The following is a 41086-nucleotide window of genomic DNA, read 5'->3' on the forward strand; positions in this document are numbered from 1 at the left end:
CCCAGCGCGGAGTTCGATCTCGCTCCGCAAACGACAAGTCGATCCACGCGATACCTTCGCTGAGGCGGTCGAATTCTGGCATAGACACTCAGAAATCGTCCGCCTCATCCTCTAACTTAACGCGACCAACCAATGGTCCAGGAAGTTGAAGACCTCTCCCAGCGGCTGGAAGGGGTCTGAACAGGTAGACCCCGAGCGTACCGCGAGATGGATCGGGACCACCGAACAGTCGTTCACAAAGACAGGTGCGTATTGCCTGTCCGAGTCCACATCAATCAGTAGAATGTTTGTTTTCGCTTGTTCAATCGTGGCTGCGGAAGTTCCGAGGCCTGTCCAAGCAAGGGTTGGAACAGGCCGCTCATACATTCGGGACCATTAGATCGCTTAATCTCACAGGCGCATCTGTCGATATTACCATCGACTGCCTTGTTATGTGGGCTTTCCGTAGTTCTACAGGCGGAGCAGGTCGAGTGCCTCGGGACTTGATCCCGAGGCGGTTCACATAATGGCGATTGGTAGAGTGGCACGCTCACAGTGCCTATCGCTGAGGGCACACGATCAGTGTTCTGTCCCACGAATTCGCACACCTCAACACGAGGGAGGTGTCACCGGTCAAGCCGGCGCGTGAACGCGTAGACGAACAGCGCAATAAAGAACGCGCCAACGAAGCCTTCGAGACTGCTGATCACGGCAACCGCCTGCGTCGTGCCTTGTGGTGGCGAGCCGACGATGAAGGTAATGAAACTCTGAAAGCTGAAGAGTATCGACTCTGCGAGGGATGTTTCGGTCGCCCCAATGATGTCGTACAGGGCTGCGAACCCGATGACAGCACCCATCGAGGTGCCAATCACTCGCAGAGGGTATTCGCCATACCCGGTTACGAGGTTCAGTGTCAGATTCCGCATCCACGCCAAGCCGGTTCGGATACCGTCTCCTTGCCCCGATCTGACAAGATTACCTAGGTGTTTCCGGCGGTATGTCATTTCCCTGTAGTAGAAGTGGCCGGCCGACGCTGTATTCCCAACCTGTTTCGCACCGTTTTTCGCCTTGAGATAGGTTTCACGGAGGGCAGCCGGCGACGGAGTCTCCTCCTTGTCGCCAGGGAGTAGTGACGGATCAAAGACAGTGTGGATGCGCCACCCTGCGGCTTGCGGATCCATATCATCGCTCTCGAATTCGAACCCGTCAAAATTCGTCGACACCATCCGGATATGCTCGATGACGGGCTCGTCACGGGGCGTCGTCACGGCGACATCGCCTAACGTCGCCTTGTGGGCGTCGTACAGAATCGCTCCTTGGTCGGGTTGGCCGAGCTCACCGGCTTCAATCAGTGATCCAGAGAGGTCAACGTACTGGGTATCTGATTCAATCTTGTCTGGTGTCATCTCAAGCGTCTCTAGGGTTGCTCCAGAGAGGTCCATCGGGCCTGAGGTTGTGACGCCGGAAAAGTCAGTCGTGCGCTCAAACTCGGCATCGATGAAACTGTGCGGGCCATCAAACTGTGCGTTGATGAAGTCGGCGTCGTCGCCGAACTCTCCAAGCTTAAAGAACGCCTCGTCGTGGAACTGTGCCTGCGAGAACCGCACGTAGTTATTGAAGTCGACCCCCCGAAAGTACGCGTAGCCCTGAAAGTCAACGTCGCGGAAGTTCGCGTGCCGCCCAAACACGGTGTACCAAAAGTAGACGTCGTCGTGGAACGTCCCGTGTTTGATATTAACTGGCCGTTCAAACGTTGCGCCTCTAAATCGGGCCGGGCCGCGAAACTCAGCGTCACGCATCCCGACGAACCCGCTGAACTGCGCGTTCCGGAACCGTGAGGCGCCCTCAAACGTCGCATGGGAGAATCGAATCTGTTGGTGTACCCGTGTGTCAGTTAGGTCAACACCGGCGAGGGTTGCGTGAGCCAGGTTAATCCCATAGTTCGTCCCCGGATCAAGTGTTTCGCCAGCGATGTCGAACGACTCGAACGTCGCATCGATGAACTGGAGTTTCCGGCGTTTGGCGGTCCGTGAATCGATCTCTTGAGACGCTTCGATCCGGTGGAGGAACTCAGCTGTGACGTCAAGCTCTGGGGGCCGGTCTGCGACCGGGAGATGAAACGGGCACTTGTCGTGTCCGGGCACGACCTCATGGGGGCACGACCATGTGCCGTCTTCGACCCCAGGTACACCCTCATCGAGTAGCCAGCGGTTTCGATCGTCGCCGTCGTCACCACTTCGCGTATACTCACGAAAGTCAGGATACGCTGGCGAAATCGTGTGTGAGCATTGCGCACCCATTATCGGCTGTGTTCCGGTGTCGACATGAGTTCGTTCACACAGGTGAATCGGTGTTGGTTGCGTTGAGTACTGCGTTGCTGGAGTGGTTCGTTGACACCATTATTGAGTGTTGTGTCGGCGGGCATAACCAATCGGTCAGACTCGTCGAGTCGCCGACTCCGGGCTTACGCCGTGCCACAGGACCTGTGGATCGTCCCAATATCGGTGCTCATCGGTGCGGACGCCCGGGGGGTAGTCCTCTGTGAGACGGCTTAGTCGCTGATGTTGTCAATTAGTTCGTATTCCAGCCAGTCACAGCCTCAACGTAACGTACTTGCGCCAGCGCGTGGGTTTGTTGCCAGCCTTTGAGTGGCGATGCCGAACACCCCAGGCCAGAAACGACTCCCGGCGCCTGCGGGCGCTTGCCTTCCAGCACCGATGCCCGACTGTGACATCCTTTGACCATTGAACAGACAGGGGAACGACCTGCTTTGCCACGGTAGCGTTTGGATAAGGAATGAGGCGGCCAAAAGATCGAGTGGCTAATACTCAGTTTCGACCACCTCAGCGAGAATAGCGATTGTATCGAATTAGATTTCTGGAACGAGAGTCGGTACTCGAGTCAGCGATGAAGGTCGGTATCCGACTCCAATTGGCTAGACTATCAGTTTTTAATACCGTTTCTATTCTTAAGAGGCCGGGTGTCGATCGCCATCGGGCTACCGTCCATCGGTGGGTACAGAAGGCCAATCCACAGCCGACTGATGGTGCCAATCCCAATGACGTTGCGGTCGATGAGACCGTGATTCAGCTCAATTCTGAGTAGTATTGGCTACACGCTGCTGTCGATCTCAATACGAACCGTCTGCTCTCCGTGCGGCCATATCCGACGAGAACTAGCGCAGTCTCTTCGATGTTTCTTCAGAACTGCGTGAGAAACATTATATCGACGACGCAGTCTTTCTGGTTGACGGCGCGCTGTGGTTACACGCGGCCTGTCATCGTCACAGGCTTCGACTCCAGCACGTTACACATGGGAATCGCAATGCCGTTGAACGTATGTTTAGTGAGGTAAAATAGGGTGACGGGAGATTTGCTACAACATTTATTTCATGAATTCAGATCTGAATCACCCGAAGAAATGTGCCTGCGCATTGAACACCGAGAGTTCTACTAATTCAGGGAGACATTCGGATCGTCGTGCGAGATACAGCGCGCGAGTCGGTCAGCGCCATCAGCACCGTTTCACGACCACGCTATGCTCGTCTCAGCGGCGGGTACGCAAACCCAGCAATATTTGAACGTCGCCGGAGACAGCATGCTTGATGCCCTCCATTATCGATGAGACCGTGTTTGGCGAGCCCTCTAGAGGGCTTGGACTGGTTTTTCTCTGTGGCGCACTTCTGATAACCGGGCAGCAAGCGTACTACGTCATTCTAAAAGGGGCGACGCTCTACTATGCCACACTATTTATTGGTGCTGGGATGGCCCTCTCCGGCATTGCCGAGTCCTTGCCAAAATCTCGACGACGGGCTTCTGGTGCCCTGCGACTCACAGCGATCGCTGTACTGGCGGGTATTCTCGTGATCGGCTTCGTCAGGCCCGAGCTCCTCTTAGTGTGATTGAGCCGGTTGGGTTGAGTTCACCGCTCTTGTAAGGAGTTCATTCGCACGGAGGACTCATTGGGAGTGACCGAAAAGACAAGGGGTGAACTTGCTACACGCAACCTCTGTATCTCGCAAGACGTTCTTGACAGCATTAGGAGGGGTATAGTCCGAATCTGGTCTGTAAGTACCCTTTACTGAGCGATTCTGAAGGATTCTACACAAACTAGGACCCAGCAATATACTACCTTCTGAAAGTTCAAATAAAGCCACGGTCGGCTAAGGCTCCAGCATCAATACACCTGTCACCGATTATGGCTGCCGTCTGAGTCTTGCGGCATCGACTCTCTGTTCCGATAAAAACGAACGACTACGGTAGTGCCTGTGGTACCAGTAGACTGGAACTCAAGTTCAGCGCCCAGTTGGCTTACGGCCCAATTGACGAACCAGAGTCCGACACCCAGTCCGTGCTCAAGTTGTGTTTCGCTCGATTCGGTCAACAAGTCTCGCTCTCGGTCCGGGATCCCAGGACCATTGTCTGCGATGCGGAGCTGTGGGATATCATCAGCTGTCGTTTCGACCTCGATATCGACTCGTGCGGGGTCGTCTGAGTGAACAATAGCGTTCTCGACGAGTTCTGTCATAAGCCGTCGCACAACAGTTCGATAGGAGGTCAATTGTAGCCGCTCCGGAGCAGTGACTGAGATGCTGCTATCCGGGTAATCATCACGGGCCGTTGCGGCGACTTCGTGGGCGACCGCAGCAATATCGACCGTTGACGGGGCGCTAACGCTATCGGTCATAACTGCTTCAGCCTCTCGTGCTTTCCGGCTGACCGAGGCAAGCTCGCTGGCACTATTTTGAATCGCTGTCCGGTGCGTGTCGTCTTCTACGTGATCCGCATGCGCTAAGATCACGTCGAGTTTGTTCCGGGCGTTGTGTCGAAGCACGCGATTGAGTACTGAGAGCCGCTGTTCACGGGTTCGCTGATCGGTCACGTCCCGGAAGACAATTGTCCGCGCCACGGGCTCCCCGTCGCTGTCACTCGTGTCGCGTTCGACGTCGGAGACCGTGTACTGAAACTGACGTCGGCCCTTTGTCGTTTGGAGCGAGACAACCTCAGTTGTACCAGCTGATAGATTTGTCACATCGAATCCGTCTACGGCCGCGCTGACTGGTGTCCCGATCACGTCTCGTGTCGCCCACCCGAACAAGCCTTCAGCTGTCACGTTGGCATCGAGGATATTTGCTTCCCAGTCGACAACGACAACCGCCTCCTGGAGCGATTCGACGACGCGTGACCGCGCGACATAATCTGCTTTCGGGAACCCCGTCAATACCGGATAGCGTTGAATCGCAACGGTAAGTAACACTCCCGAAACTAACAACCCGCCAGTGACTCCGTCGATGATCAAACTCCCGTCAAGCCAGCCCCCGATAATGTATGGTGCTGAGATTGCTCCTAGCTGGATCCCAACCTGTGTTCTTGAAACACGGCCGTGGTTCCAGCCGTACCTGAGGAAGAGAAACGCCGCGTAGGCGTAAATTATGAACAATAATAACAGTTCAGTACCGACGAGTGACGCGAGTGAGCGACGGATCTCCTCCCGCGTTGGGTCACCCTCGAACGTGGCTGCTGCCCCAATCAGCGGGAGCGCAAGGAGAACAAACAAGCCCCCTCGGAGGGAAGTAAAGCCTGTCTCTCGGCCGATATACCCAAGGACATAGACCAGCCATATCGCGGGGAGAAACACGACCGGGACAACCTGCGCGATAGCAGCCAAATTCGATCCGACCCCCCATGCGTTCGGAAATTCAGAGATCAGCGAGAGCAGTGCCCATAGTAACAGACTGCCGCTCATGAGCGCAAAGGGGACCGCATTTGGGGGGGACCGATCCTTCGCAGTTTGCCACGTTACCCACGCCAGGAGGCCTACGGCAACGAGATCAACGGCAAGTGAGGGTCCTAATGAGAGCAGCATTGGTGGAGGGGATTCGCTTTCGGATTTTTAGATGGAACAGCGTTGAACCGCTGGGCAGTTACTGATGTCATTGCGCTCACTCACGCTGGTTGTTCAAGCGATTCATCCATAATTTCATCATACCCGTTACTGGCCCGGAAACACAGATATGTCGAGTGGTATAGCCGGCTGTGAACTACCCTACCCAACTCGCTCACGGCGCTGCCGTTCGCTTCGTTGAGCGTAGGGCTTTCGCGTGGACTCCCGTTCTGGCCATCGCTGGCAGGCTCGTAATCCCCGTTCACGTTCAATCTCCCGCGATTCAAGCGCACGTTTACGGGTGCGCCTCCGCCCGACGACGTTTGCCCCGAGCGGAGATGCTTCAGGCCGATGTTCTTTGCCGCGTTGTAGTCGGCGTGGGGTGAGTATCCGCACTTGAGACACTCAAACACGTCCGGTTCGTTCGAGGCGGGGCGGTTATCCTCGTGAGTGAACCCGCACTTGGAACACCGCTGGCTCGTGTACGCGGGACTCACCTGTTCGACCGAGATACCGACCATTTCGGCTTTGTACTCCACATACGCGCACAGCCGGCGGGAGGCCCATACGTGGAATGTCTTGGCATTCGACATTCGGTCACGAATCCCAGTCAGGTTCTCGAACGCGATCACGTCACAGTCGTGTTCGACGGCTTCCGCGACGAGTTCTTTCGAGACGGTGTGTAAGAAGTGGTCATAGCGCCCCGTCTCGGTACGTCCAACCGACTGGATGGGTTCGTGGGCGGCCCGGGTTCCACATCGTTGGAACGACCCGCGCCGCTTTTCAAACTCGCGGTGCCAGTGGTTCAGCTCTGCCCCGTTCCAGAACGTGCCCGTGGAGGTGACGGCGACGTTTTCGATGCCGAGGTCAACGCCGAGGACTGTGTTGTGCCCGTCGTTACCGTCATCGGCAGTCTCGAACTCCGCGTCCGCCTTTGTGCGGGCGTGAAGGTGGAACTCATCGTCGCGGTAGTGTAGTTCTGCGCCCGTCACGTCGTAGTCGTCGTTGAACAGAAACTCTGAATGAGGCGTCTCGCGATCCCCGTCGGGGAGAACATATCTGGCGGTGATACGTCCCGCAACGGTCGAGAGCGTCGCGTGGTCGTCGTTGAACGTCGCACATCGCTTGTCGTAGACGAGCGTCGGGGCGGAGAAGTGCGGCTTTCCCGCGTAGTCACCCTGTTTCCAGCGTGCGACAACGCTCTGGACGGCGTCGGCGGCCTTGTTGCGAGCGTCCTGGACGAGATTCGCTTGGAGCCTCGTTTTGGCCCGCACGTCGTCGTAGGTTTCACGCTGGAGTTGGGCTTTGCTCGTCGTCTTGTACTCACCTTGCCAGGCGTGGTCAACGACGTAGTTGGCGGCCCACAGAAACTCGGAGATGGTTTCGTGGAGGAGGGCGGCGTCGCTGTCGGCCACGTCGAGTTTGACGGGGACCGTACGACGTACCTCCATCCGTAATTCAGACGTTACGCTAAGTCTTTATGACAATACTGTTTTTGGAGGATAGTTAGCCACGTGTAGAACGTGATAATGACGGAATCATGTCGGTTCCCTTCCCGACCTACTCACTCTCTCCGGTCGCTCCTTGAGGTCGGGGGCTCCACCTTGAATTACGCTGACTGCTGTTGCTGCTGTTGAAACACTCCGTTCAGGCTTATTGGTTCCAATAAAAACAATCAGGTGAAATGCAGTTTACTCTCCGTGGGGTGGCTGTCACGGTTACGCCGCTGATCCTTCTCGCGCTCATTCTCGGACTCGGCATCGCTGGGTATGGAGGATATGACTACGTCCAGCAGTCGGACGCTGTTGACGATGCTGTCGCTGTCGAAACAACTGTTGTTGGCACCGATATCAGCAGATCTGATGGGCGTCGCTTCTACTACCGCATCTCAGTTGAGCACACCTACGAATATCAGGGGCGTGAATATACGAGCAAACAGGTGTTCCCAGGCTCAACGCGGCCGATATACACCGTCCGGAGTGACGCTCAACGTAGTATTGAGCCATATGAGCCGAATGAGACAGCGACAGCCTACGTTACCCCCGACAACCCTAGTGGAGCGTTTCTCAAGCGACAAACGGTATTTGCTCCATTCAGATTCATTGGTTTTGGGAGTCTTCTGGCGCTCTTGACAGCACTTCATGCGATTGGGGCGCGTAATCCTGGCCAAAATGTAGGGATCAGTCAAACAACTGGGCGCGAGCCAACTCGATATGACACGGTGTTCGGGTTTAATCGAGACACACTGTCTCGAGTTAGTAAGCGTCTCATGTTGTTTACACCAGCTGTGTTTTTCGTTTCTCTCGTGACTATAGTGGTACTTCTGTTGAACTCAGAGGGGTCATCAATACAGGTCAGTGTGGCTGATCCAGTCGGATTCGCGTTCCTTGCGGCGCTTCTATCTGGTTTAGGATTTGTCTTTGGGCTTACACTATATGGCATTTGGTCATTTACCGAATACAGACGACTGCGTGAACGTATTCCAGACCCACGGCCACCGAGTCCGTTCCGACATCCGTCTCGCCTCGTTACAATCATGTACTCCCGAGACGAACTCAACGCCTATGGCCGTCGAGTGAAACTGACCGGCTTCGTGTTCACACTCATCGTGTTCCTCATCGGTGTCGTCGGGTTCGTGCTCGTGACGGCGTCGTAATAAAAAAAAGAATTAGCTCGATCGGTACAACGAGAGGAGAGAGGATATAAATAGGAATGTACCGACGGCGATTAATGCGGCCCCTATTCGTGTTGACTCTGTAATTTTTGTCGCTCCGACTACCGTCATCGCGATCCCGACCACACTCAGCAGAACCTTCCATACCGCGTTTGGGACCAACTCCAGCAATAGTTCAAAAATGAACTCTAAGATATCATCTATCATGTCTATTAATCACCACGACGGTGCCTAGTCCGTCAGTTGGCAATAGTGCTAGGTGGTAGATCCAGTTGCTTGTTTTTAACTCTGTGTTCACCATTTCAACCTCTCGGCTCTGTTGAAATTCTTAGCAGTTGGTACAAACGGGCTGTTAAATACAGGGCGCGAGTCTGTCACCCATCTACAGACTGGGTGGTATGACGGTTGTACAACCACCATGGAATATGGAGTACCATTGCTAAGAGAACTGCCACGCCAAGCTCCAAGAGAACTCCATCAGTAACTTGGGACGCAAGAAAGACTGCAGTGCCAGCTATGACGGCAGTTATGATCCGACTCGGATTCCAATTAAGGAGGGCAGACTGAAGCGCGGACATTACTTCCTCAGTCGAAAGCTACGAACATATGTGTTCTGGAAGTTTGGGTTCGGTATGATAACTATTCCAATGGTCGTAATTCAGAGTGTGAAACGGTGACTTGGATTTTTATTAATATGGAAGAATTCATTGACTGATGCGATCAGCGTTGAGTTCATCAGTTTCGATACAAGGAACCAGTAGTACCAATATTGAATTGTTCGTTACACTAGGACTCATTATTTTGATTTTTGCCGGATTGTGGAAAGTATTTGAGAAAGCTGGGAAACCGGGCTGGGCTGCGATTATTCCGATATACAACCTCTACGTCTTAGTCAAGGTGAGCGGAAACGCATGGTATTGGTTTGCTCTGTTCTTCGTCCCGGTGATCAATTTCTTCGCCACGCTGAAAGTTAGTATCGATGTCGCTGGCAAATTCAATAAGGGGATTCTGTTCGGCCTCGGACTCACGTTTATTTCATTCGTCTTCTATCCGCTTCTCGGATTCGGTGGCTACCAGTATAACGATGCCACTAGCTCAACGGAGAGCATGGCCTAACACTCAAAAATCTCATTTAGGCCCAACTGCGCCGTGTTTCTCCCGATGAAACGCTGCTACGGGCTTGATACTATTCCCAGTATTAGATACAGGTAGCCGCCGGCCGGAGGCGGTCTTGAACAAATATCCGGTCGCTGGGCCTCTCCCATCGCTCACCTCCCCCCAACGGATGGGAGGCTCACCTACTCCCCCCGCGACGCTTCATTGATCACCCTCCGCTGGAAGGACGGCCCTCCACCCCGTCCACCAGTACTATCATTCGTCAAGTAGATGTATCTAGTACCGACACACCACCAATAGAGGTTAGTGTCCCAAATTGGTGGAACCGCAGCCTAACACTGGAGGGCCAACAGCATTAGTTATTGCTGATCTGGTAGATTATAAGTCCGACGAGCGGAATCACAGTGAACAGAAATACGAAGACACCCGCTGCTGCGCCGCCCTCAAACTGAGCAGCTATCACCAACGCAATCAGTGAGACGACTCCGAACAGAGTCATCGACACAAGCGACATACGGGGTGCTGTACTGTCTAACCGCAGCAGTTCGATACTAACTTCCACCATAGTGTCTGGCCCGTTTGTATTCGCATTCCAATTGGCACCAGCGTCATTGTCAGCGGTACTCACGTCGACAAGAGAGTCCGTGATTGGGGTGGTATCTTCGAGTCGTGGTAGCTTGGTCGGTCTGTCACCGCGGTCAACAAGTACCGTCGAGGTGTCTAACCACCTGTCGACGGCGTCACGTTCGATTCGGACCTCATGATCAGCTAGCGATTCGTACCGCCAAAGAGGGGTTTGAAACAGGGTATCAGTCGCAACAATGGTGTCCGAATCTAGCCGGTATTCAACACCAGCGTACCGGATCCAGTAGTCGAGATGGATGAGACCAAGCGGGACGCCGGTCCCAAGAAGCATGATGCCACCCGCTATTTGGGTAGCACCATCAAATACAGCAAGTGATGCGGCGAGAAAGGCGAGTGGTGTCAGCAACCATAGTCCAGGGTGTGTCCGGAAATGTGAGGCCGTAGGCAGTAGCCGTCCCGACAGCGACGGCCGCAAAACTGTGGGATTTCCTGATAGCGTTGTCTCAATTGTCTCACGCTCCGGGGGACTGTATGCGTCTCCACGACCGACAAGTGACCACAATCCCGCACCGAGACGGCCATCGTAGTAGTATTCTGCGAGATCGGTGAGGAGCCTAATTGAGACTACCACTGCGACGAGTGGTCCCGTCGCAACCCGTTCAACCGCACGAGAGGTCTCTCCACCCCCGCCGTTAGAGACAACCAGAGCTGCGGTGAGCAGCGCGATGATGCTCGCGAGGAGTACTGTTGCGCCTTCCGTGACGACACTCTGAAGAGCGGTTGCGACGTTGTGATCTTGGTAATCACCATCTCGAAAGTACGTAGTGGCTGTTCGCCATCCTGCTGCGATGAAAATTCCAAACGCACCAGCGATAAGCCACGACGAGATGTTGGCATCCGGATTCACATTTGCTACGGGGCCGACAACTAATGCCCCGACGAATAGCCACAGTCCGATGAGGATCGGTACCACGAACAAAAGTGTCGGAATCGTCAGTAGTCGGACGTTAGCACCGATCAGCGGGACTGAAATAGAGGTCTTTTTTGTGGCAATCGCCCCCAACAGGATTGGATCCCCATTCCGTTCCATTGGCCGCCCGGCAAACGTCGCTCGAACAACCGCCCAAAAACAGACAACACCGAACTCAAGCCAATATAAGGTCAGCAGTTCTAAAACCGATAGGTTGAACACAACAATCCCGACAACCGGAACCAGATTCGCCACAAGGAGGGCCGATAGTTCGGGATCCGGGAGGCGACTATCCCCCGTATTGTGAGTTGTGGCTGCTGAGCTCATCTACGGATGTGGTGACAAAGCGACCCGCTGCGCGTACCCTGGGCGTGGAACACAGACCCCTCAGGATCAATCACAGTTCTGTCTCGTGACTTTTGAACAGATGCTGTGGAGGGCATTCATGTACCTAACCGGTAGCGGATATAATAGTAGTAAGCCATTGTTGCTCGAGTCAGTGTTGATCACTGAGTACGGATTTATATCGACTGAGAGTACTCCCAATTGAAGTGAGGATGACAAAGGCCCCAACCACGACGAGCAGCCCTCCGAGGATCGGCTCAGATGAATAATAAAGCAGCCAGCCTATCGCAATGTTGGTACTGGCCAGTCCGATCGGATAGAGTGTCTGTTGTAAGTACATGGCTCTCAACGCTATTGTTACTGAGTTGCCACAGGTAGCACTGAAATATCTGTACCGAGGGGGCGACAAGCAGCGTGATTTCCGGAACTAGCTCCTAAATGACCTCTCAATCGTCGAATTGAGTGTTCTGTTCCCGACAACAGCCTGTCGAGGGCTCTTTCGCGCCAGTGCTCACAGATGCTGAGTTCGGGTTGCTCGTAGAACCCGTGCCTCACTGGGATTGAATACTGAAATACGCGCACCATCGTCTTCTGTAGTATCTGTGCGCTGGTTCTCCCTGTAACCAAGAGCTGATAATACAGACCCGACGAGAAGTACCGGTCTAAGCATACAGAGTGACGTGTTCCCTCTGCTGATATCATGGGATCCCCCTGATCACTATGTTACTCCCGTTGATTCGGGTGGTTGAGGATCTAAGCTTTGTGGACTGTCGATCTCTGGCTCTGCCACGAAGCCGTTACTCGTGCCCAAAGGGGATATTAGAATACGAATACATTTTTCAAAATAGAACGACAAAATTCTTGGCCATAATTAGTTTTACCAATGTCGCGTTAAAGACAGGTCGAAATTGGCCGGGGGGCTTCGCTGTCTCCTATATCTCACACCGAGCTTAATCCGACCGGCTAGTGACCGCCTAGCGCGACGGTCCGTGGCGCAATACCTCTACTTTCCGGGTACAAACTCTCCTTTGTGCCCGGAAAGTCCGCCTCTGTGAACGCAAGATTCTCGGCGCTGCTTTACCGGTTGCTACGCTAGGCGGGTGTGTGGACATGACGTCACAACTACGCGAAATTGTACGCACGGAACTGTTACGAAGTATCGTCTGGTTCGGAGCCGGACTCGTCGGCTGGCCGCTAGTGACGATGGAAGTCAGTTGGCTCAACCCGACACCCCTGACGGTCTTCGGACTTCCCGTGATCACCTGGGCCGTGTTGACGGCAAGTGCTATCGGAGTCCGGAGCGTGACCGAATCGGATCTTTGTGTCCAGACGACAGGCGGAATATCCGTGAGCCTCGCCCTCGGGATCATGCTCGGGGGTGTCGCCGCGGTGTATCTCGTCACAAGAGGTGGTTACTCCGCTCAGTGGATCACGCTCAGTTACGTCGCGGTCGCGGCCGTGACTTCCCTCTGGTACTGGTACGTTCACCCGACGGACAGGGGCTCGACAGCGACTACCTGACGCTTCGGGCCAGTCTCAGGGTCTCCGAAGCAGTTTCAATTGCTGAAACAGCACCGCACCGCCCTGTGGCCCCAACAGAGCAAAACATACAATTTGACTCGATAAGATGTTGTGCGTGACTGACTGATAACACATGGCCCTCCCACCTTGGATAACAGAAAAGCTGCCTCAGGACAAGCGGGTAAACACCAAACTCACCCGCCGCCACGTCGTCGAAACGATGTATCGAGCAGATCGGCCGTTCTTTTCGCTCCAGCAAATCCAACAGCAGATCAAGCCAGACGTCTCTAAGGTGACGCTCCGGAACCGGTTAACAGAACTCGAGGAAAACGGAGTCGTCACGACGGAGTCATTCGCTGATTCACTAACCTTGTATTATCTCAACCACCCTGAGTCGGAGTGGCCGCTATCGCCGGAAGGAAAACAAGCGCTGACAGCCGACAAGACTACTTCGACGCATCCCCTCCGCGAATTCCTTAACCACCCACGCGTCCGTTCAATCTTCCGCGAAGAGCTCTTTCGGAGCATTGGCTGGGTGGCACTCGGGATAGTCGGGTGGCCAATACTGCTCAGTGAGTCTCCACAGTTACCGGTCAATATATGGACCGTGTTCGGGCTCCCAGTCTTGACCTGGGCGACACTTACTGTGGCGATGGTCAGCGTCCGGCTGCTGACAGGGAGCGACATTCAAGTTCAGTCACAGGAGGGATTACATGTCGTCTCACTATGTGGGATTCTATTAGCCGGATTCTGGGTAGCGTTCGCGATTTTTATTTTGAACTGGCCGCCACTGCCGACAGTCGGTGTGTATCTGCTTGCGACAGTTTCCTACTTGATCGTTTATAAACGGGTTGTCCTACCGGAAACTAATCTTCCGGTCACCACGTGATCTCTCGCCGACGCTGCTCGCGCTGGCGACGTACAGTAACTGACTGCCTTCAATATTGGCGACAGACCGTTTGAGACCCAATGTGAACTCTCTTATTCTCCGGTCACAGGCTCACTATCATCTCTGGTGGGCGCCACCGTGGCGCGGATTTCACGGACAAGGCTGAGGACAGATTCCCACTGCTCTCGAGACCCGGGGATTGCGTACTCTTCATTACCCATGTACTCCGCGAGCGTCGTCTGGACGTTCTTCGGGTTATCAACCCGCCGAAACTCTAGGTCGCGTCCTCCGGCGACCTCAACGGACACTCTCCCTTGACATCCTCCCCCGCCTGAAGGCGGAGGAATCCCACGGCACCGCGCCGCTGGTTTGGGATATTAGGGTTTACAGTCTACCACTTGATCCCGCGGTTGGAATCCGCTGGACAAGTCATATAGGTAGACTCCGGGCTGTGCCAACCAGCCGGTACTCCTATCCTCGTCCAAACTGGCCGAAGACTCGGAGTTACTTCCGTTCATGTTGAGACGGATGTTCTCCGCCCCATTCACGTCAGCGTTGAACGCCGCATCACACTCCTCGCAGACGTATAGACCGCGCTCAACACGCTGACTACCATCTTCTCTCCCACACATACAACACGTCTTGCTCGTGTCGCGCTCGGACACTTCTACGACCTTGATTCCTTCCACTTTCGCCTTGTATTCGAGCAGGTCCGTGAAGCGGTCGAACGCCCACCCGTACAAGTCGAGGTTCCCGTGCCGACCCCAGTTCTTTGAGCTACCATCTTCGTCCTCTCGGATACCCCCCAAGTCCCCCACGTTGATACGACCAACTTGGTTTTCAACACACCGTTGAACGATATGTTTGGCGAGACTGTGGAAGAAGTGAGTGCGCCGCTCCGACCATTTCGCGTGTAGACGGGTGGCTTCTTCGCCACCTGAGTCGTCGCACTTGGCGATCTCTTTTGGGAAGTAGTAGCCGTCCTGTTTCAGCCGGTTGCCGGGGTAGAGGTCAGCTTCCTCGGTACTGTACGCAACCGTGGCAAAGTTACAGATACCGAGGTCAATACCTGCCGTCTCGGTGCCGGGAGCGTCAGGAGTCTCAACTTCGTCTTTACAGACGAGGTGTAGTTCCCATTGCCGTTTGAGTTGTCGTGGACGGCGCGAACCTGTTGTAGATTTTCGACGGTGACGCCGGGTGTGGTTTCGTACTCAACGAGGATGTACTCTCTCGCTCGGGGGTACTCCTTGTGATTTCGACCTTTTGAGAGGCGAACCCGATCGTTCTTTGAGTCGTGACGGATGCCTTTCTGTTTCCACGTCACCGTGCTACGCGGGTGTTCTTCGTGGACGCGACGACCCTGTTGGTCGTAGTAGTTTTCTTTGCGGTAGCCGGGTGGGTTATCTCTGTCATCATCGGAGCCGTACCACGAGTTGAAGGCTTCAGCGAGTTCCTCCAGAACGCGCTGACTGGACTGACTGTGCAGTCCTTTGTACTTGTTGTGGGTCTTCAACTCGTCTTTGAGGTCTCCGTGATCGGGGATTTCACCTGTTTCATCCCATACTTCGCGGGAATAGTAGTTAGCGACGTTCCAGAGCTTGCTGGCTGACCACCCGTGCCTGTCAAGCGACTCCACTACCTGACCGTGGTTGAGAATTTTCGCTTGGTGGGTGCGGTGGACTTCCAGCATCTGAAACGTTCTATAACAAGTTATAGTTAGGTCGTCAATAAAAGATCTGGCTGAGAACAGTAGAATATCCAAGCTTGCTATCGATAGCAGGGTGTGTCAGAGTTGTCGGATTCATCCCGCGCCTGAAGGCGCGTGTATTCTCCTTGTATTCTATAATATCCCTGCCCGAACTCGGTAGTTAGTGTATCGTGTGTCTCTGATGAGATAGTGACCGATGCGTCATCGACGGCCCCCTCAACGTGCTCTGGATCGAAGCCACCGAATACCTCGTTTTGCTCACGGTCGAACTGGAGTCCGAGGACCTCGGTCCAAACAGAGGAGTCCGCTTGAGTGAGTTCGACTTCCACTGCCTTCTGCTAGACCAGCCCACTCGCTGACTGTATTATCTCCGGTGTCGGCGTACTCTGCGTGTCGTTCGATGAGTCAATTGCTCCACATCCTACAAGGGAGGCGACACTTCCGGTTGTACAGAGAGAAAGGAATCGACGACGCGAGGAGGGAAGACCCATAGCGAACCGGAATATGATTATAAGTGTATGTTTTCCATCGTGAATTTGAACCGATAGACTCGCAGTTCTCACCGACCGGCTGTTTCAGGCGAGAATATATCTGAAGAATAGGATTTCAACAGAGCCTTGTGACTCAGAACCTGTTCAACACAGCACTCTGGAGAGGATTCGAATAAAGCTACAAAAGAAACCACGCCCGCTACTCGGCGAAATCAAGAATGAACAGCCACGCGGCTACGATCGCCTCTTCAGGTGGAACATCCTCCGTCTCAAGCTCGTTCATAAGGCCCGCAATACACGTGTCCCAATTGTGCTCGCCGGACACGTCTTCAAACGCGCTCTGGACCACGTGGCCGATGCGAATGAGGTCCGTCTGGAAATCCTCTCCGACGGGCGGGTGTTCATTAGCCCCTTCGACCGTGGTCGAATTCGCGTGATTATCGATGGACATCCAATTAGACCCAACGGTGACACCCACATCTGACCGTCGTAGACCGTATGTTACGTTCCATTTATGTATAGGAACCGCCCGGTCTCGCGTATGTGTCCGCTAGGACGAAAACAACTCGAGATTTTATATAAAACCGACATCTCAAAGCACCTTCGTTAACTCCCCTAGCAAAGGGCGACAATGACGAGACGTCATGGCGACCGACGGAGACCAGACGAACGCGAACGAGGCGGAACAGTCCGATAACGACCAGCTCAGTTTCCAAGAGGAAATCGAGATCAAGCGCCAGATGGACGCCATCGAGCGCGAGGCGGAATCGCTCAGTGGGTTCCAGAAATTTGTCCGTATCAAGAGCAACCGGGATCCGGACGCCACCGAGGAATTCCACGGTCAGATGGTGACGTTCATTGGCCAGCAACTCGAAGAAACAGACGAACTGGGCATCACTGAGATCAGCGCCGCGCTGTGGAACGAACTACTCCGCATCGAGCAGAAGGCTCAGAAGTCTAGTGAGGAGCAGCCGTCTGAAAAGACCCAAGTTGACTCGCAGGGGTCCTCGGAGCCGGCACCGGACGCGATTGAGTCCACGTCGGCGAGCACGGAGCCGACGCACGATCCAGCGTTCCAGTAGATCTCGACCGCTTCCGTGGCGAAACCGCCCGGAACGCGGATCGTCGAACGCCTTCGCCCCACGACGTTTCCCAAAGAGTACTGGGGACAGGGTCGGCGGCTAAATCCACTCTGGATAAACTTTACGTATTCTCCTCTCGACGTGAGGACCATGCGAAATCACATCTCAACGACACTTGGGGTGGCTGGATGAACGAACACGAGACATTCGAGATCCACCGTCGATCAACCGCACAGAACCCCGGACAGGGAGACCAGAACCTACGCGGTCAACAGACAGCTTAGTCATGGGTGAAAATGCAATTATCCCGGAGTGGTGGACCGAGTTCAGCCAGATTGTACTCAGCAGTCCCAAACTGACGCAGGTCGTCATCGAGATGGTCGAAAGCGAGGGGACTGCGTTTCTGGCTGAGCAGTTAGCTACCGACGTGACAGAACGCCGCCAAGCTATTGACAGCGAAGGCGGCCTCCCAGCTGACGAGCGGTATGAACAGTCGACACTAAGCGCGGACCTCAAAGCAGCTCTCGAGCCGCTCGGAATCGTCATTCGCCCAGCGAAAACCGAGCGAGACGATCAGTCGATTATCTACGGTGTCGGCTGGATCCTGGACTATCTCGCGAAACAGGATCTCGAAGCTGGCAGGCCGGTCGAATGGTCCGGGAACGCACAGCAGGAGTCGATGATGGAGTACGTGCTTGACAACTCCCCCAGCGGGACGGTCAACTATCGCAATCCGGTCCCGCTCGAAGCGGTCATCTACACGTACACGAAGTCACACGCCACGCTGTCCGGTAAAGACGTCCACATCGAAGTCGGCGACCCCGGATCGTTCTCACAGAAGGCCACCGAATTCGCCGAAATACTCTACCGGGAGGATCACGTCGGACATCCGCTTCCGCGGTTCCCAGAACATCGCGACAAGGACCCGTTTAGCGACAATTACCACGACTACGCGATCGTCGGTGCAGTACACGACGTCGACCAGGTGAAGAACTTCGGTGACCTGAAGATCGATATCAAGTCCGAATTAAAGAACTGGGCCGCGGCCGCCATCGAACTTTACGTTCGTGATGACAGTGACGAGATCGACTCGCGGGCGGTCGAGGATGCCATCGCTGAGCGGGTGAACGAGTTTTCGAAATTTGAACGTGACACTATACATAGTCGATTCGGGACACGCGTCGTTCCGAACGACGACGCGATCGTGTTCGGTCTCTACTGTCGCCACGATGTAGCGACCGGTACTCATGAAGCCATCGAAGAGGTTCCGAGTGAGTAGTATCCAAACTGAGGACCCGAGAGTTAACCGAATAACTGCGAACGAAGACACCCAGACAACCCAGATACACCACACGCAATGACGAACCACAACATGAGCGTTAATTCGGAGCAGAAATCAGTCGAACAGCAGTGGAGAACATTACTGACGGATCGCGGCATTTCGGAATGGCAAGCAGAGGAGATCATCTCCGGACTCGAGGCACATCCACAGTTGCGAAGGCGGAATCCAGGTGTCGAAGAGGCTCGGAAATATCTCGGCAAGGCGATTCGGGACCATCCGTTCGAGACGTACGATGAGATCTCGGATCCAGAGTATATCCGCCGCGCAATGCTGGAGGTACTCGACGAGGGTGTGGACGGCAATCGCCAAGGGCCCCTCCCGTTGAAAGACGACAACACCCAGTACACACCTACAGAAACCGCGAGCATCTCACCTAACGAGGATGCCTTCGGGAGTATGACGGTGAGTTCAGAGCCGGTTCCTGCATTCAAATTTGAATCAGGAGGGGCGACTGCTGACGATGTTGACCAACTCAAACAGGATCTCGAACAGCTCACCGAGGAAACGGAGCTAACCCTCGATGATATAGCCGAATTCGTGGATACAAGCTACGAAGACGGCCATGATGCCATTGTTAGTCTGTTGGTGAACTCAGAAGTACATCTGAATGCACTGGAAGTAGCTCTGGAGGATCTTGGCATTCAAACCGCGGACTCTGACAAATAACGATGGAACAAACAGGCCGAGACGAGACTGTCGATGGACTACAGGCACCGAGTAGGAGCTTCATGCACAGTACCTCAGACGGGGAAATGCTCGCTCAAACAGCTCCTTCCACCAGCACGCTGAAGATCGAGGCGGAACCCATCAGGGGAGCGGATCTTCAGCGTGACCTACCGATGCTGAAGCTGGCGACGTTCGGTTTCCCCGAGGAGCTGATGCATGGCGAACGCCAGAAGTTCGGTCTTGCCCGGAACGTCCGACTGCTCAAGGCGGTCAGTCGAGCTCGATTCTACGAGTACCTCCGTGGCGACGTCTCGGCTAAAGAGACTGCGAACGATATCTACCTGTGCCAACTTGCCTGTGATGAGACTAACGAACGACGTCGTGATTTTCTTGAGACCGTAGACCAGTTCAGGATCCAATCGGTCGTAGATCGAGACTATCTGGAGGAGCACGCCCACTCATACGCGAGCACCTACGGACACCACAGCGACGACGTGCTTCGGGAGTTAGAGACCGAACAACGGCTTCTAAAAAAGAACATCGAGAACCAGTTGCTCTACGACGAGGTCTACAGGCCGTTAGAAGAAATTGCCGCTAGCTACGCGCCGAGTGTTGCGGAAGCAGTTGCACACGCTGCATTGGATATCCAAGCAGTGGTCCATCCACTTGATCAGTATATCCAGGACGACGTCCCGACGATCTCGACCGATGAAATCACGACAGAGCTGTTCCTAGAACGGTTTGAGCAGGCCCGCAGAGAGGTTGGGCGACTGAACGCGAGTCGGCCACTCTCAGAGATCGATCGCGTTGCCCTTCGACGTCGGTTGCTTCAAAAACTCCCGCCGAAAGGGCAAGGTTCGATCCATCCCGACCCACTACGAAGCGTACCGTTACTGGACCAGCCCACTGAATTGGTCGAAGACGATGAGACGATTCAGCAGGGTAAACAGAGTATGGACGAGGCCGATACGTTCGTTGATAGAATCCTCAACGGTGCGTTCAGGGTCGTTGGAAACCTCGGTGGCGTCGTCTATCCTGTCGGACAAGACAGCTCCAATGTACTCGTCAATCCGTGGGTTGCTGACACCACGATCGGAGAAATCTCCTATCAAAAACTTTGGCAACGAGAGTTCTTCGGCGACCACATCGTCACGAGCATCTGGGACGCATTGAAACACGAAGCGGCCCCGGAAGCGGTTTCAGTGAATTGCCCGTTCTGTGTAATATCGCCCTCGCTCCGGTGCGGCGACGGACTGGTCTGTGCGAGCGAGGACCTCCTCTTGGATATCAACAACCGTATCCCCGATTTAATGCGCGAACTATGGCAGATTAGAGCTCAATACGATGGCCCCCGCGAGACCACAGATTCGTCGGTAACTGGTAACTAACACGACACCGATTATGAATCCGAACGAAACCCCAGACGACGAGGACCAATCCACGAGCCAGTCCACGGAGCCGAATGGTTCCCGCCGCGACGGTGAGACAAATCCACCAGTAAGCTCTGTTTCGGGTACACCGAACGGACAACCACAGTACGAGAGCATCGAATTCGATCGCGATGTCCTCGAAGACGAATTCGGAACCGAATCCAGTCCGCAGCGAAGTGAGTTATCTCTTGAACCGACGGTCGGGACACCCGAGGATCAAGGCATCAAGAGTATCCAACAACAGCGGGACCGTGCCCGAGAATACAGAGAGACGGCTAAGGACACCCCGGAGAAAGTACTGCGAGCATCGGAAGAGGTTCGTAACCTACTCACCCTCCCAATCTCGGAGGAGAGACTTGTCCCGGAGCTAGAACGGAGACTACACGCCACACATGCCCTTTCTCTGTGTTTGGATAAAGAACCGCTCAAGTTCGTCCCCACGGAGTTGGCTGATAACCCACTAAACGTGGACGGCAATGCGCTGGCCGACGACATTTGTACGGTTCTAACTGAAGAGCGAGACCGACGGGGGTTCGGATCGGCCGAGTACACCGTCGGGAAGCCGCAACTCAACAAACAGATCGAGGCGAACCTCGTAAAACTTCTCGCGGATCTGGGTGTTGAAATGAGCGACGTCTTGGAGGACCGCTTTGATATGATAACACGGACCCTCCGGTCGTCGGACGCGGGTCTCCAAAAGCAGGGAGTGAGGGCGATCAGTGCGCTCGTTAAGGGTGAGGTCGAACTCACACTTGAGGCCATTGACGAATGCCAACGTGTACTCGCTAGCGGAGCGGACGAAATTCAACCAGCGATCCTCAACGTTCTCGCGAGGGTTGCGGAACAAGATTCGGATCTGGTCATCGACACGTTCGATGACGTTCACGACTTGTTGGTCAACTCGCCGTCCAAACGTGTCGTTCAACAGGCGCTCAATGTGCTACGGCCCCTCTCAAATGACCATCCAGAGGTGGTACTCGACTGTCTTTCGGTTCTCAACAGAGAACTTGATACCAACAGCCAGAGACGACCACTGGCTCTATTTGTGCTTCAGAATTTAGCCTCTGAGTACCCGGAACAAGTCGCAAAAGCGATTTCCCAGTCCCGCATTCGAAGGCTCGCGTTTGAGCGAACCGATCCGCGGACGATCGGTTCGGCCTTGCTTCTGATCGACCATATCGGGGAATACGCAGAACTACAATTCACACAAGACCAGAAAGATCGGCTCATCGAATATCTGACCAGTGATGAAAAAGCCATCTTCAAAGGGGCTAAATCGGTCGTGCTGTCCGGTGTCGGGGATGACCCCTATCTACTGAACCAGCTAATCTCACTCACGGAAAGCGAGGAGACGACAAAACAAGCGAGGGCAACGGAAACCCTCGCTACGATAGCCAACGTCTACCCGAACGACCTTCGATCATCTATCGATGACACCCGAATTACGGAGCTCATCTCTGAGGGGAACGAGGAGGTCTGTAAGCACGTGTTCGCTTTCCTCCATTTCCTCGTTGAACTCGACGAGGACAACATACCTGCGAACATCATGGACAGTATCGAATATTACCTCGTCAAGAACGAGGAGATTCCGGGAATGTTTTTTTCGCTTCTGGTGAACATAATTGAGGCGCAACCGAACCGGGTTCTCTCCTCTGATGTCCCAGGTATGCTCCCCGACCTCTTTGAAAAAGGTGACGTGACTACTCGACGGGGGTCCCTGAGAATGGTTTATGAGCTACTAAACAGTGCGCCAGAGGACGCAGAGAATCCCTTCGAAGTTTCGAAGATACGTGACCTCTTGTCCGCTGATGAAGAAACCATCCGCGACGCCGCAGCGCAACTCTTCGGGGCGACCGTTGCAACAGACCAATCATACCGCGAAGAGGTGTTTGGGAACGTCGGTGACTATCCACAAATTGACCTGATTCTCACTCACGCCGTGCTTGTGGACGAGGATCTCATCGATTCAGTCATATCCCTTCTCTCGGAGCAAGTCGATCAGTCGCGCATCATCGGGCTCCGAGCACTGAATCGGATTTGTACACACTCAGAATCCTCTGTTTCGCTCAGTGACCTCGATTGTCTGGAAGCGATCATCGACTGCTTTGAGTCCGACCAGGGCGTTGAGGCGGTGTCCCTGCTAGCTGCCTCTGTCAACGAAGACCCTGAACAGCTCTCACAAACGGGGATCACCTCCGAATTCGTCGACCGAATCACGGCAAACCCCTCAGAGGATATGCTGGCCAACATCGCAAAGGCGATGAATGCGTTCGCGAAGATCGAGGACGCAAATCTTGTCGCGACAGAGGGGTACGAGGAACTGATCGACGTTATTACAGACGCGAACACAGACACAGAGGGCGGCACGTCAGCTCTAAACTCAGCAGCGCTAGACGATCCCAACGTTCGACGTGATCTACAGGAACGGCTGACAGGGCCCGACACAGAGCAGGCAAATCTCAGCATATCAATTCTCGGGAACCTGATCGATGAACAGCCAGAGTCGGCCCTGGAAATTGATCTTATGACGTCGCTCTCCGAGGTGATTACGGAGCGACACGGTGATATCGGAGAATATGCCGGCCGGTTGCTTCTTTACCTGGCTGACGAGGACCTTTCCGCGCTTGATGATCCGGTCGTATACGAACCCATCATTGATCACCTCACCCAGGTTCCTGCCGATACACGAGAGATGTGTCTCCGTCTGCTCCTCAGGATAGCAGAAGAGAATCCTGAAGAGTTGACCGGAAGTGGACTCGATCAGCGCCTGTTGTCCCTGCTCTCGGAGGAATCTGTGTCCGTCCCCGGCCTCCTACTCCTCCGGGAACTCATCCAGTCAGTACCAACACACTGGATGCGCGAACAGTACCTCGCGAAGATCGCACGGACGATAGACCACGACAAGGTGGATATTCGAACGATTTCAGCACGTCTCATCGCGACCTACGCGAAAGAGGTGCCCGAGGAAACCTTGGAGTATGTCTCCGTCGGAGATCTCGTTAAAGTAGCACTTCACACCCGGAGTGATGAACAGAATTTGGACAATCTCTCGTATGCCATCTCCGAACTGGTGAGGAATGATCCCGCCCGTGTATACGAGGAGGAAACATTCGATGATCTCGTCACGTTCCTGTATCAGTGTCCTCCAGGTTCGGTGAAACAGGTCTCCCGAACGGTTCAGAGTCTCATTATGGAAAACGAGGACGCTGCAGCCAGTACGCTTGAGTACTACACTCAGAATTGTGCCGACGCAGCCGTTGAGGTCGAGAGCTTCTCGACTCAGACAGGGTCCCCCGAAAGTCGGCAAGACACGATCGATAAACTACTCTCTCTTCTGGAACCAGAGAACGCGAGCGTTCAGAGTGTTGTTACATTAAGCTTGTGCCACACTCTTCGAGTCAACGATCATTCCATCGGCCTGCTCAAGCCGGCGATGACAGATACAGAGGGCCGACTCCAGTTGTCACTCGTCGATGCGGTCGGATACGTCACAGAGTCTAATCCGGAGGCCACGATCGGCTTGGAAGGAGCATTAGAAGGGATCTTTATCAGCGAGGCCAATGAGAAGGTGCGCAGCTCCTGCCTCGAGACGCTCAGGGTTCTGGCGGTCAATAATCCGAACGTCATCCACGACGCGGGTATTCACCAAACCGTTCTCGATCAGCTCTCCGGTGATGTTTCCGAGCAACTACGAAGGGTCGCGCTTCTGCTCGTTCAACAAATCGCTCTGGACTATCCGGAGAGCTTCGACGGATTCGACCTAACGACGACGTTGCTCGAGCTGGTCGACGAAATTGATGCCGAGGACAACCAGCAGACTGAAACGCTCGCATCCATCATCACGCCCGTTGCGCTCGTGGACTCTGGGGCGCTCACACCAATCATCGACGACCCTCTTGGGGAACGCTCTCCGCCTTCGCTTGGGGTGCTACTGGCCCACGTCATCAGTGTCGACGACAGTATATTAGAACAACTGTTGTCTCGATTTTCATCGGTGCCACGGCGTGGGAAAGTAGTGATCGACTTAGCGCTGGTGAAACTTGCTCGGGAATCGCCACGGACCGTTACACGGAAAGACATCGTCGAAACGCTCCGGGATCAAATTGCCGACTTGGAGGCGGACGTCGAACATGACGACCAAGAGTCAGCTCGTGACCAACAGACCGCCGTCGTGGCAATAAATGCGCTCTGTGGAATCGGACAGTACGATCCAAGCCAACTCGAAGGGCCCGTCGTACAGGAACTGATCAAGGCACTTTCTCTCATCGAGACCTCCGTTGCTGAAGTCGCTCAGACCCTTCAGGCCGTAAGTAGGCATCAACCGGGTCTCTTAGCCGACGAAACCACCGTTGATACGCTCGTCGAAAGTGCGGCTACTCTCAATGACGAGGCGGGGAGAAACCTAGTCGCGACTCTCGGCAACCTCGCCACCAGCGACCGTAACATCCGGGAGTACATCGTGACACAGGTCTTGGATGCTGATGGACCCCGAAGAGAGGTTCTCGTTGCCGCGATTGGATCCGGATCGGTCAAGCTGGAAGCGGTGATGGCGAGACTATTCGACCACCTGTCCGAAGCGGATTGTGAAGTAACGGAGAAGGTGGAGATACTTACGACCGCGTCACGGTATAGCGCGGCTGAGGACCCGGCAGACCCTGCTGAAGAATCCGTGGTCACACTTGCTACGCGAGCACTCAAGTCTGGGCGGCAAGTAGCTCGTGAGTCTGGTATCTTGCTTCTACATACGATCGCGACCGAGGCACCGGAATTAGTGGCGACCGAGGAGACTGTACAGCCCCTCATCGACGGCCAGCCCGAAGAGGACCTCGCGCTCCGTGAATCTGCTATCCAGATCCTTCTCAAAGTCGCTGAGGAGTCACCCCAGCTCGTTGCAAGTTTGGTCTCTAAGGACCAGCTCATCAGTATCCTGGATGCTGACTACGGAAACGCATCTGACGCAGTCGGCCAATTGTTGCTGCTCATTCTCCCGTACTCCCCGCAAACCCAAGAATTCGTCAAAGAGTCGATCTCGACTTGCCAGTCAGAGTTCGATGATGAGACCGATCTTGACTATGGGATGGACGACAGTTCGGATCCAGCGACTGAGGCCCAATCTACCCTAGCGACCGCAGAGAACGACAGCAATCCACAAACAGAACCCGCGCAGGATAGGTTACATGACTCCCCGAATAAGACTGATAAGTCAGATCAAAATAACGGACAAGAAGCTCTAGAGCACGACGAGACGATCGTCTCTGGCATCGTGTCCCTATTGGCCGAAGACCCGGAGATAGTCAACAGGTTCTCCTTGTTACTGCTCAGTGACGACGAACAACTTCGAGAATCGACAGCAAAAATACTGCTCAGGTCGACGACCAGCGATCCGGAGGTAGTCGGGGATGCACTTGCTCCCGAAACGGTAGAGCAACTCCTAGATGGAGAGACGTTCGCTCAGGAAACAACCCTCAAGATGTGGCGTCTGCTCTCGGTCCGCACCGATTGGGGGCTGTCCACCGTCGCCACCGCCGACCAACTCCTCAAACTACTCGACAGTAGCGACGATCAGATACAGAGAGTCGCGGGCACAATCCTCCAGACTTACGCCGAAGAATCCCAGTACGTACGGCGATCGGTTGCGTCTCTTATTGAGACTGGAACTGATAATCAAAAGAATGAATCGATCACCGTTCTCTACAGACTACGGAACTCGGATCAGATTTCACTCGATCTTGATGAGTTAGGCATCGCAGAGACACTCACGAGACTATTGGAGAACGACACGAATCGAGAATGGGATGATGCGGGAATACTTCTGGCGGAATTCGCGCAAACACACGAACCTACCCAGGAGTGGGTCACTGAGAAGCTTACCAGTGGGGAAGGACCGGTACTGGACCATGCCTGTGGGATCGCCCAAAACCTGGCTCAGGATCACCCAGAGGTGGCGTTTGATCTCGGATATCATGAGCTGTTACTCGACATTCTCGCCCAAGACGATCTCCCAGCCAACGCGAGTGAGGTGGCGCTCACTTCCCTCTCGTCATTCGTTTCCAAACGGCCAGAATCATTTGTCGACAGGGAGACGGTCGGAATATTCGAGGATCTACTTAACGATCAGTCAGAGGACATCATCACACATGCGCTTCTGTCATTAGCGAGAGTTTCAGATGGAAGCCCCTCACAGGCGTCAGAACGGATCGACCACGCGCACGTAGCGAGTTTACTCACGCGTGACGACTCGATAACACACGGCGAGCAGGTCGCCACCCCGCTACTCGCGATACTCAAGATGGAATGTGACCAGCGCGATGCATCGCCAATCGAGCCAGATCAATTTGACGCCCTCATAGAACTACTCAAGATAGATATCGAAGTCGTTCAGAAACGTACAGCGATGCTGATCAAAGAGATTGCCGTTCGAGACGAGGAATTCATCAGAGCGGTAAACGGATTCGAGTCGATCAGGGAACTGTTCGGCAGGGACTCAGTCAACGAACCCACTCTGGGAGCGATCTTTGCCAACGCCACGGAACAGAACCACTCCTACGCGGATGAGGTGATCCCGCTAGTCCTGGCCGACGATCCAGAGGTGAGACAGCACGGATTTGGAGTTCTCAAGGCGGTGACGGACGTATTCAAGCCTGATATCAGCGACGTCCAGGTGCTGAAAGAGATCCTCGCAGGCTTCGATGCCGATAGCGAGGAAGTCCACGCATATACGAATGCGATCCTTCGTCGGATTTTCGGGGACAAGCCCGAGCGGGGATTACAGGAAGAGTTGATCGCTGCCCTCATCGACCGGCTCGACGCGGACACCCCGGTTGAGCAAAAATTCGCGATCGATACGCTCCAGCTGCTGTACGTGGAAGACAACGCCCAGATCGCGGTGTCCGTCGCAGTCCGAGACTTGGTCCCCTTACTTGCCCTTGAGGATGATCGGGCCCCGATCCGAAGGAGTGCACGTACTCTCCTGAGCGAGCTGATGGCACGGCAGGAACCGGACGAAGACGAGATTGTAGCCCTGTTCGAGGAAGAATCGATTCCGACTGCCAGATTCGGGTCTGCGGTGGTAAACGCCGCAATTCAGAACCCATCCTTACTCTCGGCAGTCACGTCGATGTTTAATACGGATGCCGAAGAGGACGAAGTGAATCTCGTCCACCACGGGATCGGGATACTCCAATCGGTCGCCAAACGTGAGCCGGAGCCCGTCTTCGAACTGTTCAGTCTCGAGCAAATCATCTCTCACGTCGATCTCGACGAGAGTGAGGACAAGGTCCACACCGCGAGTCTGTTAGATTCGTTACTCCAACAGGACCCGGACCACTATCAGAAACTGACAGACCTGTATGGAGCAAACGATGATCCGCTGAATCTAGCGATAGAGAAGGCGGTCAAAAAAGCCGCTCAAAGCAGCAAACAAGTCAGAGACGCCCTCATAAGCGATCTGCACGAGGGTTCGAGTGCGGATCAGCTCCTGCTTTCGCTCGAAGTGCTCCCAGAGGTTACGATACTGAATTCAAATCCGAAACTACCTGACATCGACGATGTGGGAGGGCAGAACGCTCCGATCCCGCTGGATCGAAACCACCTCGATGCGGTTATCGCCCTTATGACACACGACGAAGTGGGGGTTCGAGAACTGGCAGAGAGATATCTCACGGTCTTACTGAGCACCCACCGGAACGAAATCGACCTCGAGTTTGCATTACCGGTCGCAAGAGAAATATTCGTCTCAGATACGAACGAGCAGCACGACGCTGCGTTCTTTATTGCTCGGAACTATGCCTCCAACAACCCGTCGAAGACATTCGATAACGAGTTGGTAGAGTTCCTGCTCGGCAACTACGATCAGCTCTCGGAGGAAGCAACGTGGGAGGCCACGAGCTGTATTAAAATACTCACTCGTGAAGCGCCGGCAGAAGCCTTCACTCGAGACCTTGTCAAAAAATCACTACAGCTTCTCGATGACGGTGGAAAACACGCCATTAATGCGTGGTCGATGATTAACAAGCAATCAATACAAGAGGACTTCTCGATTTATGCTGACCCAGAGCTGATTAGCGACATTTTCGAGGCGTTCGAATCTAAAAACGAAGCCGCAGCGGCAGTGGCGTATCAGATACTGATACAGATCTCGTCGGAAGAACCCGAGATTCTGACCGATACCCACCTCATAACCCGTCTCGCGGGGCTCGTTGATGATGAGCGGCGGGTGGTTCGGTGGCGATCTGCAGACATCCTCGGAAGGGTCGCGAGCGATCTCCCAGAAACGGTACTTGAGTCGCTGGGTGAGCAGATTACTCTCACGCTGGACGAAGTCGTCACCGAGTACCACCAGACCGACCCGAGCGATCGGGCGCTGGATAGCTACGATATAGACATAACAGCAACGGAGTACCCCGGGCTAGCGGGAATCGTCGGGCTACTTCCGCACTGCGCTGATAGTGTTGCCCAGTCGCTGTCTCTTCCGGTCTACATAACGCTGGTCCCGCACGAGTCAGATCTCGTTCAGTACCGAGCCGCGAAAGTGTTGAACGGAATCGCAGTCAATGATGGGGAAGAGCTTGCGCCGTATCGGAAGGATCTCAGACAAGCCCTTCGCGGCGGGATCTCTGACACGCAGGTACAGCGTCTCCTGTTCGAAGCGCTTCGAGAGACCGGTTCCGGAGTCAGTATCGGAAACGTAGCCGACCCGTCGCACCCGATTAACGAATTCTAGGGACGGATAACTTCCGTACGCTCATGTTTCATCGTCTACTTCTTGACATCCTCCCCGCGCTAAAGCGCGAGGATTCCCCGAAGGGGATATTCAGGTTGCGCGTTTCCTCGGGCCTCAAGTACGCTTTCGCGTGGGGCGTCAACGGTCGCCACCGAGTTGTGACCAACGGTGTGCTTTTCAGCGCGTGTAGCCCTGTCAATGGGGCCTTCCTCCCCGCATACAGCGAGCGTCGAAGACGGCTGGCTATTCAACCAGCGAGGTAGTACGGTTCGCGTCAGCCGAACTGCTACGCCGTACATGGTTCACCCTCCCGTTGTGCGATGTTCTCTGAAGCGTTCAGGTCGGCGTGGCGTCCTCGACCGCACTCCGAACATGAAAAGTGGTCGCCATCACGAGTTCCCATCGAACCACACGCCGAACACCGCTGGCTGGTATGGTACGCATCGACCTTCTCGACGCGTATCTCAGCCCGCTCGGCTTTGTATGTAATGAACTGTTGGAGTTGGTGGAAGTGCCACGAGTGAACGCCCGACCACGAACTGTCCCCACGGATACCTTCGAGGTCTTCTATCCGGATGACGGGGTTCTCGAACTGGTCCGCGAACGTGATGAGACGACGGGAGAGTTTGTGATTCAGGTCTTTGATTCGACGCTGTTCTTTGTCACCTACACGGTTACGTGCGCGAAGCGCACCCGCTTCCGAGAGCGAATCGCGTAGGGAACGATATTTGCGTCGAACGTACTGCGCCTCACCACCAGACACCAGCATTGATTCGTCCTCGCCGTAGGCTGTCACAGCGAGGATGTGCTGTTCGCCAATATCGACACCGATAGGCGTCTCACCCGACGTGTCGGTGTCGTATTCCACGTTGAACGTACAGTACCAGTCGTCGCCGCGACGGTAGATCTGTAGACGGGTCTTGTCAGCGTCACCCTCCACCAGCCGCTCTACGGGGTCGGCAATGTCGTCGTACACCTCTATCGGTGTGTACCACCATCGGGAGACGCACGGGAAGCCAACGACGACTGTGCCGTTCTCGGTCGTGTCGAGTTCCCAGTTCTGGTTGTTGATGGCGAACGGTTGACTCTCTCGGTAGCGAACTTCCCCGTCCTTCTTGTGGTCGGATTTCGCCTCACGGATGGCTTGGTTCTGAATGGCCGAGTAGAGGTCGTTGTCGATGGTGGCCGTGGTCACGGACTTCCCGAAGTCGCCGTTCTCCCATCCGTCGATACAGAACTGCTTGGTGTCACGGTAGAGTCGAGTGGCGCGTTGCCACTCTTTCCGCCGTGAGAGGGATGGATTGTGGAACTTCGCGGTGACAGTCATCGTGACCATTACGGCTGTAATTAAGTATGCTATACTAACTATCTGTTGGAATATCAGGCCGTGCTATTGTCGGTGGTTTGTATCATCGTTTGTCGGATTCATCCCCGCCCTTCAGGCCGGGGCTTTCTCCTCGCACTTCCGTAATCAACGCCGCCAACACCGTACAAGCACACACTGGGGCAGTCACGGCGAACACCGGCCCGCCTCCGGAGACGGGGCCCGTACCGACTGCCGTGGCTCCGAGTACCACCGTGAAATGTAGCAGTGCTACTCTGTACCACAACCACGTGTCAGACACGCCGTCGCGACGGCCGAACAGATACGTTCCGGTGACGGTGAGCGTGGCGGTGAGAAGGCATAGCGCGTAGATACTACGGGGGAGGACACCTTTCTCAACCGTCGTTCTCCACCAAACAGCATCCCCCCACAGCACGAGAGCCCAGGCACAGACTAACACGGCCGTCGCCACCCAGACGTACGGCTTCCACCCACCGAAGGGAATCACGGTATTGAATCCCTCTGTCGATCGAACGACGTTAGCGAGGAACTGGAGGTACCGGAGCCCCAGCAGACCGGCGATCCACGGGAGAAGGCGGAAACGTTCTTGACCGACGACGGTCCCGACGCGCCACGTTGCCGCCACGGTCGACGTAAGCGAGACTCCGTCAAGAGCGATACTCATAATTCCCCCAAGCATGGCGACCGCCAGACCCGCCAGGGCAAAATCTGACACCCTGGTGAGACACGCCAGTACCGGCCGTCCGATGACGTCGCTAGCCGACCCGCTGATAATTGCGTCCCACGTGGAGTGAGAACACACTCTGTTAGACTCCTGGACTCGATGGAGCTCGGTGTGACAGACCTCACACAGCGTTATCAGATTTCGAGGGTGATCCGACCCGTCCATTCGCTTCGGCACAATATGGTGGCACTCGAGATTCGCGGCCCCGAACCGACCACCCTTTGCGCCACAGTGACGGCACTGATATTCGTCGGACAGAAACACCAGGCGCCGTCGCGACTCCCAATCACCGGGGTAAGACATGTTGTACACTCAGGTTAGTTAGCGCACGAAAACGGACGAGCGAGAGCATCAGAGGTTTGGTCCTGAGGAGTCTCGCTCGCTCTCGGACCCACCAAGCCCGATCCGGTTCAGGATCGACCCGATGCCTCCCTCGCCGCCGGGTTTCGTCCCGTCCGACGTATCCGAACGGTCGTCATCCTCCTCGTCGAGATGGAGCTGAGTCGCCAACGTTTCGAGCAGCTGATCGACCCGGCGTTCGACCGTCCGGTTGCCGGCGCGACTGACGAGACTCGCCTCCTCTTCGACCGCCTCGTACACCCGTGCACGCCGCGTGCGAGCTCGCCGATAGAAGACCGTCGCCACGACCAGCGCGCTCCCGGCGGTGACGATTGTGGTCGCCGTAATCATCACGAACGAAGCCCGGTCCTCGGGCGGGTCTATCCACGGGTTCGTCGAGAGATCTGCACGCTCGCTCACGGTGTCTTGGACCTGCTGCCCGTAGCGAGTAAACCGGACCGTCGCCGTCGCCGGGACGACCTCTTCGTACGCCAAGGTCCGCGGGACGACGTCGAATGCGATCCGGACCTCTTCGCCCGGCTCCAGTTCGGGGATGGTGAAGCTGTTCGCCCCCGCCGGAGTGACTTCGATCCCCTGATTACTCGGCTGAACCCGCGTCGCATAGCTGTCGGCTTGGATATGGGTACGTTCGCCGCTCGCGAGCCCGATGTTGATGTCCCGGAGCGTCGTATCCTGCGCCTGAACGGTAACGATGACGTCGATCTCCTGTGAGGGGGTCGCTCCGTCGTAAGACGTCTTCACGGAGACGGCATCTTGGACCGGCGACGCCGCCGCGCTTCCAGCGAGCGACGTGCTAACGACCAACAGTACGAGGACGCCGGCGAGAACCGGATTCCGACGCCCGCGGTTCATAGCGTCACCCCATCGTCCGAGTCGTCGGCTTCGATACCGTCGTCGTCGCGGCGATCCGCGGGTGCCGACAGCATCGGCACGAGCTCAGGGTAGGCGAGGTTCTGAACTAGGTCCACCTCCTCACCGAGCAGCCGCTGGATGTCACCGGCCTCCCACCGCTCGCGGAGCACGCGGTACTCGGAGGTGTTCGCCAACCGGACGTTACCGTGGAGCATGACGTAGTCGATCCGGAAGGGATCGGCGATCGTTCCGGTATCCAGCTGGGTAGTGACATCGTTGTTGGCCATAATAGATCCCATGCTCGGCTGGGTCGTCCCGGTCATGGTGAGCACGGGCTCGTTACCCGGATTCGCCATCGGGATCAGGAGACGGTTGGGGTGGTTGTCGGCCATCTCGTGGAAGTTGTCCTCGAGCGGCTCCCGGATGAGCCCCATCGCCCGATCGATCTCCCGCAGGATGCCGTCGCGGGTCAGTAACCCCGACTCGACCAGGTCGAACAGCGTGGAAGCGTTCACCAGCGTCTCGCGGCTCAGGCTGTCCGTCGACTCGATGTCCAGCGGGATCTCCGTGATGCGGCCACTGGTCGTGTCAGTAACCCGATTTTGGAAGGTCTCTCGGGTCTGCTGGAGGCTCTCGAGGCGATTCCGCTTTGAGGTGAGCAATTGCGTGCCGCGCTCGCTCCCCTTCTCGACGAGATCGATTGTGGTCTGTAGCTCCGAACCTAGCGGGGGCAGCTCCCCGCTGGCGATACGTTCCCGGAGCTCCCCGAGGTGCTCGTACTCGTCGAAGAGCTGCTTCAGCTCCTGACGCGTCTCGCGGACGGACTCAAGCTGCCGCCGTAGGCGACTCCGCTCCCGGAAGGAGAACATCGACGTATTCGACAGCTGGTTCTCGAGGTCCTGCTCGTGGGTGGCTAGGAACGGGTCGATAGCCTGCTCGTACTGCGTGGCCACCTCGGCGTCACTGAGCCCGGCGAACTCCTCTTCGAGCTCCTGGGCGTTCTTCTCCCAGAGATCCTCGACCCGATCCGAGAACGGATGCGCTTCGATCTCAGCCAGGAGCCGGGCCCGCACCATCTTCAGGAAGAGGTACCGACCGACCGTCCGGTGGGGGACGAACTGGTCGGCGGCGAAGTCCCCCAGCTCACTCTCGTGGATCTCATCTGGGAACGGGCTGTCTCCGACAGCGCGGGTCGGCACCTCGGCGAACACCCGCTCGATCTGGGTCTCGATCTCCTCGAACGACGACTCGGTAAGGTCGATCGCGGAGACGCTTTCCACCAGCTGTGACGCACGCCCCGCGAGGGGCGCGCTCAGCGCTCCGACGATATCGGGGACACTGCCCGCGTCCACGTCGGTAGACCGGAGGGACGACAGCTGATCGGCGAGCGACTCGAGGTCGTCGACGCACGCTTCGAGCTCGCTGATCTCCGATTCGACAGCGCCGATCTGCTGTTCGGTGTTCAGCAACTCGAGCGCCGGTTCGACGCTCGCCCGGACGCTGGCCGCATCGATTGTGTAGAGGCGGTCGTCGAGAACCGTACTGTAGAGATTCCCGAGGTCGTTGTCGCCACTCGTCGTCGACAATGCGAGCACGGCGGCGGCCAGCTTGTAGTTCACCCCAGCGAGGTAGCTCGTCCGCTCATCGCCGTCCCAGGACCCGTCTTCGGCCCGATCCTCGTCGATCGGCATGAGAAGCATGGCGTCGAGCGGCGGCTCTGTAATCTCGAACGACGGGTCGAGCAGACCGTCGGCACTCTCGACGTCCGGAGCGGCCGGCATCTCGAGACGGGTAGGCCCGTTGACCTGGGGGCGGCCGTGCGCGTCCGGGAGGTTGAGCAACGTCGACAGCGCGTGCAGCGAGTTGTTCGTATTGACGAAGTACTCGCTGATCCCGCTGGGAGCGACGCGCTGGTTGGCCGCGCGCAGTTCCGAGACGGTGCCGAGCCCGTTCAGATAAACGTCGATGTTGTAGCGGGCGCCGATATCGGTCGCGATCTGCCCGGCCATCGCGCTCACGAGCGGGAACATGCCGGGCGCAGTCCCACCCGACAGCGACGCGAGGACCCACACGGACAGCTCCGAATCGGTGGGCCCGACTGCCGTGCCGATCTCCTCGGACAACATCTCGTGAACGCGCCGGCTGTGATGTTCGAGCAGGAACCGGCCGACGTTCGGGACCCGGGAGGTCCCCTCGCTCGGTAGGGTGTGATTCTCGTCGAGGTACGGAACGGCGGGATCCGTCTTGGCACGCTCGAACCGCCGCTTCACACGGGAGTCGGTGTCGAGCGGGATGTTCCGGAACTCGTCCGGGATGTCCCCGCCATCGATATCGGTTGACTCGATGGACACGAACCGGAACTCCGGGTCGACATCGTACTGGTTGGCGAGCTCGTACAGCCACTTCGCGGTCCGCCTCGAGCCAGTGCCGAGGGAAACTACGAACACCGTTCGTGAGCTGGGATCGTCGGTCATGGTTGGTAGGTCGCGCCCCGTCGAGTACGCATCGACCGGTGCGCTCACCACACGCTTAGGCACAAGGGAGATTGAGGCCTATCGTGTGACCTATCTGGTAGCTATCGGGTCACCGGAGACGAAACGAGTCTCCCGGGGCGGACAGAGTGGAGTCGGTGTCAGGCGGTGGGGCCGCGCCCACATCGTTTTGCGAGGCGGGTATGAGAACGCGCCCGAAGAACAGCCACCACAGCCGTCCGGTCGCCCCGCTCGACGTGTCTGCTATCTTTCGGCGTCACACACTGATATGGCGTCTTGCCCGAAGTAGAGTCATGCCGGTGTCGTGGGACAACTGAGCCGATGCCAGCACGCGAGCGAGTGGCCGACCGGCTTGCACGCCACCACGATCACGATCGAAAAATAGCCAGCGACGAGTTCACCACAGGGAAACAGCCGGCGACGTGTGAATTTATGCTGACGCTCGCCACGGAGACGGCGGGCGGGTTTCTCGTCAGAGCGACTGGCACCAGCTTGGGAGCCATCGAATCGGAGGGCTGTCGAACCGTCGTCGAGCAGATCGCACGCGAGCAGGGCTGGGCGGTCGACGGGAGCCAGGTCGAACGGTTACGGGCACGCGAAAACGAGTATACGCGATTGTTCCTGTTTCAGGAGCGGATGACGGAGCAGGACCGCGATCAAAGAGTTTCGAAGCCGTCCGAGGCCACCACCCAGTAGTCTCGCCGAAGCAGATCGACCCGGTTCCGGTCTACCAACTGCGCCGTCAACGATTCTGTGAAAACAGGGCCAGAGACGTCACACTAGGATCGGTTCTAGCTCCCACTGGAAGGTAATGCAGCCGCCACACAGATCGAAGTCGATGGTCTGGAAGGTCGCGTGCTCTTTGATAGCGCGACGGCGCACGTCACGTTCGGTCTCCTCTTCGTTCGGGCTGTAGAGCCCGATCCGGAAATGGTTTTTTCTGTGACCAGCCTGGTCGACGAATTCCGTGAAGATGTCCTGAAGCGCATTTTTAAGCTGACTATCAGTGACGCCGGTCGGCGTCATGAGCTCGTCCGCCACGATCTCCCCCGTGATTTGAAATCCGGTCGCGTGGCGAGCGCCGAAGTCATGCGGCCGAAACGTGGAGAACCGCACAGACGGGTCCTCACACTCCAGCTGCTGGCTCAGTCGGACGTACGTGTACGCCTCCGCAGAGAACGGGTCGATGGGCAGCTGGTCCGTTCCACCGCGATCGGCCGCGGTCTGAACGTCGCGATTGGCGGATACGTACTCGATAGCTGCCCGAACCCGATCATCCGTCGGGACGTGATACGGGTTGACGGCGAAATCACACACCGGCTCGAACGGGCAGAGGTACTCGAACCCCGGCCGGGCCACCCGCGGGACAGCCACCAACGCAAGGATCTCCTTGAGGGGCTCGAGGTCGCCGTTGTCACTCAAATCGGGTTTCCCGCTCGCTCCATCGAAGTGTGGGAAGGCGGCCGCTTCGGATGCGATGTCCACCTGCGCGAGTGGCTCCTCGGACCCTGCCAGCTGACGCACGGCGAGCAAGACGTCACGCTTTCTGGACATCCCGAGGATCCGCCATACCTGATTCCGAAACGCAGGTGACGTGGTCCCTGAGAGGTTCCAAGCCACTGACGGAGGCGAACCGGCAGACTCGTCCCCGTCATCAGTGGACCCGGCGCCGCCAGAGCGTTCACGGTTTGGTTGGTGGTGGTCTGCCATCTCGTATCGACGTACGAGAGACATCCCGAATGACATGTCGTCGCGCCAAAACTAACGTAAACTATTTACCAAGACGTGGCCGGCGGGTGTAGTCAGGCAAAATCGCAGATTCGGTTATCACCGTGATACCGACTAGAGTCTGGATGCCTCCCCGAGCCCGACTCGGTTCACTTACCGTAACGAACTAGACCCCACTCGCATCCGGACACGCTTTCCACTATCAATCGGACTGCGGGGTACACTCCAACTCTCATCGGTGTCGAACGATGGGCGGTTTCGAAACCGGTCTCGGGACCGGGACTCGTTCGATAGTCGGATATCGCTTCGTCGTCGGATCCACCCCTCAGTAAGGAGGCCCACCGAACGATACAGCGGTCGAGCAGCCTCCGGGATGGAACTCGCGGTCAGGTCCACGGTGCCAGGGCCCGGAGAAGGAACTGGCATGGACGTCGGCACACCGACGACCTCACCTCGACACGACAGCGTCGCCAGGCGAGGCACAGGTCTGTCAGATACCGCCGACCGGACGGATATCCGGTCACCACCGACCACAACGAGGCAACCATGGGAATGACCGTCAACGTCGAGAATCAGGAGATCCCCGTCGAAGAGGACACGACCGCAGCAGACGTCAAAGCGGAAGCGAATCTCAACGATGACGCGGTTCTCACGTACCGCGGTGAGGACGGATTCGACTCGCTCAACGACGACGACGTCGTCGTCGAGCACGTCGACGAGGGAACGCGACTAGAGCCGCAACCGCTCGCCGACAACAACGTCTTTGGAGGAGCATGAACATCCACCGCGCACTCGCGGAGGTACAAGACCTCAAAGAGCACCTCGGAGAGGAGTTCCGCGGCCGGGTCGCGTATAACTTCACCGACACTCCAGAGGTTCGATTCGAGGGGTTTCAGTTTCCGCCCGGCTGGAAAAACACGCGCGGGAGTCGACACGGCCGAGTCCTGTTCGAGCTCCCGGAGTCGTATCCAGATCACCCACCGCACGTCTACGTCGACGGAGAAATGCGGTTCGAGGGCGGCCGCCCGGCGGCGATGGCACCGGCCCGCCAGGATGGGGACTCCAAGTGGGTCCCTCTCAGCGTGTTTCCCTCGGAGCGGAACTGGGACCCGGAGGCCAACTCCCTGACGACGGCAGTCACCCAGCTGATGGAGGTTCTCCAAGCTCCCGACAGGGAGATCCCCATCGAATCGGACGCTGAGCGGACCAATGACACCGACGAGCACGCCGAGCCGTCGGAGGCCAACGACGACCGCACGGACGAATCGAGCGAGGGTTCCGAGCAATGACCGGTCCCGACCGGACGAGCCAACAGCACGTTCGGCCCGAGCGGGCGACGGAATCGGAGAGCGAAGCCGAAAGCCAGTCGGCAGCCCCGGCGTCGGAAGCTGACAATGACGGCGAGGAACCCATCGAGCGCCCCGACGGGAGTGCCGAAACGGGCGATGAACCGGCGCTAGATGCCTTCGTCGTCGTGGTCGACGGCGAATCGGTCACGATCGACGCCGAGACCACAGCCGCAGAGCTCGGCCAATCGGTCGATGCTGATCCGGACACTGTGTTCACCTATCGAACGTCCGACGGCGTCAAGGCGCTGTCCGGTGACCAGACCGTCGCGAACGCGATCGACGACGGAGCCGAGCTGCGGACCCAGCCGCTCGGCGACGGGGAGGTGTTCGGGTAGCCATGGATCCCAAACGCGTGATTCCGGAGGTCCAGAACCTACACGCGCTCATCAAGGAGCGACAGAACCCCATCATGTCATACGACCTCCTCGACGACAAGACCGTCACGATCGAGCTGCTGAAGTTCCCCGACGGCTGGGAGAACGACGAGGGGACGCACTTCGGCACCGTCATCTTCGACCTCTCCCGGTCGTATCCGAAGAAGCAGCCGAAGGTGTACGTGAGCGCTGACCTGCGCTACGAGGGGGACAGCCCACACGTCCTGTACAACCAGTCGGCCGCGCCGGATGGGTTCACCAAGTACTGCATTCACCGACTTTCCGATTGGGACCCGGACCAGCACAGCCTGACCACAATGTTCAATCTCCTCGAGGTGTCCCTCGAGCATCCGCGTTCGAAGAACCCACTCCAGGAGGCCTAACCATGTCACGAATACAAATCAGCGACGTCTCAGACGAGCTCGAGTTAGTGATCACCGCCCAGCAGCTCCGGGAGATCCGCGAGTGGACGCTTCAGGAGGACGGCATCGAGCGGTTCACCTACCTCTACTGTGAGGAAGTCGATGGACGGCTGTTGACCCGGACCGTCGACCCGGTCCCTGCTGATCAGTGCGAGGTACAGGAAGCCCACGCGGTGCGGCCGTCGCTCGAGGTCGAGCGCGAGCGGTTGGGCGAGGCCATGGAAGACGGCCTGGTCCCGATCATGGTCCACAGTCACCCGTTCAGCGACGTGCCCAGCTTCAGCGGGTTGGACGACGAGATCATGGAGGCCTACCGGGAGTGGATCGGAAACCTCTACCCGGAGATCCCACTCGGCTTTGCGGTCGTCGGCCACGAGGGTATCGATACGGCAGTGTACGTCGACCCCGAGGACGATCGCCGCGTCCGGCTCGGGGTCGACGTGGTCGGCGAGTGGAAACTCGAGCAGTCGTTGGAGATGCCGGACCGGGAGACGGCCACCGCGATCGACCGGGACCGCTACGACCGGTCGATCAGAGCGCTCACGGCGGACGGACAGCAGTCGATCGCCGAGACGCGGGTCGCCGTCGTCGGTCTGGGTGGGCTCGGGTCGATGACGGCCGTCCAGTTGGCCCGGTTCGGCGTCGAAGACTTCCTGTTCGTCGATCCGGACGTCGTCGAACGATCCAACCTCCCGCGGATATACGGCGCGACGGAAGCCGATATCGACCGGCACAAGGTCGACGTCGTCGGCGAGCACGTCGTGCGAGCGAACCCCGACGCGACGGTCGAGGCGTATCGCGGCCGCGTCCAGGACGTCCCCGAGGAGACGCTCGCCACGTGTGACGTTATCATCGGAGCCGTCGACCGGCTCACGGCGCGGCAGTACTGTAACGAGTTCGCCGTGCGGTACCTTCGGTACTACATCGACGGCGGCGTGGCAATCGAAACCGCCGACAACGGGTCAGTCACCGACGAGCGCGGGCTGATCCAGCTAGTTGCCCCCGGCGTGAGCGGCTGTCTAGACTGTCTCGGGCGCAATGATCCGCAACAGCTCCAAGTGGAACAGTCGAGCGAAGCGGAGATCGAGGCGGACTTGGAGCGAGGCTATATCGACGAGGACGTCGTCGCGCCCGAACCGGCGGTCACGCCGCTGAACGGGATGGCGGCCTCGAGCATTACTCGGCTCTTCACGAAGGTAGTGACGGGGTACGCGGCCCCGCCGGACTACCTGCGACTCGACGGCCTGAACGACGAGCTCGTCGCCGTCAGCACGCACACCTCGGACGACTGCCTGACCTGTAACGCCGACGCACTGCTCGCCCGCGGGCCGTTCGAGTTCGACGACGACCTGCTGGTCTCCGAACCGAGCGACAGTCTGGACACAGAGGCCATCAGCGACCACGTCGCCGACGACAACGAGATCAGTTCTCACCTGATCGCGTCGGAGCATCGTCACTCGCCGTCCGAGCCGACCGGCGCGCAGCCGGCGTATCCGCAGCTCGATGTCGAGGCCGCTCCGGGCGCAGTCAGCTGGGGCGATGGCAACGGTACAGTCGCCGACGCGACTCCGGGCGAGGAGCTGACGGGAAACGCCTCGGACGGCCAGCCTGACGTGGACGGCCCGTCGTCGGCAGTCGCGAACCGAGCGGCTACCGAGCGGCCAGCGCCGGCCGAGGCTCCTGACGCAGGCGCTGGAACTTCGTCACTGAAAGAGGATTCGGTAGCGCAGCCTCTCGACGCCGATCGTGCGGCTGATCAGGCCCAGACCTCCGAACAGGAGGAGTCGGGACAGAGCGAGCGGTCCGTGCCCGGGTTCGGACGGAGGCTGCTACGCTCAAAGCGCGGGATACTCGGACTCGCACTGGTGTTCCTCTGCCTTCTTGGGGTGAAGTGGGTGCGCGAGCGCTCGTGGTCGCGTTAAGTTTGGCGTGAATTGTGGTAGACAGCAACGGCTTCGAGCCAATTTTGAGCTGTCTCGAGTGCGACATTGCTAAAACTATTCGCAAACGAGGATGTTCGTCGTTCTATTTCCCAAA

General features: G+C 56.8%; 27 protein-coding genes and 5 pseudogenes. 18 read left to right on the forward strand and 14 right to left on the reverse strand.

Features of this window, described 5'->3' with window-relative positions; all coding sequences use genetic code 11:
* Positions 1-126 precede the first annotated feature (126 nt).
* Positions 127-506 (forward strand): annotated as a pseudogene (locus EXE51_RS15580) (hypothetical protein); the annotation flags it as partial.
* Between the two features lie 99 nt (positions 507-605).
* On the opposite strand, the gene EXE51_RS15585 reads toward EXE51_RS15580, so the two are convergent.
* A complete protein-coding gene (locus tag EXE51_RS15585) occupies positions 606-2123 on the reverse strand; it encodes a pentapeptide repeat-containing protein (protein WP_158413904.1) in 1518 nt (505 codons plus the stop codon).
* Between the two features lie 680 nt (positions 2124-2803).
* On the opposite strand from EXE51_RS15585, the pseudogene EXE51_RS15590 reads away from it, so the two are divergent.
* Positions 2804-3335: pseudogene (locus EXE51_RS15590) on the forward strand (IS6 family transposase); the annotation flags it as partial.
* Positions 3336-3583: 248 nt separating this feature from the next.
* Positions 3584-3880, forward strand: a complete 297-nt coding sequence (locus EXE51_RS15595) for a hypothetical protein (RefSeq protein WP_137693003.1) — start codon at positions 3584-3586, stop codon at positions 3878-3880.
* 287 nt (positions 3881-4167) lie between these two features.
* On the opposite strand, the gene EXE51_RS15600 is transcribed toward EXE51_RS15595, so the two are convergent.
* Together EXE51_RS15600 and EXE51_RS15605 are read right to left on the reverse strand one after the other, a co-directional pair.
* Positions 4168-5844 carry an ATP-binding protein gene (locus EXE51_RS15600; RefSeq protein ID WP_049933025.1) on the reverse strand — a complete coding sequence of 559 codons (1677 nt, stop codon included), beginning with the start codon at positions 5842-5844 and terminating at the stop codon, positions 4168-4170.
* An 80-nt stretch (positions 5845-5924) separates the two neighbouring features.
* Positions 5925-7313, reverse strand: a complete 1389-nt coding sequence (locus EXE51_RS15605; protein WP_241990648.1) for an RNA-guided endonuclease TnpB family protein — start codon at positions 7311-7313, stop codon at positions 5925-5927.
* A 233-nt stretch (positions 7314-7546) separates the two neighbouring features.
* Here EXE51_RS15605 and EXE51_RS15610 point away from each other — a divergent pair, with 233 nt between their 5' ends.
* Positions 7547-8518, forward strand: coding sequence for a DUF3592 domain-containing protein (locus EXE51_RS15610; RefSeq protein ID WP_094583166.1), 972 nt, complete (start codon positions 7547-7549; stop codon positions 8516-8518).
* 732 nt (positions 8519-9250) lie between these two features.
* Positions 9251-9652 (forward strand): DUF5684 domain-containing protein, encoded by a 402-nt coding sequence (locus EXE51_RS15620; protein WP_137693004.1) that lies wholly within the window; start codon positions 9251-9253, stop codon positions 9650-9652.
* Between the two features lie 355 nt (positions 9653-10007).
* Here the strand turns inward: EXE51_RS15620 and EXE51_RS15625 are convergent, their stop codons facing one another.
* Positions 10008-11534, reverse strand: coding sequence for a DUF6498-containing protein (locus EXE51_RS15625; RefSeq protein WP_137693005.1), 1527 nt, complete (start codon positions 11532-11534; stop codon positions 10008-10010).
* A gap of 1365 nt (positions 11535-12899) precedes the next feature.
* Here EXE51_RS15625 and EXE51_RS17825 point away from each other — a divergent pair.
* The gene (locus tag EXE51_RS17825) at positions 12900-13073 is read left to right on the forward strand and encodes a hypothetical protein (protein ID WP_199234069.1); all 174 of its coding nucleotides are present in this window, start codon (positions 12900-12902) and stop codon (positions 13071-13073) included.
* A gap of 133 nt (positions 13074-13206) precedes the next feature.
* Positions 13207-13962 carry a hypothetical protein gene (locus tag EXE51_RS15635; RefSeq protein WP_094494286.1) on the forward strand — a complete coding sequence of 252 codons (756 nt, stop codon included), beginning with the start codon at positions 13207-13209 and terminating at the stop codon, positions 13960-13962.
* 92 nt (positions 13963-14054) lie between these two features.
* On the opposite strand, the gene EXE51_RS15640 is transcribed toward EXE51_RS15635, so the two are convergent.
* From EXE51_RS15640 to EXE51_RS15650, 3 genes and pseudogenes are all read right to left on the reverse strand, one after another.
* Positions 14055-14270, reverse strand: coding sequence for a hypothetical protein (locus EXE51_RS15640; RefSeq protein ID WP_137690515.1), 216 nt, complete (start codon positions 14268-14270; stop codon positions 14055-14057).
* A 69-nt stretch (positions 14271-14339) separates the two neighbouring features.
* Positions 14340-15652 (reverse strand): annotated as a pseudogene (locus EXE51_RS15645) (RNA-guided endonuclease InsQ/TnpB family protein).
* Between the two features lie 708 nt (positions 15653-16360).
* Positions 16361-16612, reverse strand: coding sequence for a hypothetical protein (locus EXE51_RS15650; protein WP_094553040.1), 252 nt, complete (start codon positions 16610-16612; stop codon positions 16361-16363).
* Between the two features lie 193 nt (positions 16613-16805).
* Between EXE51_RS15650 and EXE51_RS15655 the strand changes: the two genes are divergently transcribed.
* From EXE51_RS15655 to EXE51_RS15675, 5 genes are all read left to right on the forward strand, one after another.
* Complete coding sequence (locus tag EXE51_RS15655) at positions 16806-17243, forward strand: hypothetical protein (RefSeq protein ID WP_094494283.1); 438 nt, start codon at positions 16806-16808, stop codon at positions 17241-17243.
* Between the two features lie 286 nt (positions 17244-17529).
* Positions 17530-18522: a hypothetical protein gene (locus EXE51_RS15660; protein WP_094494282.1), complete on the forward strand. Its 993-nt coding sequence runs from the start codon at positions 17530-17532 to the stop codon at positions 18520-18522.
* Between the two features lie 78 nt (positions 18523-18600).
* Entirely contained in the window at positions 18601-19251 is a 651-nt protein-coding gene (locus tag EXE51_RS15665) for a hypothetical protein (protein WP_137693006.1), read from the forward strand.
* 2 nt (positions 19252-19253) lie between these two features.
* Positions 19254-20639, forward strand: a complete 1386-nt coding sequence (locus tag EXE51_RS15670; RefSeq protein ID WP_137693007.1) for a hypothetical protein — start codon at positions 19254-19256, stop codon at positions 20637-20639.
* A gap of 13 nt (positions 20640-20652) precedes the next feature.
* Entirely contained in the window at positions 20653-29403 is an 8751-nt protein-coding gene (locus EXE51_RS15675; RefSeq protein WP_137693008.1) for a hypothetical protein, read from the forward strand.
* 286 nt (positions 29404-29689) lie between these two features.
* Here EXE51_RS15675 and EXE51_RS15685 read toward each other — a convergent pair whose 3' ends face one another.
* The 5 genes and pseudogenes from EXE51_RS15685 to EXE51_RS15700 form a co-directional block, all read right to left on the reverse strand.
* Positions 29690-30739 (reverse strand): RNA-guided endonuclease TnpB family protein, encoded by a 1050-nt coding sequence (locus EXE51_RS15685; protein WP_137693009.1) that lies wholly within the window; start codon positions 30737-30739, stop codon positions 29690-29692.
* Positions 30740-30812: 73 nt separating this feature from the next.
* Positions 30813-31427, reverse strand: a complete 615-nt coding sequence (locus EXE51_RS15690; RefSeq protein WP_241987193.1) for a hypothetical protein — start codon at positions 31425-31427, stop codon at positions 30813-30815.
* 153 nt (positions 31428-31580) lie between these two features.
* Positions 31581-31775, reverse strand: a pseudogene (locus EXE51_RS18270) (HNH endonuclease); the annotation flags it as partial.
* Positions 31776-31823: 48 nt separating this feature from the next.
* Positions 31824-32684, reverse strand: coding sequence for a hypothetical protein (locus EXE51_RS15695; RefSeq protein ID WP_094494275.1), 861 nt, complete (start codon positions 32682-32684; stop codon positions 31824-31826).
* On the reverse strand, positions 32681-35158 hold the full coding sequence (locus EXE51_RS15700) for a tubulin-like doman-containing protein (protein ID WP_137693011.1): 2478 nt from the start codon (positions 35156-35158) through the stop codon (positions 32681-32683). Before EXE51_RS15700 ends, EXE51_RS15695 begins: the two co-directional genes overlap by 4 nt.
* Positions 35159-35497: 339 nt before the next feature.
* On the opposite strand from EXE51_RS15700, the gene EXE51_RS15705 reads away from it, so the two are divergent.
* On the forward strand, positions 35498-35872 hold the full coding sequence (locus EXE51_RS15705) for a hypothetical protein (RefSeq protein ID WP_094494273.1): 375 nt from the start codon (positions 35498-35500) through the stop codon (positions 35870-35872).
* A gap of 78 nt (positions 35873-35950) precedes the next feature.
* Here EXE51_RS15705 and EXE51_RS15710 read toward each other — a convergent pair whose 3' ends face one another.
* A complete protein-coding gene (locus EXE51_RS15710; RefSeq protein ID WP_137693012.1) occupies positions 35951-36661 on the reverse strand; it encodes a hypothetical protein in 711 nt (236 codons plus the stop codon).
* A gap of 789 nt (positions 36662-37450) precedes the next feature.
* Here EXE51_RS15710 and EXE51_RS15715 point away from each other — a divergent pair.
* Genes EXE51_RS15715 through EXE51_RS15735 form a run of 5 tightly spaced genes read left to right on the forward strand, consistent with a single transcriptional unit; the run spans position 37451 to position 40971 of the window.
* The gene (locus EXE51_RS15715) at positions 37451-37681 is read left to right on the forward strand and encodes a hypothetical protein (protein ID WP_094494271.1); all 231 of its coding nucleotides are present in this window, start codon (positions 37451-37453) and stop codon (positions 37679-37681) included.
* On the forward strand, positions 37678-38193 hold the full coding sequence (locus tag EXE51_RS15720) for a hypothetical protein (RefSeq protein ID WP_137690524.1): 516 nt from the start codon (positions 37678-37680) through the stop codon (positions 38191-38193). The genes EXE51_RS15715 and EXE51_RS15720 overlap by 4 nt, the downstream gene beginning before the upstream one ends.
* Entirely contained in the window at positions 38190-38588 is a 399-nt protein-coding gene (locus EXE51_RS15725) for a hypothetical protein (protein WP_137693013.1), read from the forward strand. Before EXE51_RS15720 ends, EXE51_RS15725 begins: the two co-directional genes overlap by 4 nt.
* 2 nt (positions 38589-38590) lie before the next feature.
* Entirely contained in the window at positions 38591-39010 is a 420-nt protein-coding gene (locus tag EXE51_RS15730; protein ID WP_094494268.1) for a hypothetical protein, read from the forward strand.
* 2 nt (positions 39011-39012) lie between these two features.
* A complete protein-coding gene (locus tag EXE51_RS15735; protein WP_137693014.1) occupies positions 39013-40971 on the forward strand; it encodes a ThiF family adenylyltransferase in 1959 nt (652 codons plus the stop codon).
* On the opposite strand, the pseudogene EXE51_RS18020 reads toward EXE51_RS15735, so the two are convergent.
* A pseudogene (locus EXE51_RS18020) lies at positions 40968-41086 on the reverse strand (IS6 family transposase); the annotation flags it as partial. The gene EXE51_RS15735 and the pseudogene EXE51_RS18020 sit on opposite strands and share 4 nt — an antisense overlap.

The sequence above is a fragment of the Halorubrum sp. CGM5_25_10-8B genome (genome assembly GCF_005435095.1).
In the GTDB taxonomy this organism is placed as follows: Archaea; Halobacteriota; Halobacteria; order Halobacteriales; family Haloferacaceae; genus Halorubrum; species Halorubrum ezzemoulense.

Coding starts and splice junctions, on each gene's coding strand:
- EXE51_RS15685 (WP_137693009.1), bottom strand. CDS start 30,739: ATGGTCACGATGACTGTCACCGCGAAGTTCCACAATCCATCCCTCTCA.
- EXE51_RS15620 (WP_137693004.1), top strand. CDS start 9,251: ATGCGATCAGCGTTGAGTTCATCAGTTTCGATACAAGGAACCAGTAGT.
- EXE51_RS15670 (WP_137693007.1), top strand. CDS start 19,254: ATGGAACAAACAGGCCGAGACGAGACTGTCGATGGACTACAGGCACCG.
- EXE51_RS15660 (WP_094494282.1), top strand. CDS start 17,530: ATGGGTGAAAATGCAATTATCCCGGAGTGGTGGACCGAGTTCAGCCAG.
- EXE51_RS15610 (WP_094583166.1), top strand. CDS start 7,547: ATGCAGTTTACTCTCCGTGGGGTGGCTGTCACGGTTACGCCGCTGATC.
- EXE51_RS15700 (WP_137693011.1), bottom strand. CDS start 35,158: ATGACCGACGATCCCAGCTCACGAACGGTGTTCGTAGTTTCCCTCGGC.
- EXE51_RS15600 (WP_049933025.1), bottom strand. CDS start 5,844: ATGCTGCTCTCATTAGGACCCTCACTTGCCGTTGATCTCGTTGCCGTA.
- EXE51_RS15675 (WP_137693008.1), top strand. CDS start 20,653: ATGAATCCGAACGAAACCCCAGACGACGAGGACCAATCCACGAGCCAG.
- EXE51_RS15605 (WP_241990648.1), bottom strand. CDS start 7,313: ATGGAGGTACGTCGTACGGTCCCCGTCAAACTCGACGTGGCCGACAGC.
- EXE51_RS15595 (WP_137693003.1), top strand. CDS start 3,584: ATGCCCTCCATTATCGATGAGACCGTGTTTGGCGAGCCCTCTAGAGGG.
- EXE51_RS15725 (WP_137693013.1), top strand. CDS start 38,190: ATGACCGGTCCCGACCGGACGAGCCAACAGCACGTTCGGCCCGAGCGG.
- EXE51_RS15665 (WP_137693006.1), top strand. CDS start 18,601: ATGACGAACCACAACATGAGCGTTAATTCGGAGCAGAAATCAGTCGAA.
- EXE51_RS15705 (WP_094494273.1), top strand. CDS start 35,498: ATGCCAGCACGCGAGCGAGTGGCCGACCGGCTTGCACGCCACCACGAT.
- EXE51_RS15730 (WP_094494268.1), top strand. CDS start 38,591: ATGGATCCCAAACGCGTGATTCCGGAGGTCCAGAACCTACACGCGCTC.
- EXE51_RS15715 (WP_094494271.1), top strand. CDS start 37,451: ATGGGAATGACCGTCAACGTCGAGAATCAGGAGATCCCCGTCGAAGAG.
- EXE51_RS15625 (WP_137693005.1), bottom strand. CDS start 11,534: ATGAGCTCAGCAGCCACAACTCACAATACGGGGGATAGTCGCCTCCCG.
- EXE51_RS15720 (WP_137690524.1), top strand. CDS start 37,678: ATGAACATCCACCGCGCACTCGCGGAGGTACAAGACCTCAAAGAGCAC.
- EXE51_RS15635 (WP_094494286.1), top strand. CDS start 13,207: ATGGCCCTCCCACCTTGGATAACAGAAAAGCTGCCTCAGGACAAGCGG.
- EXE51_RS15735 (WP_137693014.1), top strand. CDS start 39,013: ATGTCACGAATACAAATCAGCGACGTCTCAGACGAGCTCGAGTTAGTG.
- EXE51_RS15695 (WP_094494275.1), bottom strand. CDS start 32,684: ATGAACCGCGGGCGTCGGAATCCGGTTCTCGCCGGCGTCCTCGTACTG.
- EXE51_RS15655 (WP_094494283.1), top strand. CDS start 16,806: ATGGCGACCGACGGAGACCAGACGAACGCGAACGAGGCGGAACAGTCC.
- EXE51_RS15650 (WP_094553040.1), bottom strand. CDS start 16,612: ATGTCCATCGATAATCACGCGAATTCGACCACGGTCGAAGGGGCTAAT.
- EXE51_RS15690 (WP_241987193.1), bottom strand. CDS start 31,427: ATGCTTGGGGGAATTATGAGTATCGCTCTTGACGGAGTCTCGCTTACG.